The following is a 57,671-nucleotide window of genomic DNA, read 5'->3' as shown; positions in this document are numbered from 1 at the left end:
ACAGCATCAATTACCTGCAATATCGTCCTGACGTGGCCTCTGCCGAACGGAATCTGGCTGCCATGACCGCCCAGCAGGGTATGGCGACTGCCGAGCTTTACCCAGACGTTTCAGTGAGCGGTTTTCTTGGCTTTTTATCTTCGCCGTCACTTGCGCTGAACAGCGCCAGTCAGAGCTGGAATGTCACACCGTCAATTAGACTGTTACCACTCAACCTGGCCGCAGTGAATACCCGCATAGATATGGCAGAAGCCGATACAGCCATCGCGCTTTCTCAGTTTGAGCAAACGGTTGTTGAAGCGGCCAACGACATGCAACTGTCTTTCGACACCTATGGCCTCACCCGGGAACAACTGGTAAGTGCACAGAGTCAGTTCGAAGCCAGTGAACGGGCGGCCAAAATTGCCCGGGCGCGCTATCGCTCGGGTACTACAGACTTCCTGCAGTTACTCGACAGTGAGCGGGAATTGCTAGATAGCCGGGATCAACTCGCGGTGGTAGAAGTGGCGCACTTTCAGCGGCTGGTCGGGGTATACCGGGCGTTTTCCGGTGCTTTACAAACCGAATCTGAATTACAGGCATCAGCCCGATAACAGTAAGGGGCGCGTTACGCGCCCTGTGCTGTAAACAAAGAAGAAGAGACTGTTTGTGTTCTGGGCGTTGGCGACACATTGAACACAATAAACATCAGAAAGGTGCAATATACAGTCGCGACAAGCAAAATAAACGCACTGAGATCCTGTTGTATCAGCATTGCCAGCGGCACAAACAGGGCTACCGGCACGAAGGCCAGAAAGGTTTTCCAACGTAGCATCAACGTCAGCCAGATATGCTCACCCTGCTGACGGGAAAGGTTCAGGCCGTTACAGAAATGGGCAATCACGTATGGCATTAGTTGGGCAACACAAACTGACGCGCCTGCGACCACAATTCCCATCACCGAAAAACCGTCCCACGTCATCGCCTGCTCCCCTCCACCAGAAAGCATCATCCCGGCTACAGACGTCGCCACAACATAACCCAGCCAACTCAGTGCCGTCATCGCCACAACGGCTGGCAAGAATAAGCGTTGCTGGTGTTTCAGTTCGTCAAATAATCCAGTCAGTGTTCCAAAACGATAGTGAATACTTACACAACACACTACCAATGTAACCAGTAGTCCGTAGGCACCCATTTTGAGTGGGAACAGAGAAAAAGGAATTGCCGTAACCGCAAAAGCTAATAGCAGTAGCGCACCCGACACAATGGGTGCATTGCCGATAAAGCGGCACATTTCCTTGTAGCCCCGGATATAATCCTTAGAAGAAAGATTAGTATTAATTTGCATAAGGAAGACCTCTGAAGACAAGTGGTTACTATATGCACAACGCTTAAAATTTGAAGACTTCAAACATTAAACCGGGTATCACTAACACTACCCACGTATAGCTGTGAATACCTTTTGAGTTTTATCCATCTACACAAATTGCCTGCAAATCAGCATGTTCGGTTCTCGCCAACCACACTTCCGCATTAAATAATTGCTGCAGCGATAAATAATTGCTGTTAGCCTTTTCGGTGAAATTTCCGCTGCATGCCACCATCGGTCTTATTACAACAACCATTACTCAGGGCTTTTTGTTTACCCATGTCTCACGCATCTAAACAGCAACTGCTAGACCAGGCTAATCACTTCATTGATGCGCAACAATGGGACGAAGCGGTGAAGGTGCTGTACATAGGCGTTAAGCAATTCCCTGAATTTTATGAGGCGTGGTTGTTATTCAGTCGCGGCTTATACGAGGTGGGGCATATCAAGGAGGCCGTGCAAATTGTCCAACACGCTGAACAGTTAGATCCGCTACAATCCGACTTTCAATATATTCAGCAGTGTATGCAACGCCAGGCGCTCGCTGAGGCAGAGCAGAAAGCGAGGCAAATGCTCTCACACACTGCAAATCACCCTAAAGCGTGTTTTACCCTGGCGAGTATCGCGTTAACGCAAAATCAACCCGATGAAAGCATTGCCTGCCTGGAGCCAGCAACAAGGGTGCACCCTGCTAATGCAACCCTATGTCATTTGTTGTCTACCAGCTACGATAAGGCCGGGCGCTTTGAGGATGCAATAAAAGAGACCACAAGGTTAGTATCACTCGAAGATGGGCTAGATCCATTGTGGATGCTCATCAATTTGCTACTCAAGTATGGTCAATACCCAGCACTACTGGCTCGTTGTGACGAGGCAGAGAAATACCTTGCCAGCAATTCCCAAGCGCTTAGCAAACTCAATGTTATTCGCGGTCAGGCGTACCGCATTTTGGGTAAACGTGAGCAGAGTATTCGTTGCTTACAGGCCAGTCTTAACGCCAATGCTAATAATGCCGAAGCCTGGTGGGCGCTGGCAGACTTTAAAAATTACCATTTCAGTGACGACGACAAAGCAAAATTGAGCAGCTTAGTTAAAAGTAGCCTTCCTTCGCACATTCGTTGCCCGGCCACCTTTGCTTATGCCAAATTAAGCGAAGCTGACAACCGTCCCGCAGAATCGTTTGCGCTATACAAACAAGCCAATACATTACAAGACACGGCAGGTTTTACCCCGATGGCAATGCAGAAAGAATGTGAAAATCGCATTCATATGTATCGTCGTTCATCGCTCGCTTCTCAAGCCACAATAGACCACCAGCAATCGGTGCCCATATTCATTGTGGGCCTGCCCCGCTCCGGCTCCACGTTAATCGAGCAAATGCTGGCAAGTCACACACAAATTGAAGGCACAATTGAACAGCCCACGCTGCCCGCCATTGAACGCCAGGCAGAACGGCTGGCAGCGAAGCAATATGGCTGCAACTTGTCGGACGCGCTGTACCAGCTCAAATCGGATGAACTTGCCTCACTTGGGCAAGCCTATCTCGATAATGGCAGATTATTCCGTACAGGCGAACGTCAGTTTTTTACCGATAAACAGCCCTTCAATTACCGTTTGGTGGGGCTAATTCATAAAATTCTGCCGCAAGCGAAGATCATCGATGTCAGACGCAATCCCATGGATTGTGGGTACAGCCTATATAAGCAGTACTTCCCCCACGGTGTTTATTTCAGTTATGACCTTGCCCATATTGCCGATGCGTTCAATGCCTATGAGGCGCTAATGCATCATTGGGATGATGTGCTGCCTGGAAAAGTGCTAAAGGTGCAATATGAGAATTTGGTGGCAGCGCCGGAAGACGAGTTGACGCGTATTTTGCACTATATTGGTTTGCCCTTTGAACAAGCATGCCTCAACTTTCAACATTCCGGGCGAGCCGTTCACACTGCAAGCAGCGAACAGGTGCGCCAACCTATCAATTTTAATGGTATTGATAGATGGAAGCCGGTTGCAAACGAGCTTGATGATCTGAAAAAGCGGCTGAATTCACTTAAAATGGTGCAAAAATAGTTATTCAGCCAAATGATATATCTATTCAACTTGATTAGTTATCCATTCAACGATAAATTCCCGCCGAAAAAACACAGACTGCTGTAAGCGCACCTTAAAAGTGCAAACTGTCGCACCAAATTGGTTTATCGCCCCATTTTTTTGCTCTTTCCGTGCTCACTGACCGCACCATCCAGCTTCATCAAACTTGGTATGAAGTGTGCTCATTACATTACTTAGTCTTACCGTGTCATAAAAATTACAAAAACATACATAAATAAAAATCCGTTTCACAGGAAACCACTATGAAAGAACACACACATCAACTTGGCAGAAAACGTTCTGCGGTCTCTTTATGTATTGCTGCGGCGTTAAGCTCAGGATATGCCTTCGCTCAGGAAGCCGAAGAAAACCTGCAAGACGTTGAGGTGGTGAATATCACCGGTTCACGCATTCCTACCGATCCTAATGTGATTTCTTCTGTACCCGTTCAGTCGCTGAACAGCAAAGATATCTCAATGTCCGGTGAGCTTAACCTGGCTGACGTAGTGGCCGACATTCCTGCACTGATTTCCTCGTCTACCGCAGAGAACTCTTCTACTGGCGCCAACTCTCTGAACCTGCGTGGTATGGGTGGTGAAAGAACCCTGACTCTGGTTAACGGTCGACGTCACGTTGCAGGTTTCCGTGGTACCTCTGCGGTTGATATCGGTACCATTCCTCGTGCCCTGGTTGAACGTGTTGAAGTGACCACTGGTGGTGCTTCTGCAATTTACGGTGCCGATGCGGTAACTGGTGTGGTTAACTTCATCCTGAAAGATGACTTTGAGGGTGTTCAAATTAATGCGACAGGCGCGCTGCCAGAAGAATCGGGCGGTGACTCCTATGCGTTAGACGGCGCGTTCGGTAAGAACTTCGACGATGACAAGGGTAACATTGTGCTTACCTTGTCTTACGAAAAAGAACAGGAACTGCTGCACGGCGATCGTTCCTGGTCTCGAAACAACGGCATTTCTCGCATTGTTGCTAACCCAGGCGGTGACACTCAACTACAGTTAGCTGATGACGTTCGTTATTGGCTCACCTCAAACGAAGGGTCTGTAGCGCCTGGTTTTGGTGGTCGTGATGTCACTTACCTTGATATCAACAGCAATGGTATTGCTGACTGTCAGGAGTCTTTAGGTGGTCAAACTGGCTATCTGGCAGGCTGCTGGCTCACCAACCCAGATGGCAGCATTCGTGTGAACAGCGATGGCCCGATTTATGACGGCCTGTTAAGTAGCGGTGGCGATGGCGCGAAAGCAACGTTCGATAACGACACACTGATGCCAAATACCGATAAGGTAATCGTTAACTTAAATGGTAACTATCAGATTAACGATGAGTTAAATGCGTTTTTTGAAGCAAAATATGTGAAGGCGGATACCACGTCTTACGCAGAATACGACTCATACTACGACACTCTGGCTATCCTGCCAGATAACCCGTTTGTCCCGCAACAATTACAACCTGTAATGGATGAAACCGGCTATTTGTTGATTACCCAGGATGCCATCGGCTGGGATGACGATGAAACCACATACACCCGTGAAACTCAGCGCTTTGTAGGGGGGTTCACCTGGGATTATTCTTACGACCACTCGTTAGAATTTGCTGTTAACTATGGCCGTTTTACCCGTGAAGACGAATACTCTGAACAAATCACCGACCGCGTATTCGCGGCAATGGACGCCACTACCGATGCGAATGGAAACATTGTTTGCCGTTCCGACATAGACCCTACTGCGGCATACGAAATCGATTATTTCGTAGCGGGTAACAACTATGCCAATGGTGCTTATTCCAGCAGCAACTATTACACCTTCACGCCTGGCGATGGCCAGTGTGCGCCGCTGAATCCTTTCGGTACTTTTGCCGCAAGTCAGGCAGCACAAGACTTCATTACTGCCCGTATGCACGACAAAACAACGCTTGAGCAAACCGTGGTTAGCCTTACCGGTGTTGGTCAGTTTGAAGTGATGGAAAGCGTATTGGACGGCCCACTGGGTTATGCCGCGGGTCTTGAATACCGTGAAGAGTCGAGTGAAAGCATACTGGACCCACTTGCCCGAGGCATCCTGCCAGAAGGCACACCTTATACAGCTGGCCAGTCGGTTAACGAGGTATCGCCGTGGTTGTACTTCCTTACCGGTATCGATAACGTTCAGCAATTCAACACGTCGGGTGAATATGACGTGATTGATGCATTCTTAGAAGTGCGCCTGCCAATCTTTATGGACCGTAAGTTTGCCTACGAATTTACGTTGGATGGCGCCATTCGTATGGCTGACTACTCCACACTGGGTAATGCAACCACCTGGAAAGTCGGTTTCTCTTACAGCCCCATTGAAGACCTGAACCTGCGTGGTACCTACTCTGAAGCGGTGCGAGCACCCAATATTTCAGAGCTGTACGACCCGCAAATTCCTATGACGGTTAACCTGAACCTGGACCCGTGTGATCCAAACAACATAGAAGCCGGCACCTCATCACGGGTTGCAAACTGTGTTGCTGGCCTTGAAGCCGCTGGCGTGCCTACCGAAGATATCGTCGACGCCGATGGTAACTACATCTGGCTTAACCCGCTGACAGCCCGTTTCTCAGGCACTTCAGGCGGTAACCCGGATCTCGACGTGGAAACTGCTGAAACCGTGACTATCGGTACCGTATATCGCCCAAGCTACCTTGAAGGTTTCAGCGTAACGCTGGATTACTGGAGTGTAGAAATCGAAGATGCTATCGCCGCGGTTGGCTCGGCAGATATTCTGCGAGGTTGTTACGATTCAGCGAACTACCCGGGCCTGGATTACTGTAACCAGTTTACTCGTCGTGCCGATGGTGGCCTGAACAGCCTGACAACCTTCTCACAAAACTTCGCTTCAATTGAAGCTGAAGGTTATGACTTGTCTGTCAACTACCTCTTCAGTATTGGTGCTAACGACTTCGGTGTAAGTTTAGTGGGAACCCGTCAGGAAAAACTGAACCGTTATGTTAACCCGCTTGATATGTCTGACGTTGATGTTGACCTCGAAGAAATCCGTACGCCGGAAACAACAGGAAACATCGAACTTAGCTGGACTCGTGGCGACCTGAGCATGTCATTCCAAACTACGTATCAGAGCCGTCAGGCTTATCGCGAAGTGGAAGAAGCGCTGGGTACTAACGGTTATCAACAACTGTTCGGCGCTGGTGGCGGCTTCTTTGGCAGCACACTAATTCACGATATCAACGTAAGCTACCAGCTTGAAGAAGGTCTGGCAGTATTTGGTGGTATCAACAACCTGGCTGATGAAGAACCGTTCGCTACGCAAACAGCATGGCCTGTTGGCCCACGTGGTCGTACCCTGTTCTTAGGTGTTAACTACACCATGTAATTCACCTTGCAACGTGTAACTAACGGCGGGCCGGTAAGCATTATCGTTCCGCCAACCCAGTTCAGTGTATAGCAGCAAAAATAAAAACGGTTGGTTACATCAGTAACCAACCGTTTTTTTATTGAGTTTTGGGGCAACACTCTCAAGAGAAAGCAGAATGGGACAACCTTCCCTGTCAGGCGTTACATGCCCATAGATTTGAGCTTAGTGTCGAGACGCGGGTAAACCCGTCGTGCGTTGCCTGAGTAAACCTGCTCGCGGTGCGCTTCGCTTAAATCCAGCGAATCCACATACCGCTTTGTATCGTCAAAATAGTTACCGGTTTCCGGATCGATACCCCGCACTGCACCCACCATTTCTGAGCCAAACAGAATGTTGTCAATGTCGATTACATCGAACAACAGGTCGATACCCGGCTGGTGATACACGCAGGTATCGAAAAATACGTTCTTCATTACATGCTCACGCAGTGGCGGTTGACCCAGCATGTCTGCCAAACCACGATAGCGCCCCCAGTGATAAGGCACCGCACCACCGCCGTGAGGAATTACGAAGCGTAACTCAGGAAAATCTTTAAACAGGTTGCCTTGCAGAAACTGCATGAACGCCGTGGTATCTGCATTCATGTAGTGTGCGCCAGTGGCGTGGAAGTTGGCATTACAGGAACCCGATACGTGTACCATGGCAGGCACATCCAGCTCGACCATTTTCTCGTAGAACGGATACCAGCTTTCGTCGGTGAGAGGCTTTGATGTCCAGTGTCCGCCTGATGGATCAGGGTTGAGGTTACAACCCACAAATCCCAGCTCTGTTACACAGCGCTCCAGTTCTTCCACCGAGTTTTGAATTGGCACGCCGGGTGACTGAGGCAGCTGACAAACGCCAATGAACCGTTCAGGGTAAAGATCCACCACGCGCTTTATCAGATCGTTACATGCTCTGGTCCACTGTTTTGATACCGCTTCGTCGCCCACGTGATGTGCCATGGCAGACGCCCGGGGGGAGAATATCGTCATGTCCAGACCACGCTCGTTCAATAGTCTTAGCTGATTCTTCTCGATACTTTCGCGGATTTGATCGTCGCTGATATGAGGGACTTCCGGTAACGCTTTACCGGTCTTGTACGCTTCAATCTGCGCTTCGCGGAACAACTGAAGCGGTTCCGGTGCCGTGGTGTAATGGCCGTGGCAATCAATAATCATAATGCTTCCTACCTACTTGAATTCAGGTTCAGCGCGATAAAAACGCGCTTTCAGGGATCATCACTTCACCGCACATTAGTAGCCGGGCAGTTCGCACCAATGCTGCTTTTTCAACGGTGAGCGTATCCAGCGAATCAGCACCGCTAACCTGCATAGCAACAGTAAACTGACCGGTGGGATGTTCAACCTGAATGGATGACAGGTTGCCCCAGCCTTTGCAGTATCCGTAGGCGATGGAACCGTCTACCACGCAGGCTGTTGCAACACTAACTGAACCGAGAACACCAATTGCATCGTGAACCCGGTGTGGAATAAAGGAGCGGGTATTTATTTGCCCGCCGTTCTGTGCCGACGAGACCAGCGTCATCTTAGGCACCGTTTTGCTGGTAACGTCGCCCAGGTTCATTGCCTTACCTGCTTCCAGACGAATAGCTTCAACTTTTTCTTTCAGCGCAGAGTTGGCTTCGAGCGTTTCCGGACTTTCGTCACCGGTAACCCCTAAAGCAGCGGCATCGATGATGACTACTGGCATACCGTTATCGATGCAGGTGACTTCTACACCCGCGAATTCGTCTTTCACGTTACCGGTAGGGAACAGTGCGCCGCAGCTCGAACCGGCCACATTTTCAAAGTCGATCAGCACCGCTGCTGCGGTTCCTGGCACGCCGTCGATGGCGGTATCACCTTCATATACCGGCTTGCCATCACGCACTTCTACCTGAGCCGTTGCCAGCGCACCCGTATTTACCATGTGGATACGCACGTTGGTTACGCCGTTTTGCACCTCAACCAGGCCATGTTCAATGGCGAACGGGCCCACACCTGCGAGGATATTGCCGCAGTTCTGCGCGTCACTCACCACGGCTTTATCAACAACCACCTGTAGAAACAGGTAGTCAACGTCGGCATCGTCACGGGTTGACGGACTGACCACCGCCACCTTGCTGGTGAGCGGATGGGCACCGCCAACACCATCAATTTGTCGGGGATCGGGAGAACCCATGGCGGCAAGTAGCACCGCTTTACGGGTTTCAGCATCGGCGGGTAAATCGCTGGCCATAAAATACAGGCCTTTAGATGTTCCACCGCGCATTAGACTACAGGGAATGGCGCGCACTGCCCTATTCTCCTTTGCTGTGTTCTTCGTAGGTCACATATTTGAGACCTTTCTCAGCCAGACGGCCACGCATGTTGTAAATATCTAGGCCTAACTCGCCAGCAGCTAACCGGTCACGCTTAGAGGCTTCGTTTTCAACACGCTTCAATACTTTCTCGTGCACGGCATCGGCTTCGTTGCGAGCAACTGCCACCACACCGTCATCATCCGCCACAATCATGTCGCCGGGATTAATCAGCGCACCTGCACACACCACCGGCACGTTAACGCTTGCAATGGTTTCTTTAACTGTGCCCTGTGCAAAAATCGCTTTTGACCATACCGGGAATTCCATTTCTTTCAGCGTCGCCGTATCGCGCACGCCGCCGTCAATGATCAGGCCCTTCACACCACGGGCTTTCAACGACGTCGCCAGCAAGTCGCCAAAGAACCCATCGATACACGGACTGGTTGGCGTAACCACCAGCACATCACCGGGCTGACACTGTTCAACCGCAACGTGAATCATCCAGTTGTCACCCGGCGCTACCTGACAGGTCACCGCAGGACCTGCAATGGCAGCGGGTCGATAAATCGGACGCATATAGTCGGCTAACAAGCCTTTACGGCCTTGCGCTTCATGCACGGTGGCCGTTTCGGCTCCCTGATAGTTTGCAATAGTTTCGTCGCCCGGACGTGGGCAGCCAGTCACACAAATTGCCATGTTAATAACCTTCTTTGTTCTGATGACAAAAGTATGCGCCTGCGGACGTAACAAATCCGTTTAGAAAGATGTAAGAATCCATTAGTATTTGCTATATCGAATTTAAAATGCGAGATAACTGTGCAGCTACTGAATATCCGCCATCTTTACTGCGCCCTTGAGATACGGAAGTTTTCCAACCTTTCCGAAGCGGCAAGACAGGTTCACCTTACCCAGTCTGCCCTCACCCAAAGCATTAAGAAGCTGGAAGATAAGATTGGTTTCCGGCTGTTTTCACGGGGCACTACCGGTATGTATGTCAGTGAAGAAGGTGACGTGTTCCTTAAGCGTTTTGAGCGGGCTTTTGCGCTACTTGAGCAATATGCCAACGGGCAATTCACCACCGATCGCACGGCCCGTATTACCTTTTTGCGTGGCATTAATTCCCGCCAGCTTTCAGCCATTATAAAAATGGTAGAGCTACAAAATTATACCCATGCCGCACGTGTGCTTGATATTGCTCAGCCCACCCTGCATCGAACCATACGTGATTTAGAAGCACTTTGCAGTGTCACCTTGTTCAATCGTTCACCTTCCGGCGCGGAACCCACGTGGAGAGCCCGGCGTCTTGCCCGTGTGGCAGGCTTGTATTTTGCTGAATTGCAGCAAGGCTTTGATGAGGTAAAAGCCCTCGACGGTAAACACTTTGGTACTCTCAAAATCGGCAGCTTGCCACTGGCACTCACTGAACTGGTGCCCGCAACGGTGCTTAAAGTCATGGACGCAGTACCGCAGTCAGACGTGAGTATTGTCGATGGTCCGTACGAGGAACAGCTACATGCCTTACTGCATGGTGACATTGATGTGTTGATTGGTGCGCTACGCCCACCGGATATGGAAGACCTTCTGGAACAGGTGCCCTTGTTTGAAGACAGGTTGTCTTTGGTCGCTCGCGCCAACCACCCCATTTTACATGCCGACACCATGGAAAGTGGCGACTGGCAACAGGTTCAGTGGATTGTGCCGAAAAAAGAAACCCCTGCCCGGCTTATCTTCGACGAATTTATTGTGTCGCGTCAACTTCCGGTGCCCCATGATGTGATTGAATGTAACTCTCTCACAGCCATTCGCGGCCTGCTGATGAAGAGCGATCGGGTTGCCATGCTACCAGCCAGACAAGTAGAGGTGGATGTTCGTGCGGGCTTACTGGCGATTTGTGATATGAAATTAAAAGATCCGCCGCGGGCCATTGGCTACACCATTCGTAAAGACTGGGTACCCACCAAATTGCAAAATATGTTTATTTCCGTACTGCACGCCGAATGCGCTACAGGGTCGATAATCTCCATTTAAATAGAATATCGCACCAGCACGAAACCCGCGAGGGAACGAAGGCCGTCAAGCTTTCCCTTCGCGATCATGGTTTCGTGACTGTTCTCGAAACCCTTTTGGCGACACCTTTTCGTGCTTGCGAAAAAAACGAGAAAAATGTGAGGGCTCGTTAAAACCGAGGCGGTCCGAAATAGTAGCAATACTCATATCAGCGAACACCAGATAGCGTTTGGCCTCTGTTAACAAAAACTGATGAATGAGTGCCAGCGCATTTGCGTTAGTGGCGGTTAAACAAATTTGATTAAGATGCGCGGCGGTTACACCAATTTGCTGTGCGTACCATGCAACATTGTGGCGACTTGCGCCATGCTGTTGAATGAGCTGCCTGAACTGGGTAAATTTTTGCTCCGGCTTCGATATGCGACCAGATTGTTCGGGCATCGATCGCTTAATACGAGCCAGCGATATAAACAACTGCTTTAGCAGCACCTGAATCATTTCAACACGATAGCTGTGCCAGTTGGAATCTTCCGTTTCGAGCCGCGAAGCCACTTCAGCAATATCTTTCTCATCACCCGGCGGTACCGCAATTACTTTACCTTCGCTTAGAAATTCTGTGCCCGCAGCAGGTAGCCACAATTCATTGACAATAGGCGACGCCACTGAAAACACCGTGCCTTCTGATCCTTCCCGCCAGCGAAAACCGTGTATGAGCCCCTCTGGCACCGATACCACGCACGGCGCGTTCACCGATAAGGTTTTGCCATCAAGCACAACTTCTCCGCCACCTTTTAACACCAGAAAAAGTTGATGTATGCCTTTATGCCGGTGGGGACTGATTAACCAGTCATGCCGGGCACTGCGGGAATAAAGTGGCTCGCTGTAAAAGAACTCTTTGTGACTGGTTTGTGGATCTCCATAGAAATCCACATAGTCCATGGGAGTTAACATTAAATTAATAAATACACTAAATTGACAAGTAATAGCTAAATATAGGCATTCTTTAGTTAAAAAATCTACCTAAAATACAACAATCTTTGTTAATAGGAGAGCATCATGGGATGGCAGGAACGAGATTATGACAGCATTCCAGGCACGTATGTGTTCGACGGCAAGCGTGCTAACCCAGCGTATGCGCTAAATAAATTACTGTATACCCTCAACGAGGAGCACTGTCGTTTGGAGTTTGCTGCAGACCCGGAAGCATACTGCGACAAACTCGGTGTAAAAGGCGAATTTAAAAAAGCCGTTCTGGAAGAAGACTTCCTCGGCATGCTTCGGATGGGCGCCAATATTTACTTCATGGCTAAAATGGCAATTCCACGGGGCACCTCTGTTCAGGATGCAGGGGCAGCATTTCAGGGTATTACCACCGAAGAGTTTATCGCCAATCTGCAAAAACGTGCGGAAGGCCTGTCTGACAAGATTAAATCAAGAGGAGACTACTGGAATGGCTAAAATTATTGGCGGAATCACCAGCTCCCACATTCCTGCGGTTGGCAATGCCATCAGCAATAACCTGCAACAGGAACCCTATTGGAAGCGCTTTTTCGATGGCTACGGCCCAGCGAAAGAATGGCTGAAAAACGCGCGTCCAGATGTTGTTATCGTGGTGTATAACGACCATGGTCTTAACTTCTTTTTAGATACCGTGCCGACCTTTGCCCTTGGCTGCGCCGACGAATACCACAACGCTGATGAAGGTTGGGGGCTAAAACCGGTTGCACCGTTCAAAGGCAACGCACCACTCTCCTGGCACCTTGCCGAATCATTGGTGGAGCAGGAATTCGACATCACCATGTGTCAGGAGATGAAAGTGGATCACGGCTTTGTGAACCCCATCCGCGCACTATATGGCGACCACGAAATCTGGCCAGTAGAGGCCATTCCGCTGGCAGTGAATACCGTGCAACATCCCGTGCCTACGGCTCGCCGCTGTTACAAGCTGGGTAAAGCGCTCGGTAAGGCGCTGGAAAGCTATCCTGAAGACACCCGCGTAGTGATTCTGGGCACCGGTGGTATGTCGCATCAGTTACAAGGGGAACGGGCCGGTATTATCGATACTGATTTCGATTTGGAGTGTATGGACAAAATTGCCACTGATCCAGAATGGTTTGCCAACCTCTCTAATACCGACATCATGCGGATTGCCGGTACCGAAGGTATTGAAACCATTATGTGGATGGTAATGCGCGGTGCACTAAAAGACGATGCCAAAGTCATTCACAAGCACTATCACGCACCTATTTCAAACACGGGAGCAGGTGTATTAGTGCTGGATAACGAAGCGGAGTAAAGGCACTTTTCTATTTCTTCGTTATAACATTCGCCCATAAAAAAGGCCTGCCAGTGAAAACTGGCAGGCCTTTTTTATTTCCGATAACGTGATTAGAAATCTTCGGTATCGATATCTGCTTGAGCACCCGCACCATAACGGGCGCCCTGTACACTTTGACGGTTAATAATGTCGTCGGCGTGGGCCAGTACAGAATCTGCGATGTCAGCGTCACTGGCACCGATATCTTCAGTAAGATGGGCTTCACTTTTTGTACCAGGCAGCGCATGAATATGTTCACCCTGCGCCAGTACCCACGCAATCGCCAACTGCGCCGGTGTCACGCCGTTGTTTTGCGCCAGGTCTGCAAATTCTGCGTAAAGGGATTTATTGGCAATCCAGTTTTCGCCCTGGAATCGCGGCATCCCTTTTCGAATATCGCCCTCAGCCAGAGTTGCCGGATCATCAATACCACCAGCCAGGTAGCCCCGAGCCAACGGGCTAAATGCCACAAAGTCGATGCCCAAATCGTTACAAGCCGCCAGAACGGCAATTTCTGCATTACGCGTCCACAGAGAATATTCGGTTTGTAATGCTGCAATGGGATATTCTTTATGTGCCCTTCGCAAAGATTCTGCGGACACCTCAGACAAGCCAACGGCGGCAATTTTGCCTGCTTTCACCATATCGCCTAACACGCCTACGCTTTCTTCCACGGGTACGTCTTTGTCGATGCGGTGCAGGTAATACAAATCGATTTGCTCTACCTGCAGATTTTGTAATGCGGTATCTAACGTTCTCACCAAGGTTTCAGGACGACCGTCGATAACACGTTTGCCGTTAACGCCGGTCATGCCGCACTTACTGGCCAGAAAAATCTCGTCGCGGAAACCTTTGATGGCTTCGCCCACCAGTTTTTCATTCTCGCCAAAACCATAAAGCGCGGCAGTATCGAAATGGGTAATACCCTGCTCAAATGCAGAGGCCAGCAAACTGCTGGCCTGTTGTTGAGAAACGGAATCACCATAAGCATGGTTGAGGTTCATACAGCCGAGACCGATCTCGGACACTGACTTACCTGCCAGTACTCGTTGTCTCACTTTTTCTCTCCTTAGCTCAGACAAAGCCGCTTCTTCTTCTGTGCGCGCAGGTAAAGGCAAAACACGCCGTGAATCCATCCTTGGAGGCTCTGCTGCAGCATCCATGCTGCAGAAGGTTTCTGACTTTACCCGCGCTCCCATCAGCGAGGAAGCAACCTGCCCTTATTTGCGTCTGTCGTGAATTACGCGTTTAACTGCTGCTCAAGATCGTGCAGGACTTTGTAGCAGTTAATGACTTTATGTACGCTGCTGTTCGGTTCACGGCCTTCTTTAATGGCTGCCAGGAACTCGCGATCCTGCAATTCGATACCGTTCATAGACACATCTACTTTAGAGACATCGATAGCGTTTTCGCGACCATCTACCAAATCATCGTAACGGGCAATGTAAGTGCCGTTGTCACAGATATAACGGAAGAAAGTACCTAAAGGACCATCGTTATTGAACGACAGCGACAACGTACAAATTGCCCCATTTTCTGCCTGTAGCTGAATAGACATATCCAGTGCAATGCCCAGTTCTGGGTGAATCGGTCCTTGGATCGCGTTCGCTTTCACAATGGGTGAACCGGCTTGGTATTCGAACAGGTCGACGGTATGCGCAGCATGGTGCCACAGCAGGTGATCGGTCCACGAACGGGGCTCCCCTTTGGCGTTAATGTTCTTGCGGCGGAAAAAATAAGTTTGTACATCCATTTGCTGGATATTCAGTTCGCCTGCGGTAATTTTGTTATGCACATACTGGTGTGACGGATTGAAACGGCGAGTATGACCCACCATACAAATCTTGCCGGTTTCCTGCTGGGTTTTTACTACCGCTTCAGAATCTTCCCAGCTATCAGCCAGTGGAATTTCAACCTGGACATGTTTGCCCGCCTTCATACATTGAATTGACTGGGCCGCGTGTTGTTGCGTAGGGGTACAGAGGATAACGGCATCCGCATCTGATTCCAGCGCGTCTTCCAGCGAGGTGTAAACGTTTGGAATGCCATATTCGTTAGCAACGTCTTGGGTTTTTTCTGCGTTGCGCCCTACCAGACCGACGACTTCTGCGCCGTCGATGTTTTTCAGGCCATCCAAATGTTTAATCCCGAACGCGCCGGGACCTACCACGATTACTTTCATTTTGTTCTCCCAAATACTGTTCTGCATTCACTCGGGTAGCGCAATCTAAGTTTGCTACCCTACTGAAAATTAATCCGCCCAATAAAGGCGCATAGGGTTATCAATCAATAATTTTCGTTGAAGTGCCTCGGTAGGCGCTATTTTCGGTATCACGTCAACCAAGTGACCATCATCAGGCATATGGTTTTTCATATTTGGGTGCGGCCAGTCGGTGCCCCACAGTACGCGATCTTCAAAGCGGGTTACCACTTCGCGGGCAAACGGCACCACATCGTCATAACGGCCTTCAGGACCCACCAACGATAACCGTTCCGGACAGCTCACCTTCGACCAGAAGTTCTTGTTCTCTTCCATTAATTTAAGGAACAGCGCAAACTCAGGGCCATCAACCGGTTTGGAAATATCAGGACGGCCCATGTGATCGACCACAACCGTAGTAGGCAAGCTGGTAAAGAAATCATACAGCTCCGGTAACTCCTGCGATTCGAAGTAAATCACAATATGCCAGCCCAGCGGCTTAATCTTTTCTGCAATGATGCCCAGTGAGTCGAAGGGTAATGCATCAACCAAACGTTTTACGAAGTTGAAGCGAACCCCACGAACGCCAGCGGCATGTAGCGCTTGCAGCTCTTCGTCGGTAATGTCGGCTTTTACCGTAGCGACGCCACGGGCCAGCCCATTGGAATGATTCAGCGCATCCACTAGCGCACGATTGTCAGCACCATGACAGGTAGCCTGCACAATGACATTGCGACTGAAGCCAAGGTAATCTCTCAATGCCCAAAGCTGATCTTTAGAGGCATCGCAAGGGGTGTATTTTCTTTCGGGTGCAAAAGGGAACTGATCGCCAGGACCAAATACATGACAGTGCGCGTCGACCGCACCTTCCGGCACTACAAATTCTGGTTTTGACGGCGACTGATGCCAGTGCAACCAGTCAGCATCAACAGTAAATTTACCCATTCGGTAATCCTTGGCTTGCAGATTAAATTGTACAATCAGTACATTAAGAAAGACGCTGTTCGCGGTAACTGGCCGATAGTTCAGGCGCGAAATACCGTGAACATATTCACATATCACCAGTATGCCTAATTGGGGTGCATGCTGCTCTTTAGAAATTCGTAAACAGACATTATTTTTTTCTATAACTAAACCTTAAAATAGCCACAACAATCCTTCACGACACCATATGTTGTGCGGTTCTCGCTGTAATAAATAAATCTGATATTCAGTTTTAAGACACAGACGATGCGCCCCGTTGATGTTAAAGGTCGCTGTTGCGCCGGAAGTCACCTGCGGTAACACCTTCAGACTGTTTGAAGAAGCGGCAAAAATAGCCGGTATCCTTGAAACCTAACGTTGTCGCAATTTCTTCCAGTGACTGCCGGGTATAAATAAGCCGCCTTTTGGTTTCGTTAATGAGTTTCTGATGGATCAGTTTTTTGGGTGTGGTATGCAGGTGATGCTGACAAATACGACTTAACGTAGATACCGAAATATACAATCTGGATGCGTAATCCGCCACAGTAAGATGCTCGGTAAAATGCTTATCGATAAGCTCCCGAAATCCCAGCAAAACTTTCGAATCACGGCCAGAAATGCTGGCGTGAGAACTGCCTTCTTTGACCTGGCGGGCAATAGAAATGAACAACAATTTGATAATCATGTTAATACTGAGCGCCGCCCCTACACCAGGGTTTTGCATTTCTTCGGCCAGTAATTTCAAGTAGTTGGAGAAGCGCTGCGCCTGCTCCTTCCCATTAAATTCAATGGCTCTTGGTGTCCACACTGCCTGGGTAAATTCAGCGATGTCACCGCCAGAATTGATTTCATTGATCACATCGGTATTCACCGATAACACATAGCCATGGGTGTAAGGGGCAAAATTAAACCCATGTACCACGCCAGGCGGAATGGTCACCAGCCAGTCTCCCGAGAGTTGCAGCGTTTCGTCGTCTAACTGCACTGTCCAGTTGTTGTCGAACACACAAAGAATTTGTAACAGTTTGGCGTGCCGGTGAAGCGAAATTTCCCATTCCAATCCCGCGCTGCGGGCACGAATATCTTCCAGATGCACGAAATCGGCACTGAGCTTGAGAAAAGATTCACCATATAAATCGTAAAACGGGATATCCGCAGACTTAGAAACCATTTACATTAATTACAAACCGTTAACTTGAATAAAAAGTACAATAGAATGCATCGAATTTGAATTATTCTTTGCAACTTTTTTACGCACTATGAAGCATATTCCCCTGTGTCAGGAAAGATTATGCAAACCATTAAAACGCAAGTCGCCATTATTGGTGCCGGTCCTTCAGGGCTGCTTCTGGGTCAGTTACTGGCAAAAGCCGGTATCGACAATGTGATTATTGAAAGGGTATCGGGTGAGTACATTCTCGGTCGGATCCGCGCTGGTATTTTAGAACAAGGGTTTGTCGATTTAGTTCGCGAGGCCGGTGTGAATGCGCGAATGGACGCTGAAGGCCATGTTCACGACGGTTTTGATATTGCCTACTACGGCAAGCGCTTCCGCATTGATTTAAACAAACTCACCGGTGGTAGCACCGTAATGTGTTATGGCCAGACAGAGATCACACGCGATCTGATGGAAGCGCGTGAAAGCAGTGGCCTCACAACTTATTATGAGTCGTCAGACGTTGAGTTACACGACGTTAAAGATGCACCTCATGTAACCTTTACGCAGAATGGCGAAAAGATCACCGTGCAGTGTGATTTTATTGCCGGTTGCGATGGCTTCCACGGCGTTTCCCGTAAAACCATTCCCGAGGAAAAGCGCAAAGAACATGAACGCGTTTACCCGTTTGGCTGGTTAGGCGTACTCAGTGATACGCCACCGGTTAGCGATGAACTGATTTATTGTAAAACGGCCCGCGGCTTTGCTTTGGCCAGTATGCGTTCAGAAACCCGCTCACGCTATTACCTGCAAGTGCCCCTTACCGATAAAGTGGAAAGCTGGAGTGATGAGCTATTTTGGGAAGAGCTGAAGAAGCGTTTGCCAGAAGATGCCGCCAACCGTTTGGTAACCGGCCCGAGTATTGAAAAATCTATCGCGCCGCTGCGCAGTTTCGTATGCGAACCCATGCAATGGGGCAAACTGTTCCTGGTAGGCGATGCCGCTCACATTGTACCGCCTACCGGCGCAAAGGGACTGAATCTGGCTGCCTCAGATGTTTCCACTCTGTATAAATTGCTGCAGAAGTTCTACAAAGATGGCGATGAAAATGCGCCTATCCGTTACTCAGAAATTGCATTACGCCGGGTGTGGCATGGAGAACGCTTCTCATGGTGGATGAGTAATATGCTGCATGATTTTGATGAAACAAACGCATCAGGTATGGATAAAGCCACCTTCGACCGCTTTATGCAGTCTGAACTGGATTTTTACCTCAATTACGAAGAAGGCCAAAAAGTAATTGCCCGACAATATGTGGGCATGCCTTACGAAACAATTGAATAACCAGATTCGTTATCATGCTGTCAGCCGGGCGCCAGCCCGGCTTTGCCAACTCACTTTTACCGCACCGGAGCTTCACACACTCTTTGGCGCTTTTATAAAAGCACGCGCAGAATGACCTGCCCCATAAGCGCGGCAACCAGCGCATAAACCAGCATGGGCAGAATGGTTCTTTTTATCATCGCCCCCTCCTGATTTTTTATTCCCAGAATAGAACACACGGCAATAATATTATTCAGGCAAATCATGTTGCCCATGGAAGCGCCAACTGACTGCAGCGCCAGCACTACGCTCACCGGCAAGCCGGTCTGCTGAGCAATACTGTACTGGATGCCGCCAAAGGTCAGGTTAGATACCGTAGCGGAACCGGAGAAGAACGAACCAAGCGCCCCCAGCAATGATGCTACATAAGACCAGTTCGCCCCCAGGGTGTCTGCCAGCGTATTGGCAATGATGAAAATGGGCGCATTATCCTCCCCCTGCATCATAAAGTTCACCATCATCAACGCCCCGATTAACGCAATGACGGGAAGCTTTATGCGTTGCCAGGTATCGGTCGTGGCTTGCTGTAACTGACTCCGTGAAAGCGAAAGTACTGGAATGAGTATCAGAACCGTTACCACAAACGGAATCATGGCGGGTACATAAAGGGTTTTATACGTCCATCCGACTGCGGTATCGAAGATAGTGTGCCAGGACAAAATAAGCGCCCGGCTGATGCCGAAATCACCAAAGGAAAATAGTAGCGTGGTATCGTTCAGCCAGCCTTTTACCGGCCACTGCTTTATCCGGGTAACGATAAGAATCACGATCAGTAACAAAAAAGGCGACAGCGCTTTTAAGACCTCAGCAGGATGTAACGCTACGCCTTGCGAGACGTGTTCATTACTTTGCTTTGCCAGACCAATATGAAACTTCGCAGCCAGAATAGAACCACAGAGCCCGACCGCGCCGCCAATCAGTGATGGAAATTCATAATTAACCTGCGCCAGCAGAAAGAAAGGTACCGTACAGCTCAGTGCGCTGATGAGAATAAAAATCAGATTAGTGCGAATCGCCTGCCAGCTAACCAGAAAACGCAGTGCCAGAACCGGAATAAAAAGACTGGCCACCAGATGAATTAACGCCGTCCATGCGGACGTTTCCAGCAACTGCCCCTCGCTCAACGCCAACGCCTCAAAGCCGAACCAGGCCGGCGTTCCCACCGCACCGAACGACACCGGCACGCTGTTCATCACCAATGTAAGCAGTGCAACCCGCATAGGATTGAACCCCAGCCCCACTAAAATTGGTGCCGCAATCGCTGCCGGGGTACCAAAACCAGACGCCCCCTCAAGCATAAACGCAAATGCCCAGCCTATGATCATAAGCTGAGCCACCTGATTATGGCTGATGTTCTCCAGCCATTGCTTTAAGGTATTTTCGGCACCGGATATTACCAGCACACGATTAAGTAGAATGGCACCGGCAACGATAGAAATAGGCGTAAGCACAGACAGCCCACCCGCCACTGCATTAGCCAATAAGGTGAGCTTGTCTGCGTGAAAATAGAAAACCTGTAGCAAACCCGCGAAAAGCGCAGTAAGTGGCAAGGCCACATGGGCAGCCAGGGGATGCTGCTTAGTCATACTCCAAACGAGAAATATCACGGGAAGTATAGCGATTAACGTATCCATGTCAGGCTCCGGAATAAATAGTAGGCAGGCGCGCCGAATCGCAGTGATTTACAAGTACTGTATCATTGGTCAGGGCTACAATGATGACTTCACTGTCCATACTCCCAAATATTAAGTCAGCATGTATTGATCTTCGTCCCTAAATGCTTTGCTGATAAACAGTCTCCCAAAACGACTCAACCATACCAGCAAACCTTGCTAGATCCTTTGACCTGATACCCGTTGCCATGAACTTTATGCATAGCATCAGAAAAATAAATTAGTTGTGACAGAGCTAAAGAATTATTACCGTTTACGGCAAACCATTTAATGACTTAGGAATAAACGAATGGCAGTGAGTGACCAGGACGAAAAGCAGTTGAGGATCGACCTCGCCGCGGCATACCGATTATTGGATCTAAATAACTGGAGCGACATGATCTTTACCCATCTGTCTGCCCGGGTACCAGGTTCAGAAGACCGCTTCCTGCTAAACGCCTATGGCTTGCTGCCAGAAGAGGTGTGCGCTTCAAACCTCATAGAAGTGGATGTTAAAGGTGAAAACGCTAACATCAGCCCTGAGTCGGTTAACCCGGCGGGCTTTACCATTCACAGCGCCCTGCACCTTGCCCGTGAAGATGCACACTGCGTCATGCACACCCATACCATGGCGGGCATGGCCGTGTCTGCGCTGGAAGAAGGTTTGTTGCCAGTGAACCAGACCAACATGGAATTCTACAACCGCGTGGCCTACTACGACTATCAGGGCGTGCCACTGGAATGTGACGAGCGTGAAGCTATTGTGGCCGCTATGGGCGATAAGAACAGCATGATTCTGCGTAATCACGGTCTACTGACCGTTGGCCGGAGTGTGGAAGAAGCCTTCTATCGCATGTATTACCTGAACAAAGCCTGTGAAATTCAGGTAGAAGCAATGAAGACCGGTGGAAAACTGCTGCTGCCTGAGCCTGATGTGTGTGAACATGTGGCGGAGCAAATGGCCAATCCACGCTACAACGCACAAAGTATCGACCTTATCTGGAAGGCTATGCTGCGTAAGCTGGACCGCATCGACACCAGCTATCGCGATTAACCGAACCTGGGATTGAGCGGATAACTGAAGCGGTGAGCGAATTATTCCTCACCGTTTTTTTGTAGAACAACTAAGTGAACTGAAAAAAAGACCCGCAACAAGGCGGGCCCAACGGAGAGCGAAAAAACCGGAAATCTGGCCTTTCGCGAACACTCAGAAAATCTATTGACTAACAAATTTGCGGATTATCGCCGCCGAACCTTCGAACTTAATTTGTTCCTGTTCATTTAAACCAAGGGTAAAACGCATCCCTAGCCCGCTACGCATAATCTGCGTGGGATGGCTGATATAACAACCCGCCGCTTCATCAAACACCGACACCGAAAACACCTTTTCGCTGTCGTCAAAAATCGCTTCACAAATTTTGCTCGTGATACCAGCAATACCATATTCAGTGCAGTGCTTGCCGTTATAAATGGCCGTAGCGGCATGGGCGACCTGACGTTCCAACTCATCTTTCGCCCCCTGCGGAATGTCCCAGCTGTTAATGTGACGATTTGCCACATGCACCGACGACCACACCACAAATTGTGAATCGCCATGCTCACCGCCCATGAAACCGTGCACATCGCTGGGACTTACCTTCAGTAAGTTACCCAGCAGGCGTTGCAGGCGCAGGGTATCTAACGAGGTGCCAGTACCGAAAACACGACTTTTCGGTAATCCGGACGCTTCCTGCAACACCTGTGAGATGACGTCACATGGGTTCGTGATATTCACGACGATGCCGGCAAACCCAACCGTCTTAAGCTTGTTGGCAAGCTCAAGTATACCGGCGCTGTTCTCATAGAACTCGTCCAGACGATCAATCGACGTAATCACCTTCGGACCGATGGCCACGACGATAATATCGGCGCGAAGCATGGCAGACGTGTCGTTTGCGCGGATAGTCACATTACCGTCAAACGCGATGTTAGCATCCTGGAGATCAAGGGCATGACCTTCTGCCTTGCCGTTGTCTGCATCCATCAATGTGAGTTCTGAAACCATTCCTCTGGTTACCAAAACGTGTGCCAGTGATGAGCCGACATTCCCACAGCCAAATATCGCTACATGTCTGTTCATTGTTACTACTCCGATTAATCTGCGTACAGTTTAACCAGCTAAAAACCGCGGTTTCTAACGGCGTTTTTTAATGGTGCTATGCGTTTTTGTAATGGCATTTGCGGAGCGGTGCCTGATGGCCAGAATTGATAGGGTGATTTTGAACACGCCGTAATCTACCTCTGGGGCCAGCGGAGAGACGAGGCGTTGCTAAAGCGAACCGGCGATGCGGTGCCTGATGGCCGGAATCGATATGGTGAAATTGAACACGCCGTGAACACATCCATGTGGGCTCGGCTGCCGCATCCCTGCGGCAGACGGTTCAATTTCACCATATCTTATCCCGTCCGCGGCACCGCTCTCTGCAGCAGCCTCAGACCCCCTCGATAGCTTCGTAGACGGCGCGATTCAGGCGCGCGCCGCCTTTTTCCAAGCTGCTGATGATGGTTTTCAGCACCAGCAATGTGCGCTGGTTCATCCGTTCTCTTGGCTCGGTGACGAGGTAGACGGATTCGCCAATCTGGTGGCCGGTTTCAATGATTTTCATCAGCCTGCCCTGCTGAATGTCCTCCCGCACTTCCATCACGTCAGCCAATGCCATTCCCATCCCCAGACGTGCCGCTTCAATGGCCTGATACGCGTAATCAAAATACGTGTGTCCGGCAGCATCGCGACTGTCGAGACCATGAGACGCCATCCATTGCTGCCACTGATTCAATCTGTCGTGCAGAAGCGGATGAGCCAGCAGCGCTGCCGGTGATGCCTGACGCTGACCGTTAACCAGCTTAGGGCTGCACACTGGCACATAGTATTCATCATAGAGCTTGCGAATAACCCGGCTTTTATCAACAGGCGCTCCCAGCGTCAGGGCAATATCAAATTCCTGACTCAGCGATTCCTGCAGTGGCTCCAGCGTTTTGATCCGCAGGGTAATTTCCGGATATTGTTTCTGCACGTTGGTAAGTACCGGCAACAGCCAGTTCATTGAGATAGTCGCTGTACAGGCGATTGTCAGTTCGCCCTCGATCTGTGTGGGGTTCATATAGTGCAACCCGCGATTCAGTTCCTGGAACGCCGTCTGCACCGACTCCAGCAAGCGGCTTCCGGCTGGCGTTAACTGGATACCGTTAGCCTCGCGGTGAAACAGGTTAATACCCAACCGCTCTTCCAGCTGTCGGATATGCCGGCTCAGAGCCGAATGGGAAACATGCAGCTCTTCGGCGGCCCGGCGCACATGACTATGCCTGCCTGCCGCCTCGAACGCCCGCAATGCTGTTAGCGGTATTTGTCGTAAATCCAGATAAGGAGATTGCTCTGGTCTCATTTTGTCACCAAGGTGGTAAATTTTCGTTACTTGCCTACACCAATTAACACCATAAACTGGAAAAAACATCAATGCTTATGGAGCAAAAAGTCGATGACTGATACCAGTTTTTTCCGTCGCCGTGTTGAGAACGGTGGCACTGAGAGAATGCCTCATTGGGGCATGAATTCTGAATACGGCGTTCTGCAGGACGTGCTGATTGGTCCCATGGACCACTACACCTGGCAGACGGGTAATGCCATGTCACGCCGCTCTATGCGCCTGGGTCGCAGCTTCGACAAAGAAGTCGCCAAACAGCAATATCAGGAAATGGTCGATATTTACGAGCACTGCGGCGTGAAAACCCATTTCCTCAAACCAGATTCAAACCTGCCGTATCAAATTTATGCCCGTGACTCATCGGTGATGACGCCGTGGGGCCCAATCGTTACTCAAATGTACAGCCCCTGGCGTCGTGGCGAATGGCTTGACGTCGTGAAATTTTATCAGCAAGCCGACATTCCCCTATACGACGTGGTGACCGCCGGTACTTTTGAAGGCGGCGATTTCATGGTGCTTGAGCCGGGTGTGATCCTGTGTGGTTACACCGGCGAGCGTACCAGTCAGGAAGGTCTTGACCAGGTGCGAGGCTGGCTGGAAAAAGAAGGCTGGGAATTTCGCGCTTATCAGTTCGACCCTTACTTCCTGCATCTCGATGTAAAAGTGGCCATGCTGTCAGAGAAACTCGCGGCAGTTTGTACACAGGCTGTTGAGCAGGAACAGCTAGACTGGTTTAAATCCCGGGGTATCGAGATCATCGATCTGTCTTACCGCTCTGTACTGGAACTGGGTGTAAATGTAGTAGCGCTGGGTAACGATCGCGTACTGGTGCCAGCAGGCAGCACCGAGCTGGTTGAAAAAGCCAGGGCACACGGTCTGGAAGTATTCAGCCCGGATATGTCTCAGTTCACATCAGGCGGTGGCGGTGTTCACTGCATGTGTCAGCCACTAAGCCGTAAAGACGCATAGGAGATAAAGGATGTCAGTACTAGCCATAAATGGTGAACGTCTGTGGTCTACCCTCATGGAGATGGCAGAAATTGGTGGCACCGCAAAAGGGGGCTGTAATCGCCAGGCATTAACCGACGAAGATAAAATTGGCCGTGAATTGTTTATTGGCTGGTGTAAGGATATAGGTTGCACGCTGCGCGTTGATAAAATGGGCAATATGTTTTTGCGTATGGCCGGTCAGGATAACTCTTTGGCTCCGGTGATTACTGGCAGTCACCTCGACACCCAGCCTACCGGCGGTAAGTTCGATGGTGTTTATGGCGTACTCGCTGGTTTAGAAGTACTGCGCACCCTTCATGACGCAAGCATTACTCCGTTGCGCCCCATCGAAGTTGCCGTATGGACCAACGAAGAAGGTGCACGCTTCTCCCCGGCCATGGTTGGTTCTGGCGTTTGGTGTGGCGAGTTTGATCTGGAATACGGATTGAGCCGCACCGACAAACAAGGCGTGTCGATTAAACAGGCGCTTGAGCAAATCGGTTTCCTGGGCAACGAGCCATGCAAACCCTTCCCGGTAAAAGCAGCGTTTGAGCTTCACATTGAACAGGGCCCGATTCTGGAGTCACTGAAAAAGCCCATCGGCGTGGTGAAAGGCGTACAGGGTATGCGCTGGTATGACTTAATTTTCAATGGTCAGCCGGTTCACGCGGGCCCGACTCCCATGGAGCAGCGCCGTGATCCGTTCATGGCACAGTCTGCTATCGTAACGGAATTGTATGCATTGGCAGCCGAATATTCGCCCTTAGCGCGCGCCACGTTTGGTGATATTAAAGCCGAACCAGGTTCACGCAACACGGTTCCTGCTCGCATTACCATGGCCGTTGATTTACGCCATCCCGATCAGGCTATCCTCGATGAAATGGACACTAAGTTCCGTGAAATTGCAAAAAATGTCTGCGAAAAATTCAACCTCGACTTTGAAATCAAAGATGAATGGAACTCTCCCGCTGTGGAGTTTGATAAAACCTGTGTCGACGCCGTACGTGAGTCAGTGCAAGAAAAAGGCTATGCCTTCGAGGAAATGTTCTCGGGTGCCGGCCATGATTCGGTGTACACGTCGCGGGTTATTCCCACATCAATGATTTTCATCCCATGTGAGAAAGGCATCAGCCACAATGAAGCCGAGAATGCCACGCCCGAAGATATCGAAGCAGGCTGTAATGTGTTACTTGGGGCCATGCTGAAAGTGGCGAATAGTGCGGAATAAGCAGGATTTCAGTTTCCTAAATTAAACATACATAAAAAGGGCGCATCAGCGCCCTTTTTGCTTTGATAAACGACTTACCACTCGGCTTCAGGCACGTGAATAATGGCACCGTCGAGAATGTCGGTCACTTTGATCTGGCACGACAGACGGCTGTTTGGCTGTGGCTCTATTGCGCTTTCCATCACCGACAATTCTACCTCGTCAGCGGTACCAATTTTGTCAATCCAGGCATCATCAATGATGCAGTGGCAGGTAGCACAAGAGCTGTTACCGCCGCAATCTGCAGTGATTTCCTCAATTCCCGCATCCACCGCTGTCTGCATGATTGAATCGCCCTCGAAAGCATCAACAACTTTAATGCTTTCGTCTGGCAGGATAAATGTAATATTTGGCATTGTGTTACTCCAACAGGGCTTTTTCTTCGCCTGATATAAACGGTTGAACGTGCGATGCAGCAGTGGTAACTGACTACGCCGCAGCAATAAAAGAAGGCTGTTGAGCGCTTATTTAGCCTGCATCTTAGTCAGCCACATTTTGTGGAATGCCATGCCCACCTGATCCCAGGCTTGTACCAGATGGCCTTGATCCGCCACGGCTGATGTACGGGTATGCTGCAGCTTATCTAACAGTTCGATGTCCTGCTGATTTACCTCGTTTAACACCTCGCTTAAGCGAGTGCGTTCTTCTACGAACTCGTCACTGGCCGCTTCATCACTGGTAACGTAAATCGTCAGTGTTTCATCGGTTTTCGCTGAGCCATTTGGTTTCACCACAATAGTTTGTACCCAACAAGGATCAACGAAAAACAACGTATTCGGGAAAATGCAAAACCACTGTTGCGTGCCTTGTTTTTCTACGAGCAAACCGTTCCAGTGTGGTAGTTGTTTCGCGGTTTTCGCCGGCTTATTACTGGCACCGTGAGGCAAACGCAGGCCAACAATATCGTTAGACAGAAACAAATCATCCTGCCCCAATGCAGATTCAATCGAGCACGCCTGAGAATGCACAAACGGCACGTGATAACCATCGAGGAAGTTGTCCACCGCCAGCTTCCAGTTCACCTCACCGAAATAGTCGGTGGAACTCACATGACGCATATCCTGATGCGGATACTCTGCCAGCAGCTCGTCCAGCGGCTTAATAAATTCTTCAAACGGTTGAGCATCGCCAGACACGTTCACAAAAATAATGTCCCACCAAATTGCAAAGCGCACTGGGGTAAGGCCTTTATCGGCTTTATCCTCTGCTGAGATGGGCTTGTTTTCGTTCCCATAGAAACGGGGCGCGCCCATGAGTTCGCCATCGAGTTTGAACGACCATTTGTGATAGGGGCACACCAGTGTGCGCTTGTTGCAGGGTTCGTCCACCAGCGGCGCACTCTTGTGACGGCATACGTTGTGAAATACCCCAATGCCGCCGTCTTTATTGCGAATTGCAATAAGCGACACACCGGCGATACGTACCGGCATAATATCGCCGGGCTTTTTCAGTTGTTGCGCGCAGCCAATGCTAGCCCAGCCGCTGGCAAAAACGTTGTCTTTCTCTCGTTCGTAGAGGGTTTGGTCTGCAAAAACAAAACCCGGCAAACCGTGTTTTGAAACCGCCTCGCTATCGATGTTTTCTACTTGGGTAATGCGCATTTAATTCACTCGCCTGTTGAGTCTGTTTTATCTTTGTTCTCTTTGTGGATCAGACCATATTCACGATCGGTCTGGTATACGAAGAATGTTATGTTTTGCTGAGTAAGCTGCGGTCCAAGCCTCTGCAGAAGAGGCGTCCAGCAACCTGAACGAACACCGTTCTAAACCCTTCTGGCCCGGGGAGGGCATTAAGTTCGTGCACCATCGAGCCGTAAAGACGTGGCACTCAAAGGCCAATGGATGAGTCACGCAGTGTTCACGAAGAGAATGCCTGCCGGAATGATAAGCCCGCGGACCGGAGACGGTGTTGCCTGAGTGAACCGTCTGCCGCAGGGATGCGGCAGCCGAGGCCCCAGGGATGGGTTCACGCCGTGTTCACGAAGGCAACACCGTCCCCGGGCCAGAAGGGCTTATCCGCATCAGAACAACAAGTGCGCCATCACGGTGAGAATGGGCAGTGCAATGATGGTCCTGATGATGAAAATCAGTACCAGATGTTTCACTGACAGTGGAATGCTGGAACGCATGATCAGAATGGCACTTTCTGCGAAGAAGATAAGCTGAGTGACGGACAGACCAGCCAGTACGAACTTAGTGATTGGCGATGTCAGTTCACCCGCAATAATGGTGGGAACAAACTGATCGAAAAGCCCCAGTACTACGCCCGGAGCCGCTGCCGAGGCTTCAGGAATATTCATGACATCCAACAGCATACTGATTGGATATGTTAGCGTTTGGAACACTTCAGTGTTGTAATACAGTGCCAGCGTGAACAGTTCGATGGTCATCGCTGCCGGCATCATCATCAGATAAATATCCATCATCGAGTGCCAGCCGCGAGCCAGGGACTGCTTTGGTGACGGCGCTTTTTCAGCCACGCCCACTGCGCGGGCAATGGCGTGTTTAATGCGAGATTCACCGTCATCCACGTCTTCATTCAGTGTTTTACCATGGGCAGGATAATACTCGTCTTTGATCCAGCTCAGCGGCGGTAACCGAGGCGTGATCACTGCACACAAGGTACAAATTAGAAACATGGTGCCATACAGTTGCAGAAAGTAATCGCCGATACCCGCTACACTGGCGGTGAGCAGCACAAAGGGAACCGAGACCACTGAGAAATTCGTCGCGATAACCGAAGATTCGCGCGCACTGTAGTACCCTCTTTCGTACTGCGCATTGGTGAGTACCACGGCAATAGACGATGAACCCACCCAGGAGGCAATGGTGTCGATGGTGGCGCGACCCGGCAGGTTAAACAGTTTCTGGAAAGGACGCTGTAGCATGGTACCGACGAATTCCAGCAGACCGTAATCGGTGAGGAACGGCAGCAGTAAACAGCCTAAACCCACCAGCAGAAATACCGCTCCAGCAACATCAACGTAGGCCGTCACACCAGTTTGGTCAGAAATCAGCCACTGCGGCCCCACCTGCATCACCGTCATCACGGCAAAAATGGCGGCACTAACGTTCACTACTACCCACACCCAATGTGAGGCAATGAGCCGGTCTGACATTGGCAGCTTCTGCGCCACGTGTTTCGGCGTTACGTTGTAGATTACTGAAACCACTGCGGCCAGCACAAAACAGCCAGCGGTGAAAATACCCATGCTCTCGCCAAGCCAGTCTGAAATCTTGCCCGTTAAAATGCCCAGCGCAATGGTCCAGGACCCATCCACATAAAGCGGGGTCAGGAAAAATAAAACCCCGAAAAGGGAACAGCCAAGAAGCTTTGACCATGTTACTAAACTGCTTGAATCCCGCATGTCTAATGCCTGCTCGTTATCACTCATTTTTGTATCTCCGTAACACGTGCTGTCGGCCTCAGGTCCGATCCAACCGCGTTTTCAAATTGCTTCCCGCTCACTTGATAGCTTGACAATATTTTGCACATTAATATCGTTAATGTGTTGCTTGAACCATGCCAGTCTTCGCCTTATAGCCTGCTTATCCCGCCAATGACTGTTTGGTCAGATTTGCGTCATCAATGGCTAAAAATTGTGTGTAAATCGGCCAAAATGTTCTGTTCAGAGGCGTTCCGCTGAACCTGATGACGCTGAGCAAAGAGCCAGGACGGTTTACACTTTTACACTGCACCTCTTTGGCGCACTCGACACCCAACTGTGGTGCACACGCCCCACATTGGGTCACATTGGTCAATCCACTCCGTCCCGCCTGGCGAAGTCACGCGGATCTAACGGCCTTATCCCACAAGGTTTCTGCGGTTTCTTTCAACAGCAGGGCTTCTTCCCAGCGGTCACTGAGCTCGTAGCCATCGGCACCAGTCATGGCATAAACTGGAGGACCAAGTTCGCTTAAGAACACACAGCGTGCATCGCTGTCTTTGCCGTGGCGGGCAATGTACTGTTCGAAACCTTCCTGCCACCAGCTTTGAAATAGCTCAAACCAGGGTTTGTGTTGAGGGAATAAAATTGGCACCTGAATTTGCTCACGGGTGGCAACCCGGCCATGAAAGGCTTCGGCGCGGGTAAGAAACTGAGACATACGTTTATGCGCATTTTCGTGAAGTGGCAAATACCATTCCTGATTCACCAGCGTATGAGATAAGTCAGCCACCATCAGAAGCTCAGGCACCTGCTCCATCAGCTGCAGGGTGAACAGCAGATCGTTGGTCATGCAGTTGCGGTGAATTTCCACGTGGGTTTTCACCCCACCTTCTTCGCCAATTCGTAGCCATGCTTTCGTTGTCGCTGCAACGTCTTCAACGCACCAGGGTTCAATCTGACCAACAATGGCGATAAAACGGGGTTGCACCGGCTGGCGGGCAACAAAGCTAACAATTTCTTTATAATGAGGAATGCTTTGCACGAAGGCGTTGTAGCAAAGGTCTAGTCCAAATTCCTGTAGCAGCGGCATGGCTTCTTCAACAATTTCTTCCGTGTGATAACCGAGGTCAAAACTCACACCTTTGAATCCCGCACCGGCGATTTTTTCTATCTTTTCCCGAAGGGTCCATTCGAACCCATCAGGCCGCTTGAACTCCATCGCCCACATGGACTGAAATACATCCAGTGCTACCATTTTATGTCCTCTTCAGTTAAGGGAGTCATACCCTCTTTTTCCAGTTGTTTTTTTAATGATGAAAGCGCGTCTTCGTAGTGTTTCCACTGCCCTACATAGCGGCTATGCAGTGGTTCTTTTATTTGACTGGCGCTGGCAGTTTGCGTGGCGCCAACCTGGTTATAAAATGCAAGGCAGGCTGGTTCCCAGCTGAGATTGCAGAAATCCAGCATGCTGCAAACGGTGTTTTCAGGCTGCGCAACGAGGGTTTCGTAATTCACCGTGAGCATGCGCTCGCCGTAGGTTTGCTGCCATTGATTCATCATCTGCTGATATACCGACATGTAGGCAGCAATATCATTCAGCGAATAGGAATAGTCGTAGCCGCGGGAAAAAAGCATTTTGAAATTGCTGAACGCGGTATCCATGGCGTTACGGGTCACCTGAATGATTCTGGCATTGGGAATAGCGGCCAGAATAACCGGCACAAACAGCGCATTCAGCGGCAGCTTGTCGGTAAATATCCCGGTGCAGTCCAGCAAGTCGCGGCTCAGTGCCATATAGCGTTCGCCGATGGCGTTAAAATTGACGCCGGCGATTTTTTCAAGCGCTTCAGCCGTCACGCCTTCCGGCCCTTCAAACCAGCTTTTGCCGCTGGCTTCCAGTAGCGTCATGGGCATAAAGTTCAGCTCGCCGCCACTGGTCACAGAAGAATGGGTTGAGAGAATACGCTCAACCAAGGTAGTACCCGTGCGCGGCATACCAACAATAAATACCGGGCCGGGCTCATCACACTGCGCCTGAGCAGGAAAAGTATTGTTCGCCACCAACGACTGCATGGCCCGGATGCGAGCAATTTCTAGTTCAGTGGTGAAAGTCTGCATCGCTTTTTTTGCTGACGCGCCTTGACTGAATGCATCAAAGGCGGCAGTAAAATCCCCCTGCTCTTCCAGCACTTTGCCACGAGCGTAATACAGAGCAGCCAGTGCAGGTTCATCAGGCCCGGAAGTAGACGTATTTGCACTCAGGCATGCGTCAATGCGGGCCAGCGTGTCATCGTACACGCCGTGTTTTTTCACGTGCGCCAGCGCACTGCAAGCTTCCGCATCGGCGGGATTGTTGTCTAGGACAGCACGCAGCAGCGCAGCCGCTTCGTCCAGCTTACCGGTATAGCGCAAAATGGCAGCGAGATTATATTTCGCTTCAGCATTGTCACCGTCGATGGTGAGGAGTTGCCTGTAGACATTTTCCGCTTTCGCGTAATCCAGCCCCTGAAAGTACAGCAGTGCCAGTGCGGCTAAATCAGACACAGTCATGGTCGATGTCAGAGCATCAAGCCGGCTCAGCACTTTACGGGTGGCATTCCATGCGCTGAATCCGGCGTACACTTGCGCCAGATGAAGCAGATAGGCAGGATTTTCAGGCGCAATATCCACGGCTTTCAATGCCGCGTTTACTGCCATGCGATTTTGTTTGAGGTGCAGGCTTACTTCAGACAGCAGTTGCCAGCCACGGGCATCGTTTGCATAGTTTTTGACAAGTTGAATACAGTCCGCCGCAGCCGCATCGAAATTACGCTGTGCAATATATTGCTCAATTCTGGCGTGGGTTTCAGACTGGTTCATGTTTTACTCCGACTGTATTCAACTTAACAAAATGAGAGGGCTGGCTGACCGCAACCGGTCAGCCGTGCTCTTTATTGAATCAGAAAGAATAACTAGCTGAAATACCGATGGTACGCGGGCGCACGCGGTATGCCGGGTCGGCCAGCTGATCGGCATACTGCAAACCATATTTCGGACTGGAGTACAGTTCGTCATTGCCACTGCTGGTCATGTCATCAGCGTTAGTCAGGTTGTCGGCGTAAACGCGCAGCGTCCAGTCGTCTTTACTGAAGGCAATGGCGGCATTAAGTAGCGTAGAGCTGTCGATGGTATCGATGGTTTGCTCGTCGTAGCCGGTGATGAATGACCCTTTGTAGGACACACCTAAACGGCTAACCATTGCTATACCATCGAACACTTCGGTACTGTGCACCAGGCTTGCAGTGAAGGTATTTTCAGGCACGCCCGGCATGGTTTCACCAGCACTTGCCACCAGTAATTCTGATTCCACACCATCGGCAACGTTTGGACGGTAGAAGTCTTTGGTCAACTCTGCCTGGGTGTAGCTCCAGCCGAAGTTCAGTTTCAGCGAATCGGTTAACGCTGCGTTAATCTCCATTTCAAAACCTTTCGATTCGGCTTCGTCTGCATTAAACATCACCGGGAAACCACCGTTCGGGGTTTTGAAGTTCAGGATTGGGTTTTCCCAGGCGATGTAGAACAACGCCACTGAGTAGTTCACCTGACCGTCGAGCAGCATGCCCTTGGCACCAATCTCGTAGTTGGTGGTTTTATCCGGATCGAAGTACAGGTAATCCGGGTGTTCAGCGTAAACGCCGCCTTCTACGGTGTCTGTAGAGAGATCATCAACCGGCGCGCCGTTTGCCCCACCATGTCGGAAACCCTGGGCGATGTTGAAATACACCTTGGTGTCTAAATTCAGATCGTAGGACGTATTCAGGCGATATAGCACATCATCGAAGTCACGCTCACCTTCACCAGAACTGTAACCGGTTGGGCCTTCACCACAATAAACGCCGCAGGGCGGAAGCTGAACTGACTGGAATGCCCAGAACGTTTGATCGAAATAACGTAAGCCACCAGTCACCTGCCAATCTTCTGAAATATGGTATGTGAGCTCACCGAAAACGGCACGATCTTCAAATTCGGTGGCCTGCACATTACGATAACCAAGATCTGAGGCGATGGGGTTTACCATGGCGTAGAAAGTATCAACACCAAAAATAAAATCATCGGCGGTTTCATCGTAATCCTGGTCGGCGTAATACCCGCCAACCAGCCAATCGATGGTGTCAGTGGAACCCGCCAACCGTACTTCTTGGGTGAAAGTATTGGTTTTATATTGCTTTACACCCTGCACCACTTCTCGGGGAATACCGGCATAGAACTGCCAGAAGCCTTGATATGAGTAGCCATAGCTTTGGTCGTGCATGTTGTTTGCTTCATTAGACGTAAACGACGTCGCCGATGTGAGCATGGCATCGCCCAATTCGTGTTCAATGACCAGTGATGTGATATCTACTTCACGCTCAAACTCACCAATCATTTTCTCGCCGGTGTTGTAACCGCCTAAACCTTCTGACGCAGCTGTTGACCCTTTTACTTCGTCTTTCTGATAGGCGTACGTTAATGTAACGTCGGTCTCGGCTGATGGCGCCCAGCGCGCAGCGACTCGCGCCATGGTCACGTCAACTTCGTTGATATCATCACGCGAGTACACTTCGCCGGTAGGCTGGCGGTTTTCATCGAGGCCTTCCAAATAGTCAGCGTCGATGTAGCCGGCTTCATGGATTTTGGCGAACACACCGCGTACTGCAAATTCGTCAGACAGTGGCACGTTCAGTACAATATCGCCGTCGAAATCAGTACTGTCTGATTCTGCGTTTTGTGCCACTTTGCCGCTGACTTTGCCGCTAAATTTGTCAAATTCAGGCTTGTTTGGAATGTAACGTAAGGTACCACTCAGCGAGCCTGAACCGTAGAGTGTAGACTGCGGGCCGCGTAGTACTTCCACACGATTAATATCGCGGATTTCCAGGTTAGCTGACATGGGCGTTTCACCCAGGTATACCGATACTGCAGGGTCAGTTTTAGAACCGAAGTTTTCAAACCCCGACGCGTTTGCGTTAATACCGCGAATAAAAATGCCGTTGGAAATACCGTTTTTACCGCGACCTACATCGTTTAATGTGAGGCCCGGAATGTTGCGGGCGAGAGTGGAGAAGTCTGTAATGCCATTTTCTTCCAGTGATTCACCGCCGTAAGCGGAAATGCTGTACGGCACTTCCTGAATAGTCGTTTCACGACGGGTTGCCGTTACACTGATCACTTCCAGGTTACTTTTCTCTTTTGCTTCCTGTTTCGCATCATCAGCAGCTGTCTGGGCCAGAGAACACAAAGGTAATCCTAGCAAGGCACAACCGATGGCGACATTCACTTTACTCAACTTCAACATTGTTGTTTCCCATTACACTCTTAAGTTTATAAATTCATTTTTTTATTTATTGCTCTTATGAAATTCATACTAGGGCCGCTGATTTTCACCATCAAACGATGAAAAGTTTTGCTGCCATTCCAAAATGTAATACCCCTGTCATATTGACGCGTCATAGGCTTTTGGGAGTGTTGACTACACCAGGTGAAGCGCGCTCAGCCTGCAAAAAGCAATGAGCGAGTAAAACTTCGTGATATGCTATTGGCCATCAAACAGGTATCGAACTGCCCCATTCCCCTCGCGACGGCGCAGTTTTAAAAGAAGATAAGGTGTTGTCTCGATGGCAAGAAAACTCCCCAGCATTACTTCTTTGCAGTGCTTTGATGAAGTGGCAAGGCACCTGAATATGACTTATGCAGGCGACACATTGCACCTTACGCAAAGTGCGGTGAGTCGGCAGATAAAAAACCTCGAAGCCTTCGTTGGCAGACCACTCTTTTATCGCCAGGACAACCAGCTGAGCTTGACGCCGGTGGGCGAACAATACGCCGAAGAAGTGCATAAGATCCTGAAACACCTGGATGCCGCGACCCAGAAAATCTCTTTGAACAACGTATCGAAAAAAGCGGTTGAGTTAAAAGTGGTTACCGAGCCCACGTTTGCCATTGCCTGGCTGATGCCCCGGCTTACCGAGTTTTATCTGAACTACCCAGATATCGAAATTACACTGGGTACAGACTATGAAACAGTTACTCGAAATACCCGCAAATGTGATTTTGCGATTTTATGGGGGCATGGTGAATGGCCGCCTTATGCGTCTGAGCCCTATCGGAAAGATACGTACCTGGCAGTCAGTACGCCGCGTTACATGAAAGGCCGTCAACCGGCCAGAACCATGCGGGATGTCACCCAGTTCAATTTTATTCACCAAAGTAGCACGCCCTCCACCAGCCATGAGTGGCTTAAGAAAGCAGGATTAACCGACCAGGAAATTTCGCAAATGGGTGGACAAAGCTTTGAGTATTTTATGTATTTACTGCAAGCCGTGAAAAGTCACCTCGGGGTATCTGTGTTTCCTGAATATCTGGTGAAAGATAGCTTGGCTTCCGGTGAACTTATTCTGGCTTGTTACGAAACCTTCGAGCCGGAGGAGTCCTTCTATCTGCTGTACCCGGAAGAGCGTAAGGAAGACTACGCCATCCGCCAATTTCGTAAATGGTTATTAACCCACAAAGACGATCGTTAATGAGCCCGTTGCCTACTGCCTTAGCCCCACAGGAATTACATCGCCACTTGCCTGCCGTTATTCGTGAATTGGGCACAACCGCTTTCTGGTCTGCATTAAATGACTGGCTGTGCCGATTTATTCCCGTAGATAGCGTATCGGTGATCGCCTATTCAGAGAATCAGCCACCGGTGCTGCTATTTGCAGTATTGACTGAACGTGAGCGGGATATTTTTTTCGCCCGCTTTATGGATGGTACCTACATTGCCAGCCCGTCGTACCGGGGAGTATTGGAAAATTTCACCGCCGGTGTATACCTGTGGCCGGAACTGATGCCGGACGATTTCCGCGAATCCGATTTATATAAATCTTATTATCAGGCTAGTCAGATTGCAGATCTCGCTTACGTGTTCTGTACACCCGCTCCAGGCTTGCATATCCAGCTAGGATTAGGTCGCCATCATCCCAATCCCCCATTCAGTGAAAACGACATTACGAATCTCTATGATCTGGAAACGTTGGTACTGGAATTAGTGAACAAGCATTGGCGACTGAATGGCGAGCAGGTTCCACACGACTCCAGGTCGTTATCAATACACGTTACCCAGCGCGTAAAAGAAGTATTAAACGGCTTTGGCGAGAACATTCTTACTGAAAGAGAGCGGGACATTGCCCGCTTGATCATTTCCGGCTATTCCTCACAAGCCGCCGCCGACAAACTGAATATATCACCAGGCACTGAGCGAGTTCACCGCGCCAAGGTATACGCCAAGCTGAATCTGCGCTCCAACTCCGAATTGTTTTCGCTGTTTCTGAGTCGGCTAACGGCGCTATCGGAGTGAGTTAGAGGCTTCTAGCAGGGCATCCCAATCGTCCGGCGGATTTCCGGAAGCCAGCATGTGAGCAAAAACCCGATAAGCATCGCTTTTGCTCTCATAAGCACGTTTACTTTTTTCGTCGTTAACCCAGACGTAGACAATAATTCGAGCGCGACGGTGATAACGAAAGAACAGTCGATACTGCTGAAAAAACTTAGCCCTAAACCAGTGCTTATTTTTTTCACCCAGGGTTTTACCCTGCCTAAACTCGGGGTTCGCTGGGTTAGATGGAATGATGTCGTAAATTAATTTATTAATCCCCGCAAGCCGCTTCGTTGCATGTTTGTTTTGATATTCGTCAGGATTTATTTGTTTTAGGCGGGTAACTTCAGTAATCAGCGATCGGTATTGTTCTTCAAATAGTGGATGCATACACAACTTCCATCCATTCACGTTGCAGGTGGAAGACTCGGCCAAGTTCAGTTGTCCTCTTCTTGCAGTGCAGAATCTAAATCGACCGGTATACCAGCAGTCAACGTCAGAGCCTGCTTTTGCAGATCCTCACTCAACGAGACTAGGTGCTCTGGACGATTCGCCATATCACTTTCTAGAAAGGACAAGAACTTATCAAGTACAGGATCGTCGTTATGGTTTTCGACTTTCGAAATCACGACATTGCCATCGCCAAGGATCGTGTATTTAATTTTATCTCTTTTTGTCAGGTTAAGTGCCTTTCTGACAGGTGTTGGCACTGTGGTCTGGTAACGATCAGTCATAGTTGATTGAGACTCAATTGATAGCTTGCTCATTGTTCACCTGTTAGCTTTGCTTCTGCAATTTTGACTGAGCAAATAATAGCCCGCGGCCACAGGTAATGCAATTGCATTACAGTAAAGTTATGCTTTCAGCTTATCCTCCAATGGAACGTATTCCGACTGTCCATAAGAACAGATATTTTCAGATTTGAAACTCATTCCTCACCCGCACTCTTATCCCTAATCTCCGGATAATCCTGCACACACTGTTCGAGTAATTCCAAAAACAGCTTTATCTTCTTGGGCTCTGCGGGTACTTCTTTGTGCACCACCGATTGCGAGAAGTGATACACATAGCGACTGGCAGATAGCACTTTGAACCTCCCCTCCTGTATATCATCTTCAATATGACTGTGTGGTAAATAGCCGATGTAACGCCCTGAAGCTATCAATGCTTTACGGGAATCGAACTGATAGGCCGTGGCGCCGGGGATCAGCTTTTTAACCTGTGCCCTGCCCGCCTGACTGATTTCCACGCCGGGTACCACCGCCTGATGATCCAATAAAATTTCATCAGTAATCTCTTTCTCTTCGGCAGTGAATAATGGATGGTGCTGACTGCAACACAGAAATATCTGTTCATCAAAAGCCGGCTTGTACCGAAGACCGGCCATGCGACGATAATCGGGAAACAGTCCCACATGGGCCTTGTCTTTCATCAGTGCCCGTTCGATATTTTCTATGCGATCGCCGTCAACGGTAAGCTTAAGTTCTGGTGCGCGCTCACTGATTTGCGCCACAATATCGGCCAATAACCGACTGCGGGTCTGGTCTAGAATATCCGAATGCAGGATCACCAGACTACCGCTCACCTGCTGACTGAGTTGGGATACCGAATTAGAAAAATCACTCAAAGCATCAAACAAAGTCAGTGACGCCTGATACACCTGACGACCATCTGGTGTAAGCACGAAACCACCTCGTCCGCGCTGGCACAATGTCAGGCGTAACCGGGTTTCGAGGTTATTCATATGAATGCTGATAGTCGAGCGTGCGAGCCCGAGTTCATCTTCTGCAGCAGCAAAACCACCATTTTCCACAACCGATTTAAAAACGTTTAACAGTTTTATGTCGTACTCAGTGATAACACGCCCAGCAATTTTCATAAGTTTAATATTTTCAAACTTTAGGTTTAATGTTTGGTATTTAACTTCTTTAAATCTGCTGCTTCAATAGAATCATGAAAAATAATCAGGTGATGATATGAAAGAACAAATTTCTGCACTTTTTCAATCTGGCTCATTTGTAGGTGGTCAATGGCTTAGCGGAGACAACACCTTTGCCGTGTATGACAAAGCCACCGGCGAGAAACTGGCCGACATCGCCGATGCGGGTGAAGCAGAAATGCAAACTGCGGTTCAGGCGGCGAAAGCCGCTTTTGAAAGCTGGTCTGCCATGCCAGCCATCGAGCGCAGCAAATTACTGCGAAACTGGTTTACCCTGATGACCGAGCGCAGCGACGAGCTGGCTGAATTAATGACCCTGGAACAGGGCAAGCCGCTTGCCGAATCCAAGGGCGAAATCGCCTATGGTGCGGGCTACGTTGAGTGGTTTGCTGAAGAGGCCCGCCGACTAGATGGTGATATATTGCCTGCTAACAGCGCCAGTCAGCGCATTTATGTAAGCCGTCAGCCGGTAGGCGTTGTGGGTGCTGTTACACCTTGGAACTTTCCGAACGCGATGATCACCCGTAAGGCCGCCGCCGCATTGGCAGCAGGCTGTACCTTCGTGGTGAAACCAGCCAGCGAAACGCCATTATCGGCCCTGGCGCTAGGCACATTGGCAAAAGAAGCCGGTATTCCAGATGGCGTCATCAATATTGTTGCGGGAACCAATTCTAAAACCCTGGGGGGGGTACTAACCCAAAGCCCTGATGTGGCGAAGTTTTCTTTTACCGGTTCTACCAAAGTCGGAAAAATTCTTACCGCCGACTGTACCAGCACCATGAAACGGGTAAGTATGGAATTAGGTGGTAACGCGCCCTTTGTCGTTTTTGATGACGCCGATCTCGATGCAGCCGCCAGTGGCGCGATGGCCTCGAAGTTCCGTAACGCCGGACAAACCTGCGTGTGTGCGAACCGATTTATCGTTCACGAAGATGTGAAAGACGCGTTTGTCGACAAGCTGCTGGCAAAAATGGCCGACCTGAAAGTCGGCAACGGCATGGATGAAGGCGTAACGATTGGTCCGTTGATCAAAGAAGGCGCAGCAGAAAATGTACACCGCCTGGTGACATCGGCCACTGAGCAGGGCGCGATCCTGAAAGTGGGTGGAGAGTGGAAAGCAGGCAGCTTTTATCCACCAACATTGCTGGATAATGTCAGCACCAACATGGACATTGTTAACGAAGAAATATTTGGTCCGGTAGTCACTATTATGACATTCAAAACCGATGACGAGGCCGCAAAGCTGGCAAACGACACTCCATTTGGTTTAGCCAGCTATTTTTATTCACAAAATATTAGTCGTATTCATCGGTTCTCCGACGCACTTCAGTTCGGCATGGTGGGCATTAATGAAGGTGCTATTTCTAACCCTGCCGCACCGTTTGGTGGTGTGAAGGAATCGGGCTACGGGCGCGAAGGTTCAAAATACGGGCTGGATGATTACTCATTTATTCAGTACCGGTGCTTAGGAGGAATTTAAATCATGTCAGTGAATGCTGAGCTGCACGCAAGAAGAAATGCCGCCATTGCCAATGGCCAGGGTACCCTTTATCCCGCCTACATCGAACGCGCAAAAAATGCGGAATTGTGGGATGTGGAAGGGAACCGCTTTATCGATTTCGGCGCGGGTATTGCCGTGTGTAACACCGGTCACGCCCACCCTAAGTTGGTGAAAGCAGTTACGGAACAAATGGAAAAGTTTAGCCATACCTGTGTGATGGTGAACCCCTACGAGTCTGCCGTTTTACTGGCAGAAAAGTTAAATGCGGCAGCGCCTGGCGATTCACCGAAAAAATTAGCATTTATTACCACCGGGGCGGAAGCAGTAGAAAACACCATCAAAATCGCTCGTGCGTATACAGGTCGTCGCGGTGTGATTGCCTTTAACGGTGGTTTCCACGGTCGTACCAATCTAACTATGGGCCTTACCGGTAAGGTTACCCCTTACAAAGATAAATTCGGCCCGTTCCCGGGTGAAATTTATCACGTGCCGTTCCCAATCCCCATGCACGGCGTAAGCGAGCAGGATTCACTGAAGGCAATCAAGAATCTATTCAAAGTGGATATTGTGCCCAGCGATGTGGCAGCGTTAATCATCGAACCCATTCAGGGTGAAGGGGGTTTTTATGAAGCGTCACCGGCGTTTTTAAAGGCCCTGCGCGAACTGTGTGACGAACACGGTATCGTGATGATTTGTGATGAAATTCAGTCTGGTTTCGCCCGTACCGGCAAAATGTTCTGTACCGAATATGCAGGCATCGAACCGGACCTCATTACCATGGCAAAAGGTATCGCCGGTGGTGTGCCTCTGTCTGCAGTAGTAGGCAAACAGCACATCATGGATGCTTCTCCGGTTGGTGGCTTAGGCGGCACCTACGGCGGTTCTCCACTGGCCACTGCCGCGGCGCTGGCCGTGCTGGAAGTTATCGAAGAAGAAAGTCTGATTGAACGAGCGCAGTTCATCGAAAGTCAGTTCCGCGAAACCTTGGGTAAGCTAGCAACGGAATTCCCACTGCTTGTTGGCGACATTCGCGGTAAAGGAGCCATGATGGCCATTGAATTGGTTGAAGACGGCGATGCAGACAAGCCCAACGTCGACCTGACTAAAGCCATTATCGGCGGCGCTATGGAACACGGCCTCATTTTGCTGGCCTGTGGATTCTACGGCAACGTTATCCGTTTCCTGCCACCGCTGACCATCGACGATGCCACGCTGGCAGAAGGCCTGAACGCATTCTGTGACCTGTTCCGCAAAGCGGCAGCGAAGTAATCCGCTACCTGCAGGTGAAGGTATATTGACGACTTCACCCTATCAAGACTATCCGATGTTAATGCCGGTCAGCCCTGCTGCCGGCATTTTTTTCAGACCTGCAAATTGCCTGGAATTATTCTCAATATAGTACCTAGGCATTACGAGTCGATTAAGTTATAAACTGGTCAATTCGGGATCGTATGTCACATTGATGACTTTCAAATGGCCAGAGTAGCGGTTTCTTGAAAACACCACACGACCTTCATTCTCATACAGCCAGTCAGAGCGATGGGTATCTGTACCGTAGTAAAACGGTATCCAGGCTTTTCCAGTCTGATACATATTCGCATCATCAGGGTCACCGGCTAAATTACGCACCCGTGTATCACTCATTCCAAGTTCTATTTTTGACAATGGTGAGGTCTTAGGGATTGCGGCCATTCTCGCCAGCATTTCCTGCTCGGCTTTCTCTTTTTCTTCCGCGCTTACTTCTTCTTTAGCTACAGTATCGCCAGACTCACCGGTAGACATACATCCACCTAAAGTTACAGCTATTGCGAGCAAAGCAATATAGGGAGTGCGAGCAGATTTAGTTTTTGAATTCACTGTATTTCCTCCGTGAAAATTTTTGAGATATGTGCAGATAACAAGAACTTCCCTACCTATAATTATCTGCGTTTTTTACTATATTAGACAATTAGAGCAAAAAGCAAACTATCTTCAGTATATTCCCTCACCACTTTATTCATCACGCTCCAGCTCAAACCCTTCATCCAGCCAGCCGGTGACGCCGCCAATCATTTTCTTCACCGGCCGGCCCAACCGGGCCAGGCGTATAGCGGCCTTTTCCGTGGCGTTGCAGTGTGGGCCGGCGCAATACACCACAAAGCAGGTATCGTCAGGATAGTTTGCCAGTGTGGCTTCGTTGATGGTGGCATGGGGCATAAATACCGCGCCTTTCACGTAACCTTTCTTTGCAACTTCAACGGCCCGTACATCCAGCAGTACAAAATCGTGCAGGTCATTATTCAGCGCATAGTGCACATCCCAGCAGTCGGTCTCAAATCGCAGTAAATCCTGAAAATGACGCAGCGCTTCTTCACTGGGAGCCGGTTTTGGTCTGACAACATTTGAATACATGCATAATTCCTCTGAGTGATGGTTCAGTGAAGATTATTGCGCGTTTATAAAATCAACGTTATTGTCTAAATAGACACTTATCGTAACTTTCCGGACAAAACACCATGAACGATATCAGGGTGCTTATCTTACTGACTGAAAACCTGTCGCTGTTTGAATATGCCTGTGCCACCGAATTGTTTGCGCTGCCCCGGAATGAATTTACCCGCTGGTATCACACCACTACCGTGTCATTATCGGCCTCGCGGTATGACGGGCTGGCAGGCAGTCAGCTAACTTGCAGGCAGGTTGATGCTCTGCCTGCGTGTGATTTGCTGATTATTCCTAACTTTCCGGTTAACACCGACCCGGTGCCTGAAGCATGGCTTCAGGCCGTCAGGCAACATCACGCGTCGGGCGGACGCACCATCAGCTTCTGTTCCGGCTCTTTTTTACTGGCCGCTGCCGGACTACTCAACGGCCGTGTAGCCACGACCCACTGGCGCTATGCAGACGCGTTCAGACAGCGATTTCCTGAGATTACTTTTCGTGACGATATTCTTTATCACTATGACGGCCAGGTGGGCTGTTCCGCGGGCAGTGCGGCAGGCATCGATTTGGGCATAGAAGTGATCAGGCAGGATTTTGGTCATGCGGCGGCGAATGTGGTCGCCCGCAGGCTGGTTTTACCGGCTCACCGTAGTGGCGGCCAGTCACAGTTTGTAGAGAAGCCGTTTTCTGTGGGGTCATCGGGTTTATCAAAAAGTCTGGAATGGGCACTTAAAAACCTGACTCACACGCTTTCGGTGGACGATATTGCCAGACGGGCAAACATGACCCGACGCACCTTTGACCGCCACTTCAGAAAGCACTTTAATGAAACACCACAAATGTGGCTAACCCGGCGCAAACTGGAAATTGCCCAGCAGTTGCTTGAAAACTCGAACCTGAACATAGAGCAGATTGCCCGCCAGGCAGGCTATGAAAACAGCACCACCCTGCGGATTAATTTTAAGAAGTATGTGTCGGTGTCTCCCAGTGTGTATCGGGAGCAGTTCGGCAGGATGTAAAGCAACAGCCAGTTGGCTGCTGCTTGAGTCTGGTTTTACTCTGGCGCTACACAGCTGTAGCTGTCGATAGCGTTTTTGTCACCACCGTTATATTTCGCGTACGCAGGATAATCACAAAGCGGCATTTCCCTGCCCGGCATGGTCGGTGCCGTGGCAGGCATGAATGCAGGCTCCTGGCCTTTTTCCTTCCAGTTTTCCAACACAGTCAGCGGGTCAAAATCCTCAAAAGCAGGCCCGCCACCACAGTGGGTCATACCCGGCACCATGAAGAGTTTGGCGAAGTCTGTGCCGGTATCCTGCTGTGCCTGCTGATACCACTGCGCAATATCTTCAGCAGAGAAGATAGGATCGGCTACGCCCTGAAAAATCACCATTTTTGCCGCCACGCTGGGTAAACGTGCTCAGGAAAGTGTCATTGGCATCAAAATACCCGCCAACTTCTTCGATATTCTGCGCCATGCTGGCAAAATCAGGTTTCTCAGGCGTCTGCTGAGGCGGTGTCATAAACACAGCCCCGGTGGAGGGCACACTCAGTGTTTTATGCATCGCAGGGCGCTTATCACTACCCAGTTTCCATGCACGCCAGCCATCAGCGTTGATACCCGGATCCCACGGCCAGCCGGTGTAGAGGCGGTTACCGTTCTCGTCGATGGCACCGTTCATCACGGTTTTAAGTGTATCCAGTTTGGTGTCGGACAGCTTACCGCGTAATGCCTCAGGATCGAAATCGCAGGCAGAATAAGCGGCAACCACGCCGTCCTTCAGGCCATCGATGGCATCACACTGCTTCAGGATTTCCTTCGATACCTTATCGAGATCAGCCTGAGTCAATGCTTTTGACAATTCGCCACCCGGCGCGATTGCCTCAAACTTCGGCACTTCCCAGGTCGCGCCCACGGCGGCATGTGTCAGATGAAAGCCGGGATTCCCCGCCACCACGCCATCAAATTCCAGCGGAAAGCGCTGTGCAGCCATCATCGCTTCGCGACCACCATTGGAGCACCCCATAAAATACGACACCTTAGGTGACGCATCGTAGTAATTACGCAGAATCGTTTTCGCCGTTGTCGTTACCTTACCAATCGAGGCATAGCCAAGATCGAGACGGGCCTGCTGGTCGTGAGTAAAGTCCAGACTACGTCCGTTATGGCCGCCATCCATACTCACTACCGCGTAGCCGCGTTTGATAGCAGGTGTGGCTGTGCTGCCCGTACTCGGAATAGTGCCGATAGCAGGGGCGATGAACCCATCTACACCACCACCGCCCTGAAACAGGAATTTGCCGTTCCAGTCTTTCGGCAGTCGCATCTGAAAGTTAATCCCATAACGCCCGTCTACACCTTCACGGTCTTCAATTTTACCTTCGACCAGACAGTGCTCTCCCACATCAACAGCCTGTGGCGAACTGCCCGTCATCGCGCTCATCGGATCCGGCGGCAGAGTTTGTGCCTCCTGTAACGTCGCAGAAGTAATATCAACGTTATGCAGCTTCAGCTCAGTCAGTACCGAACACTCATCAGCCATGGCGGGCGCAGCCGCTATACCAGCCAGCGCCAGTGCGCTGTATAAGAAACTTTTTTCACAGTCACTCCGTAAAGAAAAAAAGCGCCTTTCAGCGGGTGGCCTCAGGCGCGGGGGAATTATTTGAGATTTTCAGCAAAGAAGCTGTCGATGCGATCAAACGGAATTTTATCGTGTTGATCGTACAGGTCGCAGTGGACCAGGCCATCGAGGATCAGCTTCTCTTTAGGTTCAGCAGCCGCTTTGTAGGCATCGTCGGTGAAGTAGCGCGAGTGAGCTTTTTCTCCGGCAATTAACAGTACCGGTCGCGGTGCAATTTCGTTGATGTATGTCATCAACGGCATATTCATAAACGACAATGCGGTAGTAGCCGTCCACTGTCCGTTTGAGTTAATCGAACGCGGATGGAAGCCACGGTCAGTTTTATAAAAATCAAAATAGCTGGCTACAAATTCCGGCTCATCACCATTCAGCGATGAAGGCAGACCCTGCGGCGCCAGTGTCGGGGTACCGTTTTTCGCATCTTCCCAACGCTGTTCGCTCATTTGCGCCAGTGCGGCATCGCGCTCTTCCGGTTTCATGGAGTCGAAGTAGCCTTTCGACATCACCCGGGACATGTCATACATACTGGTTGTTACGGTGGCCTTGATGCGTTTATCAACAGCGGCTGCATTCAGCGCCATTCCACCAAATCCGCAAATGCCCACCACACCGATTCGGTTGCGATCGACCTGCTCGAGTAAACCAAGGTAATCCACCGCAGCACTGAAATCCTCTGTATTGATTTCAGGGGAAGACACATTGCGGGGCTCGCCACCGCTCTCACCGGTATAAGACGGGTCGAATGCCAGCGTGATATAGCCGCGTTCTGCCAGCGTCTGCGCATACAGGCCCGAGGCCTGTTCTTTTACCGCACCGTACGGACCGCTGACAGCAATGGCTGACAGACCGCTTACAGCAGCATTTTCAGGGACATACAAATCCGCTGCCAGGGTAATGCCATAGCGATTTTTGAAAGTCACTTTCTGGTGATTAACGTTGTTACTTTGCGGGAAAATTTTGTCCCATTCTTGCGATAGTTGCATCTTCGATTCCAATTTCTGATTATCGGCTTAAAAGCGCATCCATAACGGATACCGGCATGACATTGCTTCGTCCAGCCCTGCGCTCATCTGATGCCTGTATTTTCGCAGACACCGGCGGCTCCCCGTTACATAGAAAGTCTTGTTTTATTGCCTGATAGTCCGAATTAGCAAACTAGCAAAAAATCGCTCCTCAGCGCACTTCAGATAATAATCTGCGCGAAGAGGAGCGATTGTGGCAGGCAGAATGTCAGCATACAACTGACATTTAGCCTAATTGACATGGCGCTTATTTCAGTGCATCACCGAAGAAGGACATGAGTTTGTCGAACGGAATTTTATTCGTGCGATCGTATAAATCCACGTGTCCGGCATCCGGGATCAGCAGCTTCTCTTTGGGCTCAGCCGCGAGCTCGTAAGCGTCTTCAGTGAACTCCAGGGAGTGTGCATCTTCACCGGCAATGAACAGCATCGGACGCGGAGAAATGGTATCGATGTCATTGAACGGATAGAAGTTCAGGAACTTCACGTTACTCGACAGCGTCGGATGCGTGGTGGTTGCTTCAGACACGCCGGTAGGCGTGTACTGACCACGCTCTGTGCGGTAGAAGTTATAAAACTCTTTACCTGCTGCCGGAGTATCACTGTCAATTTCATGGGGGCAACCGCCGGTATATTGCAGTTCTTCACCGTTAAATTCGGCAGTGCGCTGGGAAGACGCCTGTTTAACCGACTCTTTGCGGTCCTCCAGACTAACCGAATTACCGATACCTGTTCGGGTGGCCGCACCCATGTCATACATACTCACCGTTGCTACCGCTTTGATGCGCGAGTCGATTTTTGCTGCCGCAATCAGAAAGCCACCGCTACCGCAGATACCCACGCCGCCGATGCGGTCGCTGTCCACCAGCTCAAGGGAACTCAGGTAATCGACGCCGGCACTGAAGGTTTCAGCGTACATATCGCCGCTCACCGCGTTACGTGGCTCACCACCGCTCTGACCCCAGTAGGCCATATCCACCGCCAGGGTAATGAAGCCCTGCTCTGCCAGCTTGTTAGCATACAATGTGGCGCTCTGCTCTTTTACCGCGCCCATAGGGTGACCAATAACAATGGCCGGGTACGTGGTGCCCGGCTTGGCATTTTTCGGTACACACAGGTTGCCTGCAACCGCCATTTTATATTGATTGGTGAAACGCACACCTTTCATTTCCACACTGTCGCTGCGATAGAAATTATTGGCGTCGTCAGGAATTGTTTGATCAGATGTTGTCATAACGGTTCTCCATTCAATAGATTAGCATTCCTGCAGCACGCCGGAACCCAGGTTCGTGGTCGCGCTGCATAGTCATCTTCGTTACGGAGACCCGACGGAAAAGCGATTACCTGAATAATTGAATGCTGTTGTGAATCAGATTCATTGATCCGTCTGCGCAGGCTCTTCCACTTTCATTTTGCCTGAGGCAAAGAACGCGATGGTGGCAAATACCAGTCCCAGTGCCACATAGCCTACACAAATCTGAAACACCGAATAGTGGATCGCGGCCCAGCTTGCAGCCATGGCGGGAAATACAGCGCCTGAATAGGAAATTACAAAGATCGTCGCCAGCAAGGTGGCCCGGTGATCTTTAGCGATGCCGCTCAGCAGCGCTTTAACACATGCGGTAGTAGCAATGCCCTGCGCAATCCCCACAAACAGGCTTGAGACCAGAAACACGATGAGGTTCGAACTGGTGAGTGCAGCAATGATCGACAAGACCGCAATCACATAAATCACCATACCGACTTTAACTGCAACCCGTGGCGATATTTTTCCACCCAGAGGGCCGCCGAGAGGCGTCAGACACATCACCGACGAGAACGCCAGAGCCGATACAATGGCGCTGGTGGTACCCAGTTCCTCGGCCACAATCGATGGGCCAAATGCCTGATAAAAGCCACCAATTGACCAGGTAGCCACCAGCACGCCCACAGCGGTAGTCATGCCCCAGCCACGGCCTTCCGGGACAAACAGTTTGGGTTTCAGCGAACCCAGCACACCAGGCTGACGCTGGCGGGTTTCCGGACCAAACGCCAGGATAAGCGAACAAATCAGCATCAGCGCGAAGATAATTTCGAAGATCAGGGTTTTCGGAGCCGGCCCCCAGGTTGCCAGTGCGCCACTGGAAATGGCACCAAGCGGGATCCCCATCATCGGAGAGGTGCTGGTTACTGACGCCACCAGCCAGCGGGGTTGCTTCTCCCCGGTGTCTACCACGTAGGTAGCAATGCTGCTTGAAGCAATGCCACAGGCAAAGCCCTGAAACATCCGCGCAATAAATAACAGCGGCGTGCCTTCAATATTAATCAGGCTGGTGCAGGATATCATTGCACATAGCCCGGTAAGGATAATCATCGGTTTCCTCCCCACGTGATTTGAAACACGTCCGAACACCAGCAAGGCCGTTGCAGCTGCGAGAAAATAAGCCAGTGAAACCGTGCCAAGATCGGCGTGCGTAACCCCATAGTCCTCGCGGTAAATATTGAATACAGAAATGGGGGCCCCGGCAGTGGCAAAGGTGAGGATATACATCAGTGAGGCAGTGAAAAAGGCAGTGTTGTTCGAGACTTTCAACGCAGCAAACTCCGGCAGGCAGGAAATTAAAAAGACAAAAAGCCTCCGCTTTCAGCGGAGGCATTTGAGGTCAGGACGCAGGTACTGCCCGGGCAGAGTGCAACCGCCCGGTTTATACCGTTTGCTTCACATAAGATTAAAAGGTAGCCGCATCAATCACATAGCGATAACGTGCATCTTTGTTCACTACGTTTTCCCACGCTTCGTAAACCTCTGCGCCCTTCGATACGGCAATTTTTATTGCCAGATGACCGAGACCGCCAATACCTGCGATGCCGACTTTGGTACCCGGCTTAAGATCGAATTTCATCAGCGGAGAATAGGTGGTGATACCGGCACACATCAGTGGCGCCGCTTCTTCAAAACTGACGTCTTCTGGTACCGTCATCACGAAGTTTTCTTCAACAACGATACGATTTGAGTAACCTCCCTGGGAGATTCCGGTCGGTGAACGTTCGTCCGGATAACCATAGGTAAAAATGGTACCCGGCAGGTATTGCTCTTCTTTGCCTTCAGTTTCCTTGTAATGATTACTAACCATGCAACCTACACCCGCTCGGTCGCCCGGCTTGAATTTGGTCACGTTTTTACCAACCGCTGTCACCACACCAACGATTTCGTGACCCGGTACCTGAGGATATTGCTGTTTGCCCCAGTGGCCTTTTTCCTGGTGAATGTCAGAATGACAAATACTGGCATATTTAATGTCAATTAAGACATCGTTATCACCCACCGGACGACGCTCAAACTTCCATGGCTTCAGTTTGCCACTTTCGTCAAATGCCGCATAACCTTTCGCCGGTACGTTTTTGTTTTCTTCACCTGCAGCCGCAAATACGCTTGATGAACCCGCCATGGCAGCACCGACACCCACTGCACTTGATAACTTAACAAAATGACGTCTTGATTCCTGGCACATAATTAACTCCTTAGCGTTGATAAGAAACTTGGCTTAGATTGCTATTATCCCGCAGTCAGGGCGATGATTAATTACACAGAGATGTGATTTTATTGCCTGATACTACGAATTTCCGGTGAAATGACTCATGGTTAGCAAATGCGCAAAATGCGCCAAGGGTTCAGGCAAATATCAGGAAGCAACATTTTGTTAACTTGCTAATCTAATCGGGTTAACGATAAAAGGGTTTCATACTATGCCTACATCCCACACCTACGTATCACTCTCTGTTAAAGAGAAGTTCGGCTACGGGCTGGGCGACTTTGCTTCGAACCTGTCGTTTGGTTTCGTATCCTTGTTCCTGCTGTTCTTCTATACCGACGTGTATGGCATCACAGCGGCTGAAGCCAGCCTGATTTTTGTGATTGCCCGGGTAATTGATGCCATATTCAATCTTGCCGTAGGTGTGGTGGTGGACAAAACCCACACACGCTGGGGCAAAATGCGTCCGTACCTGCTATTCGGCGCCGTCCCTCTGGGTGCACTCACTGTACTCTGTTTTGTCACGATGGCCGGGTCGTTCAGGTTCGGCTTTGCGTTATTAACTTACACCCTGTATTGCCTGGCTTATACTACGGTGAATACCCCCTACTCAGCCCTTACTAATACGCTCACTCAGAATGAAAAGTCCCGTGCATCGCTGTCGGTGTACCGGTTCGCGCTGGCCAGTATTGGCTATCTGGTGGTGTCTACCACTGCCGGCCCTGTGGTTGAACTGTTCGACAGTCCGCAAACCGGCTATACCGCGGCAGTAGTGTTTTATTCGATACTGGCAGCGGTCGCCTTTCTGATGTGTTTCTGCATGACCTGGGAACGGGTGAATTCTGCCGCCTCTACTACCAGCATGGGCTGGCGTCAGGTGCTGCGGGTTATTTTCCGCAACGGGCCGCTGCTCAACGTGTCATTGTATACGGCGCTGTTTTACATTGCTTACACGGTGTGGATGGCAATTGCCGTGTACTTCATCCGATATGTCATTGGTGATGCGGGTTTCAGCACCGCGTTTTTCATGATTCAGACCGCGGCATACACGTCCGGGGTTATCCTCTCCGCCCCGCTGATTGCGAAATTAGGTAAGAAGGCCGCCACGCAGATTGCACTGTCTTTCGGCATGTGCGGCCTGCTGCTGCAGTATTTCTTCGCCGACGGTAACCTGATCATCATCATGATTGGTGTATGCAGTTTCAGCCTGACCCTGGGCGCAGGCTTCGTGACCATGTGGTCGATGGTGCCGGATACCGTGGAATATGCAGAGTGGCATCATGAGTCCCGGGCAGAAGGCGTTATCTACGGGTTCTATAATTTTGTTACCAAGATTGCGATGGCGCTTGGCGGTGGCTGTGCCGGACTGCTGCTCGACATGTTTGACTACTCTTCTGACGCGGTATCAGAGACCGCTCTGGAAGGGATTAATTTCGCCGTAACCCTGTTTCCGGCCATTCTGTTCGGTTTATGCATTGTGGTTGTCACCCGCTATAAACTGAATGAAACCGCCTACCGCGATTTACTCGCCAACATCCGCCAGCGTTCACTGCAAGGAGAATGATTATGTCATCAGAATATCAGGCGTTTTTCTCTACCATGACCATCGATGATAAAGTCGCTCTGCTGACCGGTAACGGCTTGTGGAAAACCGCTTCGCTGCCACACCACGGCATCGACAGCATCAAGATGACCGACGGCACCTACGGTGTGCGCTACAGCCCGGACCAGATTGATAATGACGGCAACTGGAGCATCGCCGACTTCCTCGGCGTGGTGAATCAGTCTGCCGATCAGCAAAGCGATAAAAAGGGGAGCGAGGCCCTGTTCGGTCGTACCCTCCCCGCCACCTGTTTTCCTAACGGCTCCTCGCTGGCCTGTAGCTGGGATGTGGAACTGGCAGAGAAAATGGGGCAGGCGCTGGCCCACGAATGTCAGGCCCTTGGCATCAGCATGCTGTTGGGGCCGGGTATTAATATTCGCCGCACACCGCTATCAGGTCGTGGCTATGAATACTATTCAGAGGATCCGCTGTTGTCCGGCGATCTGGCGGCCGCAGTGATTAACGGGCTGCAAAATGAAGGTGTCGCAGCCAGTCTGAAACATTTTGCCTGCAATAACTCAGAATATCGCCGCACTGAAATGGACTCCATTGTCGATGAGCGAGCGCTGCACGAAATCTACCTGTCCGGGTTCAAACGGGCCATCGACAAAGCTAACCCGTGGACGGTGATGTCCTCTTACAATCGCCTTAATGGTGAGCAAACCTCCCAGCATCACTGGCTGCTAACAGAAGTTCTACGTGAACAATGGGGCTACGACGGACTGGTGATATCCGACTGGTACGGCGTGAAAGACCGACCGGCCTCTCTGCTGGCGGGTAATGATTTGGCCATGCCGGAAGTTCAGCGGGACAAGCAGGAACTGAAAAACGCTATCATTAATGGCCGTGTTCCCATGTCTTTGGTAGACAACGCCTGTGAACGGATGCTGCGGTTCCTGCTGCGGGTCTCTAATCCGGTGAAACGTGAAAGCATTGACGTGCAAACTCACCACCAGCTAGCCCAGCAGATCGCGGAAGAATCCGTCGTATTACTCAAAAATGACGATGATATTCTGCCCGTTTGTCAGAGCTGGGTTAAATCCATCGCTGTCATTGGTGACGGCGCACAGCGTCCGGTGATTCAGGGTTCTGGCTGTGCTACCACCGTCCCCAGCATGCTGGATACGCCACTGGATGAAATTATCGAGCTGGCCGGCGACAAGTTTGATGTCAGTTACGCCCGCGGCACTGCTGAAAGCGGCGAGTTGTGCGAGCAGGAACAGCAAAAAGCGGTAGATGCCGCCCGCAACGCCGATCTGGTGGTGCTGTTTATGAACACGGTGGTCGGTGAGGACGGCGAAAATGGCGATCGCAAAGATTTATCGGTCATCGAATCTCACATCACACTGCTGACAGCGCTGAACGCAGTAAACTCTCACATTGTGGTAGTGCTGTCGAACTCCGATGCTGTCGTTATGCCTTGGCTGGATAACTGTAAGGGCCTGCTGGAAACTTTCTTCGCTGGTCAGGGGTTTGGTCGTGCCGTGGCCAGGCTATTATTCGGTGAAGCCAACCCTTCCGGCAAACTGACCACCACACTGCCCAATACTCTGGAAGAAACACCGGCTTATCTGACCTACCCTGGCGATGGTCTGCGCCATCACTATGCTGAAGGTATTTATGTGGGCTACCGCTATTACGATAAACGTAACATGCAGCCGCTGTTTCCTTTCGGCTATGGTCTTAGCTACACCCGCTTCCGTTACGACAGTGTAAGTCTGGACAAACAGGAGCTGGAGTCAGGAGGCGTGATAAAAGTTAGCGTCACACTGACGAATTCCGGCAGACTGGCCGGCAAAGAAATTGTTCAGCTGTATGTAACGCTGCCACAGCACGACCTGCAACATCCGCCGCTGGCCCTCAAGGGCTTTGCAAAAATATCACTGCAGCCCGGTGAAACCGGCACTGTGATTATTCCTTTCCACGCCGATGACCTGCTGGCCTGGCATCCGGCTCTTCAGCAGTGGATCCTGTCAGCCGGCGAGTACATTATTCATGCAGGCGGTCATTCCCGTGATCTGTCACTAACAGAAACGGTTACCGTGAAAACGCAGAACTATACGCCCCCCCTGCAGGAGGACAGCTCGCTGGTGCAGATCATTGAAAATGAAATCGCGTTTGAAAAAATCGTCTCGTTAGTTGCAGAGAAAAGTGAGCTCGATGCCGCTATAATCAAAACACGACTAACAAAAATTGCGCCGGAATTATTCTGTGGTGTGTTCATTGCACTAACAGAATTTCTGGGGGTAAATGTGAGCAGGCAGGAATTGCGTGCCGCGCTCATTCCGGATAATAATTCCTGATGTTCAGTGCCGGACAGGCAGACCCGGGGAAATAACTCCGGGCCCGGCATACGTTCCTGCCCCCTGCGACATAGAGTGACAAGATTATGCAGCCTTTTAATTCGATATCGCAGGATTTCACTTCCACCGGTAACCTTCCCACTGTCTGTGAACTGGTTACCTTCGACTCAGCGTTTCTGAATGTATTCGCTGCCGAGGTGAACTATTGTCCGCCTCACTGGCACCCGGCACCGGAATTACTCTACGTGCTGAAAGGGGGCTTCTGTCTTATTGTTAACGAACAGGAGATTATCCTGAACAAGGGCGACTTCCTGTTTGTCGGCGCTGATACTATCCACTCACTGGAATTCAGACAGCCCGGGAGTACCGTGCTGACCTGGCAGTTTCAGCCTGATTTATTCGCCAGCAGCGCGTTGCTGCATCAGCGGTTTGCCCATTTTGCAGCCAGTCACAAACAGCGGAACGTTTTGCGTGATGTGTCGGAAGCGCATCTGGCCTTGCTCACCGAACCTGCCACGTCGCCGTTTCATCAGCAGGCCGGGCTATTTAATCTGCTGGGCATGCTTGATACGTTCATCGACGCACCGGTTGAAGCGACGAATACCGCTGCCGGTAAGCAACAAGTCGTGATCCGTGACAGTATCAGCTATATCAATAATCATTTTGAGGAATCACTGAGCATTGCTGATCTCGCAGAACAGGCGCATCTCAGCTACTTTCACTATTCCCGGTTGTTTAAGAAAATAAGCGGTTATACGCCCTCTGATTATCTGATGATGGTACGTGTAAACAAGGCGAAGTCGCTGCTGAAGAACATGCACAAGCCGATTACCGATATCGCGTTAGAATGCGGCTTTGCCGAACACAAATCCATGATTGCGGCGTTTAAAAAACATATCGGTCACACCCCCACGGAATACCGCAAAGTGTACTACGCCAATTTTGACTGGCGGGCCGCCGACGCCAGAGTGAGCAGCCATGAAAATAAACCGGTGCCGCTGCTCAGGGCACTGGATATGCTGAAGACTGGCTGAGCTTAGTCTTCCAGCAGCTGTGCACCCGTCCCCTGTTTCCCGAGCACATCATCTGGGTTTCGTAACGGGCAATCTTTCAGTGACAGACACCCGCAACCAATACAACCGGCCATTTCATCCCTCAGTTGCTCCAGCCGGTGGATCCGCTCATTCAGCAGCGCATGCCACTCGGCACTGAGCACTTCCCATTCGGTCACGCTGACCGGGCCATTGGGTAATTTGTCCAGGTGCGCCTTAATCTGCTTCAACGGGATACCGGTGCGTTTGGCAATATTGATCATCGCCACCCTACGCAACACGCTGCGGTCATAGCGGCGCTGATTACCGGCGGTACGCCAGCTTTTAATAAGCCCCTGCTGTTCGTAAAAATGCAGTGTCGACACGGCTACACCGGCACGCTTTGCCACCTCGCCCACAGTTAAATTTTTATTCATGTTTATCCCGCAAAAACCTGTTGACCTCAACATTACTTGAGGTCTTAGTATAGCCGCCAACGCTGTTAAGCAAAGAAAAAAATAGTTTTAACACACTCGAGGAACAGACATGAGCAGTAACGTCATTATTTCACTTACCATTGTCAGGGAGACACGATATGGCTTCTAAAATTAAGGGACTTGTCATTACTGCAGTGGTGCTGGCATTACTGCTCGGCGGACTCTACTTCTGGCGACAGGCTGCGCAACCACAGGGCGGCGGCTGGCAACAACAGGCCGTGCCGGTAGAAGCCATTACCGTTCAGCCACGTCAGCTTACCGATACCATCAGCGTGGTGGGTGAACTTCGCGCCATTCACGAAGTGATGCTGGCGCCTGAAGTGGCTGGTCGTGTCACCGCCATTAATTTCAGCTCAGGCGATGAAATAGAGGCCGGCACAACACTGGTGAACCTGTTCAGCGGTGAAGAAAAAGCCGCCCTGCAAGCCGCCCAAGCCAGCCTGCAACTTGCTGAAACCCAGTTACAGCGCACCCGCGAACTGGCACCGCTGGGCGCTGAGTCAAAAGAATTGCTTAACCAGCGCGTGGCAGAGTTCGAACAGGCCAGTGCGAGTGTGGAACAGGCTCAGGTACGTCTGAAGCTGAAGTCGGTTAACGCACCGTTTGCCGGTAGCCTGGGGATCCGTCAAATCAACGAAGGCCAGTACCTGAACCCCGGCGACGAGATCGTCAGCCTCACCGATTTGTCCACCCTGTATGTGGATTTTGCGGTTCCCCAGCAACAGCTTGCGCTGCTTAAAGCCGGTGCAACGGTAAAGGTCTCTGCTGATGCCTACGCGGATAACACCTTCACAGCCACTCTCGACACCATCGATCCGCAGTTAGACCCACAAACCCGGAATGTGAAGGTACGCGCCACGCTGAGTAACGATGAAAAATTACTGCGCCCCTCCATGTACGTGGAAGCCAGCATTGATGCCGGTGCTGAATCTGATGCCATCGTACTGCCCGTAACAGCGGTAATGTACACCGCTCAGGGGAACAGCGTTGCGGTGGTCAGAGGCGATAACGCCACGCAAAACGGTAATATCGAATTTGTCGGCGTAAAAGCAGGCCGCCGCATTGGTAATGAGGTGATTATTGAATCCGGCTTAACGGCAGGCGACGTAGTGGTGACCGCCGGACAGAACCGGCTGCAGCCACAGGCTCCGGTCACCGTGGTTCCGGCTCAGGAGCACTGATTATGGCCTTCACTGATGTATTCATTAAGCGCCCTACGCTGGCAATTGTGATCAGTTTACTGATCCTGCTGATCGGGGTCAGCGCGTTCTATAATCTGCAAATCCGCCAGTATCCGAAAATGGAGAGTGCGACCATCACCATCGACACGTCCTTACCCGGTGCGACCCAGGAAATGATGCAGGGTTTCGTAACCCAACCCATTGCACAAGCAATCGCCACCGCCAGTGGAATTGAATATCTGTCGTCAACGTCCCGTCAGGGCAGCAGCCACATTTCAGCCAAGCTGGTACTGAATGCCGATGCTGACCGCTCAATGACTGAGATCCTTGCCAAGGTACAAACCGTTAAATACAAGCTGCCGGAAGGGGTCACCGACCCGGTGATCAACAAAATTACTGATGGCGCATCCGCTATCCAGTACGTGGCGTTTACCAGCGACCAGCAGTCAGCGTCGGAAATTGCGGATTTTGCGACCCGGGTAGCACAGCCCCTCGTTACGGCGGTGCCTGGTGTGGCGTCTGCGGCTATTGCCGGCGGCGCGCCGCTGGCTATGCGTATCTGGGTTGACCCGGTGAAGCTGGCAGGCAGAAACCTCAGCCCGTCTGATATCGCCACCGCGCTGCAGCAAAACAATGTGCAGGCGGCACCGGGCCAGCTGAAAGGCGGTGGTACCACGGTCAATATTACCGCCAATACCGACCTCACCAGCGTAGAGGCATT

50 protein-coding genes (2 of these 50 cut by a window edge) are annotated in these 57,671 nt (G+C 50.5%); 20 read left to right on the top strand and 30 right to left on the bottom strand.

The annotated features are described in order from the left end of the window. On the top strand, positions 1-593 hold the 3' end of the coding sequence (locus tag ACXAFQ_RS00420) for an efflux transporter outer membrane subunit (RefSeq protein ID WP_474817646.1). Its footprint begins 811 nt before the window's first position; only the last 593 of its 1,404 coding nucleotides appear in the window; the start codon falls outside the window, past its left edge; it ends in the stop codon at positions 591-593. Between the two features lie 14 nt (positions 594-607). Here the strand turns inward: ACXAFQ_RS00420 and ACXAFQ_RS00415 are convergent, their stop codons facing one another. After that, a complete protein-coding gene (locus ACXAFQ_RS00415; RefSeq protein WP_474817645.1) occupies positions 608-1,327 on the bottom strand; it encodes a hypothetical protein in 720 nt (239 codons plus the stop codon). A 300-nt stretch (positions 1,328-1,627) separates the two neighbouring features. Between ACXAFQ_RS00415 and ACXAFQ_RS00410 the strand changes: the two genes are divergently transcribed. Both ACXAFQ_RS00410 and ACXAFQ_RS00405 read left to right on the top strand, forming a co-directional pair. Beyond that, positions 1,628-3,418: a tetratricopeptide repeat-containing sulfotransferase family protein gene (locus tag ACXAFQ_RS00410; RefSeq protein WP_474817644.1), complete on the top strand. Its 1,791-nt coding sequence runs from the start codon at positions 1,628-1,630 to the stop codon at positions 3,416-3,418. A 284-nt stretch (positions 3,419-3,702) separates the two neighbouring features. Beyond that, entirely contained in the window at positions 3,703-6,810 is a 3,108-nt protein-coding gene (locus ACXAFQ_RS00405) for a TonB-dependent receptor domain-containing protein (RefSeq protein ID WP_474817643.1), read from the top strand. A gap of 182 nt (positions 6,811-6,992) precedes the next feature. Here ACXAFQ_RS00405 and ACXAFQ_RS00400 read toward each other — a convergent pair whose 3' ends face one another. Genes ACXAFQ_RS00400 through ACXAFQ_RS00390 form a run of 3 tightly spaced genes read right to left on the bottom strand, consistent with a single transcriptional unit; the run spans position 6,993 to position 9,832 of the window. After that, a complete protein-coding gene (locus ACXAFQ_RS00400; protein ID WP_474817642.1) occupies positions 6,993-8,012 on the bottom strand; it encodes an amidohydrolase family protein in 1,020 nt (339 codons plus the stop codon). 28 nt (positions 8,013-8,040) lie between these two features. Beyond that, the gene (locus ACXAFQ_RS00395) at positions 8,041-9,129 is read right to left on the bottom strand and encodes a 4-oxalomesaconate tautomerase (protein WP_474817641.1); all 1,089 of its coding nucleotides are present in this window, start codon (positions 9,127-9,129) and stop codon (positions 8,041-8,043) included. A gap of 4 nt (positions 9,130-9,133) precedes the next feature. Further along, positions 9,134-9,832, bottom strand: a complete 699-nt coding sequence (locus ACXAFQ_RS00390; protein ID WP_474817640.1) for a 4-carboxy-4-hydroxy-2-oxoadipate aldolase/oxaloacetate decarboxylase — start codon at positions 9,830-9,832, stop codon at positions 9,134-9,136. Positions 9,833-9,952: 120 nt separating this feature from the next. Here ACXAFQ_RS00390 and ACXAFQ_RS00385 point away from each other — a divergent pair, with 120 nt between their 5' ends. Then, the gene (locus ACXAFQ_RS00385; protein WP_474817639.1) at positions 9,953-11,164 is read left to right on the top strand and encodes a LysR family transcriptional regulator; all 1,212 of its coding nucleotides are present in this window, start codon (positions 9,953-9,955) and stop codon (positions 11,162-11,164) included. A gap of 45 nt (positions 11,165-11,209) precedes the next feature. Here the strand turns inward: ACXAFQ_RS00385 and ACXAFQ_RS00380 are convergent, their stop codons facing one another. Further along, on the bottom strand, positions 11,210-12,094 hold the full coding sequence (locus ACXAFQ_RS00380; protein WP_474817638.1) for a helix-turn-helix domain-containing protein: 885 nt from the start codon (positions 12,092-12,094) through the stop codon (positions 11,210-11,212). A gap of 105 nt (positions 12,095-12,199) precedes the next feature. Here ACXAFQ_RS00380 and ACXAFQ_RS00375 point away from each other — a divergent pair, with 105 nt between their 5' ends. Then, positions 12,200-12,601 (top strand): protocatechuate 4,5-dioxygenase subunit alpha, encoded by a 402-nt coding sequence (locus ACXAFQ_RS00375; RefSeq protein WP_474817637.1) that lies wholly within the window; start codon positions 12,200-12,202, stop codon positions 12,599-12,601. Beyond that, positions 12,594-13,439, top strand: coding sequence for a class III extradiol dioxygenase family protein (locus ACXAFQ_RS00370; RefSeq protein ID WP_474817636.1), 846 nt, complete (start codon positions 12,594-12,596; stop codon positions 13,437-13,439). The genes ACXAFQ_RS00375 and ACXAFQ_RS00370 overlap by 8 nt, the downstream gene beginning before the upstream one ends. A gap of 92 nt (positions 13,440-13,531) precedes the next feature. On the opposite strand, the gene ACXAFQ_RS00365 is transcribed toward ACXAFQ_RS00370, so the two are convergent. The 4 genes from ACXAFQ_RS00365 to ACXAFQ_RS00350 all read right to left on the bottom strand — a co-directional run bounded on the left by ACXAFQ_RS00365 (position 13,532) and on the right by ACXAFQ_RS00350 (position 17,794). After that, the gene (locus ACXAFQ_RS00365) at positions 13,532-14,518 is read right to left on the bottom strand and encodes an aldo/keto reductase (RefSeq protein ID WP_474817635.1); all 987 of its coding nucleotides are present in this window, start codon (positions 14,516-14,518) and stop codon (positions 13,532-13,534) included. Between the two features lie 182 nt (positions 14,519-14,700). Beyond that, positions 14,701-15,642 carry a Gfo/Idh/MocA family oxidoreductase gene (locus ACXAFQ_RS00360; RefSeq protein WP_474817634.1) on the bottom strand — a complete coding sequence of 314 codons (942 nt, stop codon included), beginning with the start codon at positions 15,640-15,642 and terminating at the stop codon, positions 14,701-14,703. 69 nt (positions 15,643-15,711) lie between these two features. Further along, entirely contained in the window at positions 15,712-16,605 is an 894-nt protein-coding gene (locus ACXAFQ_RS00355) for an amidohydrolase family protein (protein WP_474817633.1), read from the bottom strand. Between the two features lie 301 nt (positions 16,606-16,906). Beyond that, positions 16,907-17,794, bottom strand: coding sequence for a helix-turn-helix domain-containing protein (locus tag ACXAFQ_RS00350; protein ID WP_474817632.1), 888 nt, complete (start codon positions 17,792-17,794; stop codon positions 16,907-16,909). Between the two features lie 120 nt (positions 17,795-17,914). Between ACXAFQ_RS00350 and pobA the strand changes: the two genes are divergently transcribed. Next, positions 17,915-19,123 (top strand): 4-hydroxybenzoate 3-monooxygenase, encoded by a 1,209-nt coding sequence (pobA, locus tag ACXAFQ_RS00345; RefSeq protein ID WP_474817631.1) that lies wholly within the window; start codon positions 17,915-17,917, stop codon positions 19,121-19,123. A gap of 92 nt (positions 19,124-19,215) precedes the next feature. Here pobA and ACXAFQ_RS00340 read toward each other — a convergent pair whose 3' ends face one another. Further along, complete coding sequence (locus tag ACXAFQ_RS00340) at positions 19,216-20,796, bottom strand: L-lactate permease (protein ID WP_474817630.1); 1,581 nt, start codon at positions 20,794-20,796, stop codon at positions 19,216-19,218. A 328-nt stretch (positions 20,797-21,124) separates the two neighbouring features. Here ACXAFQ_RS00340 and ACXAFQ_RS00335 point away from each other — a divergent pair, with 328 nt between their 5' ends. Beyond that, on the top strand, positions 21,125-21,868 hold the full coding sequence (locus tag ACXAFQ_RS00335; protein WP_474817629.1) for a class II aldolase/adducin family protein: 744 nt from the start codon (positions 21,125-21,127) through the stop codon (positions 21,866-21,868). Positions 21,869-22,030: 162 nt separating this feature from the next. Here ACXAFQ_RS00335 and ACXAFQ_RS00330 read toward each other — a convergent pair whose 3' ends face one another. Together ACXAFQ_RS00330 and ACXAFQ_RS00325 are read right to left on the bottom strand one after the other, a co-directional pair. Then, positions 22,031-22,933, bottom strand: a complete 903-nt coding sequence (locus ACXAFQ_RS00330) for a lactate/malate family dehydrogenase (RefSeq protein ID WP_474817628.1) — start codon at positions 22,931-22,933, stop codon at positions 22,031-22,033. A gap of 352 nt (positions 22,934-23,285) precedes the next feature. Then, a complete protein-coding gene (locus ACXAFQ_RS00325; protein ID WP_474817627.1) occupies positions 23,286-24,236 on the bottom strand; it encodes a LysR substrate-binding domain-containing protein in 951 nt (316 codons plus the stop codon). Between the two features lie 93 nt (positions 24,237-24,329). On the opposite strand from ACXAFQ_RS00325, the gene ACXAFQ_RS00320 reads away from it, so the two are divergent. Then, positions 24,330-25,244, top strand: a complete 915-nt coding sequence (locus ACXAFQ_RS00320; protein WP_474817626.1) for a dimethylarginine dimethylaminohydrolase family protein — start codon at positions 24,330-24,332, stop codon at positions 25,242-25,244. A gap of 10 nt (positions 25,245-25,254) precedes the next feature. Beyond that, complete coding sequence (locus tag ACXAFQ_RS00315) at positions 25,255-26,493, top strand: M20 family metallo-hydrolase (protein WP_474817625.1); 1,239 nt, start codon at positions 25,255-25,257, stop codon at positions 26,491-26,493. Positions 26,494-26,567: 74 nt separating this feature from the next. Here ACXAFQ_RS00315 and ACXAFQ_RS00310 read toward each other — a convergent pair whose 3' ends face one another. The 6 genes from ACXAFQ_RS00310 to ACXAFQ_RS00285 form a co-directional block, all read right to left on the bottom strand. Then, complete coding sequence (locus ACXAFQ_RS00310) at positions 26,568-26,888, bottom strand: 2Fe-2S iron-sulfur cluster-binding protein (RefSeq protein ID WP_474817624.1); 321 nt, start codon at positions 26,886-26,888, stop codon at positions 26,568-26,570. Between the two features lie 108 nt (positions 26,889-26,996). Further along, positions 26,997-28,133 carry an aromatic ring-hydroxylating oxygenase subunit alpha gene (locus ACXAFQ_RS00305; RefSeq protein ID WP_474817623.1) on the bottom strand — a complete coding sequence of 379 codons (1,137 nt, stop codon included), beginning with the start codon at positions 28,131-28,133 and terminating at the stop codon, positions 26,997-26,999. A 419-nt stretch (positions 28,134-28,552) separates the two neighbouring features. After that, on the bottom strand, positions 28,553-29,926 hold the full coding sequence (locus ACXAFQ_RS00300; RefSeq protein ID WP_474817622.1) for a YjiH family protein: 1,374 nt from the start codon (positions 29,924-29,926) through the stop codon (positions 28,553-28,555). Between the two features lie 391 nt (positions 29,927-30,317). After that, positions 30,318-31,175: a hypothetical protein gene (locus tag ACXAFQ_RS00295; protein WP_474817621.1), complete on the bottom strand. Its 858-nt coding sequence runs from the start codon at positions 31,173-31,175 to the stop codon at positions 30,318-30,320. After that, on the bottom strand, positions 31,169-32,779 hold the full coding sequence (locus tag ACXAFQ_RS00290) for a tetratricopeptide repeat-containing sulfotransferase family protein (protein ID WP_474817620.1): 1,611 nt from the start codon (positions 32,777-32,779) through the stop codon (positions 31,169-31,171). The genes ACXAFQ_RS00295 and ACXAFQ_RS00290 overlap by 7 nt, the downstream gene beginning before the upstream one ends. 79 nt (positions 32,780-32,858) lie before the next feature. Then, complete coding sequence (locus tag ACXAFQ_RS00285) at positions 32,859-35,234, bottom strand: TonB-dependent receptor (RefSeq protein ID WP_474817619.1); 2,376 nt, start codon at positions 35,232-35,234, stop codon at positions 32,859-32,861. A gap of 319 nt (positions 35,235-35,553) precedes the next feature. Between ACXAFQ_RS00285 and ACXAFQ_RS00280 the strand changes: the two genes are divergently transcribed. Both ACXAFQ_RS00280 and ACXAFQ_RS00275 read left to right on the top strand, forming a co-directional pair. Continuing rightward, positions 35,554-36,459: a LysR substrate-binding domain-containing protein gene (locus ACXAFQ_RS00280; protein WP_070127323.1), complete on the top strand. Its 906-nt coding sequence runs from the start codon at positions 35,554-35,556 to the stop codon at positions 36,457-36,459. Next, on the top strand, positions 36,459-37,280 hold the full coding sequence (locus tag ACXAFQ_RS00275; protein WP_474817618.1) for a response regulator transcription factor: 822 nt from the start codon (positions 36,459-36,461) through the stop codon (positions 37,278-37,280). Before ACXAFQ_RS00280 ends, ACXAFQ_RS00275 begins: the two co-directional genes overlap by 1 nt. On the opposite strand, the gene ACXAFQ_RS00270 is transcribed toward ACXAFQ_RS00275, so the two are convergent. The 3 genes from ACXAFQ_RS00270 to ACXAFQ_RS00260 form a co-directional block, all read right to left on the bottom strand. After that, positions 37,269-37,688, bottom strand: coding sequence for a type II toxin-antitoxin system YhaV family toxin (locus ACXAFQ_RS00270; protein ID WP_474817617.1), 420 nt, complete (start codon positions 37,686-37,688; stop codon positions 37,269-37,271). The two genes, ACXAFQ_RS00275 and ACXAFQ_RS00270, sit on opposite strands and share 12 nt — an antisense overlap. Positions 37,689-37,735: 47 nt before the next feature. Further along, positions 37,736-38,065, bottom strand: coding sequence for a type II toxin-antitoxin system PrlF family antitoxin (locus ACXAFQ_RS00265; protein ID WP_474817616.1), 330 nt, complete (start codon positions 38,063-38,065; stop codon positions 37,736-37,738). A gap of 161 nt (positions 38,066-38,226) precedes the next feature. Next, positions 38,227-39,177 (bottom strand): LysR family transcriptional regulator, encoded by a 951-nt coding sequence (locus tag ACXAFQ_RS00260; RefSeq protein WP_474817615.1) that lies wholly within the window; start codon positions 39,175-39,177, stop codon positions 38,227-38,229. 97 nt (positions 39,178-39,274) lie between these two features. Here ACXAFQ_RS00260 and ACXAFQ_RS00255 point away from each other — a divergent pair, with 97 nt between their 5' ends. Continuing rightward, positions 39,275-40,717: an NAD-dependent succinate-semialdehyde dehydrogenase gene (locus ACXAFQ_RS00255; RefSeq protein ID WP_474817614.1), complete on the top strand. Its 1,443-nt coding sequence runs from the start codon at positions 39,275-39,277 to the stop codon at positions 40,715-40,717. A 3-nt stretch (positions 40,718-40,720) separates the two neighbouring features. After that, positions 40,721-42,007, top strand: a complete 1,287-nt coding sequence (gabT, locus tag ACXAFQ_RS00250; protein ID WP_474817613.1) for a 4-aminobutyrate--2-oxoglutarate transaminase — start codon at positions 40,721-40,723, stop codon at positions 42,005-42,007. Between the two features lie 156 nt (positions 42,008-42,163). Here the strand turns inward: gabT and ACXAFQ_RS00245 are convergent, their stop codons facing one another. Continuing rightward, complete coding sequence (locus tag ACXAFQ_RS00245) at positions 42,164-42,595, bottom strand: hypothetical protein (protein ID WP_474817612.1); 432 nt, start codon at positions 42,593-42,595, stop codon at positions 42,164-42,166. Between the two features lie 135 nt (positions 42,596-42,730). Then, positions 42,731-43,129 (bottom strand): rhodanese-like domain-containing protein, encoded by a 399-nt coding sequence (locus tag ACXAFQ_RS00240; protein ID WP_474817611.1) that lies wholly within the window; start codon positions 43,127-43,129, stop codon positions 42,731-42,733. 104 nt (positions 43,130-43,233) lie between these two features. On the opposite strand from ACXAFQ_RS00240, the gene ACXAFQ_RS00235 reads away from it, so the two are divergent. Continuing rightward, positions 43,234-44,178, top strand: a complete 945-nt coding sequence (locus ACXAFQ_RS00235; protein WP_474817609.1) for a helix-turn-helix domain-containing protein — start codon at positions 43,234-43,236, stop codon at positions 44,176-44,178. Between the two features lie 35 nt (positions 44,179-44,213). Here the strand turns inward: ACXAFQ_RS00235 and ACXAFQ_RS00230 are convergent, their stop codons facing one another. From ACXAFQ_RS00230 to ACXAFQ_RS00205, 6 genes are all read right to left on the bottom strand, one after another. Continuing rightward, the gene (locus ACXAFQ_RS00230; protein WP_474817608.1) at positions 44,214-44,552 is read right to left on the bottom strand and encodes a tannase/feruloyl esterase family alpha/beta hydrolase; all 339 of its coding nucleotides are present in this window, start codon (positions 44,550-44,552) and stop codon (positions 44,214-44,216) included. Beyond that, positions 44,509-45,702, bottom strand: coding sequence for a tannase/feruloyl esterase family alpha/beta hydrolase (locus ACXAFQ_RS00225; RefSeq protein WP_474817607.1), 1,194 nt, complete (start codon positions 45,700-45,702; stop codon positions 44,509-44,511). The genes ACXAFQ_RS00230 and ACXAFQ_RS00225 overlap by 44 nt, the downstream gene beginning before the upstream one ends. A gap of 116 nt (positions 45,703-45,818) precedes the next feature. Then, a complete protein-coding gene (locus ACXAFQ_RS00220) occupies positions 45,819-46,784 on the bottom strand; it encodes an alpha/beta hydrolase (RefSeq protein WP_474817606.1) in 966 nt (321 codons plus the stop codon). 286 nt (positions 46,785-47,070) lie between these two features. Continuing rightward, positions 47,071-48,057: an alpha/beta hydrolase gene (locus tag ACXAFQ_RS00215; protein WP_474817605.1), complete on the bottom strand. Its 987-nt coding sequence runs from the start codon at positions 48,055-48,057 to the stop codon at positions 47,071-47,073. A 141-nt stretch (positions 48,058-48,198) separates the two neighbouring features. Continuing rightward, positions 48,199-49,395 carry an MFS transporter gene (locus ACXAFQ_RS00210; protein ID WP_474817604.1) on the bottom strand — a complete coding sequence of 399 codons (1,197 nt, stop codon included), beginning with the start codon at positions 49,393-49,395 and terminating at the stop codon, positions 48,199-48,201. Between the two features lie 136 nt (positions 49,396-49,531). Then, entirely contained in the window at positions 49,532-50,314 is a 783-nt protein-coding gene (locus ACXAFQ_RS00205; RefSeq protein ID WP_474817603.1) for an alcohol dehydrogenase catalytic domain-containing protein, read from the bottom strand. Positions 50,315-50,549: 235 nt separating this feature from the next. Between ACXAFQ_RS00205 and ACXAFQ_RS00200 the strand changes: the two genes are divergently transcribed. The 3 genes from ACXAFQ_RS00200 (at position 50,550) to ACXAFQ_RS00190 (ending at position 55,275) form a co-directional block, all read left to right on the top strand. Then, positions 50,550-51,899 carry an MFS transporter gene (locus tag ACXAFQ_RS00200; protein ID WP_474817602.1) on the top strand — a complete coding sequence of 450 codons (1,350 nt, stop codon included), beginning with the start codon at positions 50,550-50,552 and terminating at the stop codon, positions 51,897-51,899. A 2-nt stretch (positions 51,900-51,901) separates the two neighbouring features. Then, positions 51,902-54,241 (top strand): beta-glucosidase, encoded by a 2,340-nt coding sequence (locus ACXAFQ_RS00195; protein WP_474817601.1) that lies wholly within the window; start codon positions 51,902-51,904, stop codon positions 54,239-54,241. Between the two features lie 86 nt (positions 54,242-54,327). Further along, positions 54,328-55,275: a helix-turn-helix domain-containing protein gene (locus ACXAFQ_RS00190; RefSeq protein ID WP_474817600.1), complete on the top strand. Its 948-nt coding sequence runs from the start codon at positions 54,328-54,330 to the stop codon at positions 55,273-55,275. A gap of 2 nt (positions 55,276-55,277) precedes the next feature. On the opposite strand, the gene soxR is transcribed toward ACXAFQ_RS00190, so the two are convergent. Then, positions 55,278-55,709, bottom strand: a complete 432-nt coding sequence (soxR, locus tag ACXAFQ_RS00185; protein WP_474817599.1) for a redox-sensitive transcriptional activator SoxR — start codon at positions 55,707-55,709, stop codon at positions 55,278-55,280. A 158-nt stretch (positions 55,710-55,867) separates the two neighbouring features. On the opposite strand from soxR, the gene ACXAFQ_RS00180 reads away from it, so the two are divergent. Both ACXAFQ_RS00180 and ACXAFQ_RS00175 read left to right on the top strand, forming a co-directional pair. Continuing rightward, entirely contained in the window at positions 55,868-56,950 is a 1,083-nt protein-coding gene (locus tag ACXAFQ_RS00180) for an efflux RND transporter periplasmic adaptor subunit (protein ID WP_474817598.1), read from the top strand. A 2-nt stretch (positions 56,951-56,952) separates the two neighbouring features. Continuing rightward, positions 56,953-57,671, top strand: the start of a protein-coding gene (locus ACXAFQ_RS00175) for an efflux RND transporter permease subunit (RefSeq protein ID WP_474817597.1). 2,353 nt of this gene lie beyond the right edge of the window; only the first 719 of its 3,072 coding nucleotides appear in the window; its start codon is at positions 56,953-56,955; its stop codon lies off the right edge, out of view.

Source organism: Alteromonas sp. ABH2_165 (assembly GCF_056159945.1).
The sequence above is the reverse complement of the archived record's forward strand: the minus strand, read 5'-3'. Positions and strand labels throughout refer to the sequence as shown.

Excerpts from the sequence above, each read along its gene's own strand:
- ACXAFQ_RS00415 (WP_474817645.1), bottom strand. The coding sequence starts at position 1,327 with ATGCAAATTAATACTAATCTTTCTTCTAAGGATTATATCCGGGGCTAC.
- ACXAFQ_RS00375 (WP_474817637.1), top strand. The coding sequence starts at position 12,200 with ATGGGATGGCAGGAACGAGATTATGACAGCATTCCAGGCACGTATGTG.
- ACXAFQ_RS00410 (WP_474817644.1), top strand. The coding sequence starts at position 1,628 with ATGTCTCACGCATCTAAACAGCAACTGCTAGACCAGGCTAATCACTTC.
- ACXAFQ_RS00295 (WP_474817621.1), bottom strand. The coding sequence starts at position 31,175 with ATGGTAGCACTGGATGTATTTCAGTCCATGTGGGCGATGGAGTTCAAG.
- soxR (WP_474817599.1), bottom strand. The coding sequence starts at position 55,709 with ATGAATAAAAATTTAACTGTGGGCGAGGTGGCAAAGCGTGCCGGTGTA.
- ACXAFQ_RS00285 (WP_474817619.1), bottom strand. The coding sequence starts at position 35,234 with ATGTTGAAGTTGAGTAAAGTGAATGTCGCCATCGGTTGTGCCTTGCTA.
- ACXAFQ_RS00390 (WP_474817640.1), bottom strand. The coding sequence starts at position 9,832 with ATGGCAATTTGTGTGACTGGCTGCCCACGTCCGGGCGACGAAACTATT.
- ACXAFQ_RS00310 (WP_474817624.1), bottom strand. The coding sequence starts at position 26,888 with ATGCCAAATATTACATTTATCCTGCCAGACGAAAGCATTAAAGTTGTT.
- ACXAFQ_RS00340 (WP_474817630.1), bottom strand. The coding sequence starts at position 20,796 with ATGGATACGTTAATCGCTATACTTCCCGTGATATTTCTCGTTTGGAGT.
- ACXAFQ_RS00265 (WP_474817616.1), bottom strand. The coding sequence starts at position 38,065 with ATGAGCAAGCTATCAATTGAGTCTCAATCAACTATGACTGATCGTTAC.
- ACXAFQ_RS00380 (WP_474817638.1), bottom strand. The coding sequence starts at position 12,094 with ATGTTAACTCCCATGGACTATGTGGATTTCTATGGAGATCCACAAACC.
- ACXAFQ_RS00320 (WP_474817626.1), top strand. The coding sequence starts at position 24,330 with ATGACTGATACCAGTTTTTTCCGTCGCCGTGTTGAGAACGGTGGCACT.
- ACXAFQ_RS00260 (WP_474817615.1), bottom strand. The coding sequence starts at position 39,177 with ATGAAAATTGCTGGGCGTGTTATCACTGAGTACGACATAAAACTGTTA.
- ACXAFQ_RS00220 (WP_474817606.1), bottom strand. The coding sequence starts at position 46,784 with ATGCAACTATCGCAAGAATGGGACAAAATTTTCCCGCAAAGTAACAAC.
- ACXAFQ_RS00330 (WP_474817628.1), bottom strand. The coding sequence starts at position 22,933 with ATGAACAGACATGTAGCGATATTTGGCTGTGGGAATGTCGGCTCATCA.
- ACXAFQ_RS00400 (WP_474817642.1), bottom strand. The coding sequence starts at position 8,012 with ATGATTATTGATTGCCACGGCCATTACACCACGGCACCGGAACCGCTT.
- ACXAFQ_RS00275 (WP_474817618.1), top strand. The coding sequence starts at position 36,459 with ATGAGCCCGTTGCCTACTGCCTTAGCCCCACAGGAATTACATCGCCAC.
- ACXAFQ_RS00300 (WP_474817622.1), bottom strand. The coding sequence starts at position 29,926 with ATGAGTGATAACGAGCAGGCATTAGACATGCGGGATTCAAGCAGTTTA.
- ACXAFQ_RS00350 (WP_474817632.1), bottom strand. The coding sequence starts at position 17,794 with ATGGTTTCTAAGTCTGCGGATATCCCGTTTTACGATTTATATGGTGAA.
- ACXAFQ_RS00360 (WP_474817634.1), bottom strand. The coding sequence starts at position 15,642 with ATGAAAGTAATCGTGGTAGGTCCCGGCGCGTTCGGGATTAAACATTTG.
- pobA (WP_474817631.1), top strand. The coding sequence starts at position 17,915 with ATGCAAACCATTAAAACGCAAGTCGCCATTATTGGTGCCGGTCCTTCA.
- gabT (WP_474817613.1), top strand. The coding sequence starts at position 40,721 with ATGTCAGTGAATGCTGAGCTGCACGCAAGAAGAAATGCCGCCATTGCC.
- ACXAFQ_RS00355 (WP_474817633.1), bottom strand. The coding sequence starts at position 16,605 with ATGGGTAAATTTACTGTTGATGCTGACTGGTTGCACTGGCATCAGTCG.
- ACXAFQ_RS00230 (WP_474817608.1), bottom strand. The coding sequence starts at position 44,552 with ATGGTGATTTTTCAGGGCGTAGCCGATCCTATCTTCTCTGCTGAAGAT.
- ACXAFQ_RS00235 (WP_474817609.1), top strand. The coding sequence starts at position 43,234 with ATGAACGATATCAGGGTGCTTATCTTACTGACTGAAAACCTGTCGCTG.
- ACXAFQ_RS00315 (WP_474817625.1), top strand. The coding sequence starts at position 25,255 with ATGTCAGTACTAGCCATAAATGGTGAACGTCTGTGGTCTACCCTCATG.
- ACXAFQ_RS00405 (WP_474817643.1), top strand. The coding sequence starts at position 3,703 with ATGAAAGAACACACACATCAACTTGGCAGAAAACGTTCTGCGGTCTCT.
- ACXAFQ_RS00325 (WP_474817627.1), bottom strand. The coding sequence starts at position 24,236 with ATGAGACCAGAGCAATCTCCTTATCTGGATTTACGACAAATACCGCTA.
- ACXAFQ_RS00205 (WP_474817603.1), bottom strand. The coding sequence starts at position 50,314 with ATGTGCCAGGAATCAAGACGTCATTTTGTTAAGTTATCAAGTGCAGTG.
- ACXAFQ_RS00305 (WP_474817623.1), bottom strand. The coding sequence starts at position 28,133 with ATGCGCATTACCCAAGTAGAAAACATCGATAGCGAGGCGGTTTCAAAA.
- ACXAFQ_RS00290 (WP_474817620.1), bottom strand. The coding sequence starts at position 32,779 with ATGAACCAGTCTGAAACCCACGCCAGAATTGAGCAATATATTGCACAG.
- ACXAFQ_RS00280 (WP_070127323.1), top strand. The coding sequence starts at position 35,554 with ATGGCAAGAAAACTCCCCAGCATTACTTCTTTGCAGTGCTTTGATGAA.
- ACXAFQ_RS00225 (WP_474817607.1), bottom strand. The coding sequence starts at position 45,702 with ATGGCTGATGAGTGTTCGGTACTGACTGAGCTGAAGCTGCATAACGTT.
- ACXAFQ_RS00370 (WP_474817636.1), top strand. The coding sequence starts at position 12,594 with ATGGCTAAAATTATTGGCGGAATCACCAGCTCCCACATTCCTGCGGTT.
- ACXAFQ_RS00215 (WP_474817605.1), bottom strand. The coding sequence starts at position 48,057 with ATGACAACATCTGATCAAACAATTCCTGACGACGCCAATAATTTCTAT.
- ACXAFQ_RS00200 (WP_474817602.1), top strand. The coding sequence starts at position 50,550 with ATGCCTACATCCCACACCTACGTATCACTCTCTGTTAAAGAGAAGTTC.
- ACXAFQ_RS00240 (WP_474817611.1), bottom strand. The coding sequence starts at position 43,129 with ATGTATTCAAATGTTGTCAGACCAAAACCGGCTCCCAGTGAAGAAGCG.
- ACXAFQ_RS00195 (WP_474817601.1), top strand. The coding sequence starts at position 51,902 with ATGTCATCAGAATATCAGGCGTTTTTCTCTACCATGACCATCGATGAT.
- ACXAFQ_RS00190 (WP_474817600.1), top strand. The coding sequence starts at position 54,328 with ATGCAGCCTTTTAATTCGATATCGCAGGATTTCACTTCCACCGGTAAC.
- ACXAFQ_RS00255 (WP_474817614.1), top strand. The coding sequence starts at position 39,275 with ATGAAAGAACAAATTTCTGCACTTTTTCAATCTGGCTCATTTGTAGGT.
- ACXAFQ_RS00270 (WP_474817617.1), bottom strand. The coding sequence starts at position 37,688 with ATGCATCCACTATTTGAAGAACAATACCGATCGCTGATTACTGAAGTT.
- ACXAFQ_RS00180 (WP_474817598.1), top strand. The coding sequence starts at position 55,868 with ATGGCTTCTAAAATTAAGGGACTTGTCATTACTGCAGTGGTGCTGGCA.
- ACXAFQ_RS00335 (WP_474817629.1), top strand. The coding sequence starts at position 21,125 with ATGGCAGTGAGTGACCAGGACGAAAAGCAGTTGAGGATCGACCTCGCC.